The sequence below is a fragment of the Marinomonas sp. genome, from assembly GCF_965225885.1.
Taxonomy (GTDB): Bacteria; Pseudomonadota; Gammaproteobacteria; order Pseudomonadales; family Marinomonadaceae; genus Marinomonas.
In genome coordinates, this window is the sequence record NZ_OZ245329.1 from 288,357 (window position 1) to 346,027 (window position 57,671).

61 protein-coding genes and 3 rRNA genes (2 of these 64 cut by a window edge) are annotated in these 57,671 nt (G+C 45.0%); 9 read left to right on the top strand and 55 right to left on the bottom strand.

Annotated elements, in window-relative coordinates; genetic code table 11:
* Together proC and ACO05V_RS01320 are read right to left on the bottom strand one after the other, a co-directional pair.
* Positions 1-247, bottom strand: the 5' end (the start) of a protein-coding gene (gene proC / locus ACO05V_RS01315; RefSeq protein WP_421846780.1) for a pyrroline-5-carboxylate reductase. Its footprint begins 575 nt before the window's first position; only the first 247 of its 822 coding nucleotides appear in the window; its start codon is at positions 245-247; its stop codon lies off the left edge, out of view.
* Between the two features lie 22 nt (positions 248-269).
* On the bottom strand, positions 270-1,181 hold the full coding sequence (locus ACO05V_RS01320; RefSeq protein WP_421846782.1) for an aminotransferase class IV: 912 nt from the start codon (positions 1,179-1,181) through the stop codon (positions 270-272).
* A 203-nt stretch (positions 1,182-1,384) separates the two neighbouring features.
* Between ACO05V_RS01320 and ACO05V_RS01325 the strand changes: the two genes are divergently transcribed.
* The 3 genes from ACO05V_RS01325 (at position 1,385) to hrpB (ending at position 4,679) form a co-directional block, all read left to right on the top strand.
* Positions 1,385-2,071 (top strand): GntR family transcriptional regulator, encoded by a 687-nt coding sequence (locus ACO05V_RS01325; protein ID WP_421846784.1) that lies wholly within the window; start codon positions 1,385-1,387, stop codon positions 2,069-2,071.
* Between the two features lie 68 nt (positions 2,072-2,139).
* The gene (locus tag ACO05V_RS01330) at positions 2,140-2,469 is read left to right on the top strand and encodes a hypothetical protein (RefSeq protein WP_421846786.1); all 330 of its coding nucleotides are present in this window, start codon (positions 2,140-2,142) and stop codon (positions 2,467-2,469) included.
* Positions 2,370-4,679 (top strand): ATP-dependent helicase HrpB, encoded by a 2,310-nt coding sequence (gene hrpB, locus ACO05V_RS01335; protein WP_421846788.1) that lies wholly within the window; start codon positions 2,370-2,372, stop codon positions 4,677-4,679. The genes ACO05V_RS01330 and hrpB overlap by 100 nt, the downstream gene beginning before the upstream one ends.
* On the opposite strand, the gene ACO05V_RS01340 is transcribed toward hrpB, so the two are convergent.
* Positions 4,665-5,660 carry an oxidoreductase family protein gene (locus tag ACO05V_RS01340; RefSeq protein WP_421846790.1) on the bottom strand — a complete coding sequence of 332 codons (996 nt, stop codon included), beginning with the start codon at positions 5,658-5,660 and terminating at the stop codon, positions 4,665-4,667. The genes hrpB and ACO05V_RS01340 overlap by 15 nt on opposite strands.
* Before the next feature lie 147 nt (positions 5,661-5,807).
* Between ACO05V_RS01340 and ACO05V_RS01345 the strand changes: the two genes are divergently transcribed.
* Positions 5,808-7,334 (top strand): hypothetical protein, encoded by a 1,527-nt coding sequence (locus ACO05V_RS01345; protein ID WP_421846792.1) that lies wholly within the window; start codon positions 5,808-5,810, stop codon positions 7,332-7,334.
* A 610-nt stretch (positions 7,335-7,944) separates the two neighbouring features.
* Here the strand turns inward: ACO05V_RS01345 and rrf are convergent.
* From rrf to murJ, 9 genes are all read right to left on the bottom strand, one after another.
* Positions 7,945-8,059 (bottom strand): 5S ribosomal RNA (rrf, locus tag ACO05V_RS01350).
* A gap of 266 nt (positions 8,060-8,325) precedes the next feature.
* Positions 8,326-11,215: ribosomal RNA gene (locus ACO05V_RS01355) — 23S ribosomal RNA — on the bottom strand.
* Between the two features lie 327 nt (positions 11,216-11,542).
* Positions 11,543-13,082 (bottom strand): 16S ribosomal RNA (locus tag ACO05V_RS01360).
* The 16S, 23S and 5S rRNA genes sit together here, the layout of an rRNA operon.
* Before the next feature lie 402 nt (positions 13,083-13,484).
* Entirely contained in the window at positions 13,485-14,435 is a 951-nt protein-coding gene (ispH, locus tag ACO05V_RS01365) for a 4-hydroxy-3-methylbut-2-enyl diphosphate reductase (RefSeq protein ID WP_421846794.1), read from the bottom strand.
* Entirely contained in the window at positions 14,432-14,863 is a 432-nt protein-coding gene (locus tag ACO05V_RS01370) for an FKBP-type peptidyl-prolyl cis-trans isomerase (protein WP_421846796.1), read from the bottom strand. Before ACO05V_RS01370 ends, ispH begins: the two co-directional genes overlap by 4 nt.
* Positions 14,860-15,366 carry a signal peptidase II gene (gene lspA / locus ACO05V_RS01375; protein ID WP_421846798.1) on the bottom strand — a complete coding sequence of 169 codons (507 nt, stop codon included), beginning with the start codon at positions 15,364-15,366 and terminating at the stop codon, positions 14,860-14,862. Before lspA ends, ACO05V_RS01370 begins: the two co-directional genes overlap by 4 nt.
* Positions 15,366-18,188, bottom strand: a complete 2,823-nt coding sequence (gene ileS / locus ACO05V_RS01380) for an isoleucine--tRNA ligase (RefSeq protein WP_421846800.1) — start codon at positions 18,186-18,188, stop codon at positions 15,366-15,368. Before ileS ends, lspA begins: the two co-directional genes overlap by 1 nt.
* 32 nt (positions 18,189-18,220) lie before the next feature.
* Positions 18,221-19,150: a bifunctional riboflavin kinase/FAD synthetase gene (gene ribF, locus ACO05V_RS01385; protein WP_421846802.1), complete on the bottom strand. Its 930-nt coding sequence runs from the start codon at positions 19,148-19,150 to the stop codon at positions 18,221-18,223.
* A gap of 136 nt (positions 19,151-19,286) precedes the next feature.
* Positions 19,287-20,855, bottom strand: a complete 1,569-nt coding sequence (gene murJ / locus ACO05V_RS01390; protein WP_421846804.1) for a murein biosynthesis integral membrane protein MurJ — start codon at positions 20,853-20,855, stop codon at positions 19,287-19,289.
* A 231-nt stretch (positions 20,856-21,086) separates the two neighbouring features.
* Between murJ and rpsT the strand changes: the two genes are divergently transcribed.
* Positions 21,087-21,350: a 30S ribosomal protein S20 gene (gene rpsT, locus ACO05V_RS01395; protein ID WP_012071893.1), complete on the top strand. Its 264-nt coding sequence runs from the start codon at positions 21,087-21,089 to the stop codon at positions 21,348-21,350.
* Between the two features lie 132 nt (positions 21,351-21,482).
* Here the strand turns inward: rpsT and ACO05V_RS01400 are convergent, their stop codons facing one another.
* From ACO05V_RS01400 to rplU, 5 genes are all read right to left on the bottom strand, one after another.
* Positions 21,483-21,845 carry a diacylglycerol kinase gene (locus ACO05V_RS01400; protein ID WP_421846806.1) on the bottom strand — a complete coding sequence of 121 codons (363 nt, stop codon included), beginning with the start codon at positions 21,843-21,845 and terminating at the stop codon, positions 21,483-21,485.
* Positions 21,846-21,859: 14 nt separating this feature from the next.
* Positions 21,860-22,984, bottom strand: coding sequence for a glutamate 5-kinase (gene proB / locus ACO05V_RS01405; RefSeq protein WP_421846808.1), 1,125 nt, complete (start codon positions 22,982-22,984; stop codon positions 21,860-21,862).
* 26 nt (positions 22,985-23,010) lie between these two features.
* Positions 23,011-24,201, bottom strand: coding sequence for an Obg family GTPase CgtA (gene cgtA, locus ACO05V_RS01410; protein ID WP_421846810.1), 1,191 nt, complete (start codon positions 24,199-24,201; stop codon positions 23,011-23,013).
* A gap of 108 nt (positions 24,202-24,309) precedes the next feature.
* Positions 24,310-24,567, bottom strand: coding sequence for a 50S ribosomal protein L27 (gene rpmA, locus ACO05V_RS01415; RefSeq protein ID WP_012071897.1), 258 nt, complete (start codon positions 24,565-24,567; stop codon positions 24,310-24,312).
* A 31-nt stretch (positions 24,568-24,598) separates the two neighbouring features.
* A complete protein-coding gene (gene rplU / locus ACO05V_RS01420) occupies positions 24,599-24,907 on the bottom strand; it encodes a 50S ribosomal protein L21 (protein ID WP_012071898.1) in 309 nt (102 codons plus the stop codon).
* Positions 24,908-25,189: 282 nt separating this feature from the next.
* Between rplU and ACO05V_RS01425 the strand changes: the two genes are divergently transcribed.
* Positions 25,190-26,170, top strand: coding sequence for a polyprenyl synthetase family protein (locus tag ACO05V_RS01425; protein WP_421846813.1), 981 nt, complete (start codon positions 25,190-25,192; stop codon positions 26,168-26,170).
* A gap of 73 nt (positions 26,171-26,243) precedes the next feature.
* Here ACO05V_RS01425 and ACO05V_RS01430 read toward each other — a convergent pair whose 3' ends face one another.
* Positions 26,244-27,137, bottom strand: coding sequence for an alpha/beta fold hydrolase (locus ACO05V_RS01430; protein WP_421846815.1), 894 nt, complete (start codon positions 27,135-27,137; stop codon positions 26,244-26,246).
* A gap of 301 nt (positions 27,138-27,438) precedes the next feature.
* On the opposite strand from ACO05V_RS01430, the gene fabA reads away from it, so the two are divergent.
* Together fabA and fabB are read left to right on the top strand one after the other, a co-directional pair.
* Positions 27,439-27,954 carry a 3-hydroxyacyl-[acyl-carrier-protein] dehydratase FabA gene (gene fabA, locus ACO05V_RS01435; protein ID WP_113918305.1) on the top strand — a complete coding sequence of 172 codons (516 nt, stop codon included), beginning with the start codon at positions 27,439-27,441 and terminating at the stop codon, positions 27,952-27,954.
* A gap of 26 nt (positions 27,955-27,980) precedes the next feature.
* The gene (fabB, locus tag ACO05V_RS01440; RefSeq protein WP_421846817.1) at positions 27,981-29,195 is read left to right on the top strand and encodes a beta-ketoacyl-ACP synthase I; all 1,215 of its coding nucleotides are present in this window, start codon (positions 27,981-27,983) and stop codon (positions 29,193-29,195) included.
* A gap of 87 nt (positions 29,196-29,282) precedes the next feature.
* Here fabB and ACO05V_RS01445 read toward each other — a convergent pair whose 3' ends face one another.
* From ACO05V_RS01445 to ACO05V_RS01470, 6 genes are all read right to left on the bottom strand, one after another.
* On the bottom strand, positions 29,283-30,035 hold the full coding sequence (locus ACO05V_RS01445) for a lysophospholipid acyltransferase family protein (protein WP_421846819.1): 753 nt from the start codon (positions 30,033-30,035) through the stop codon (positions 29,283-29,285).
* Positions 30,036-30,042: 7 nt separating this feature from the next.
* Positions 30,043-31,158, bottom strand: coding sequence for a 1-acyl-sn-glycerol-3-phosphate acyltransferase (locus ACO05V_RS01450; protein ID WP_421846821.1), 1,116 nt, complete (start codon positions 31,156-31,158; stop codon positions 30,043-30,045).
* Between the two features lie 97 nt (positions 31,159-31,255).
* Positions 31,256-34,177 carry an insulinase family protein gene (locus ACO05V_RS01455; protein WP_421846823.1) on the bottom strand — a complete coding sequence of 974 codons (2,922 nt, stop codon included), beginning with the start codon at positions 34,175-34,177 and terminating at the stop codon, positions 31,256-31,258.
* Positions 34,178-34,344: 167 nt separating this feature from the next.
* Positions 34,345-34,926, bottom strand: coding sequence for a DNA endonuclease SmrA (smrA, locus tag ACO05V_RS01460; protein WP_421846825.1), 582 nt, complete (start codon positions 34,924-34,926; stop codon positions 34,345-34,347).
* Positions 34,927-35,052: 126 nt separating this feature from the next.
* Positions 35,053-35,796, bottom strand: a complete 744-nt coding sequence (gene ssb, locus ACO05V_RS01465; RefSeq protein ID WP_421846827.1) for a single-stranded DNA-binding protein — start codon at positions 35,794-35,796, stop codon at positions 35,053-35,055.
* 39 nt (positions 35,797-35,835) lie between these two features.
* Positions 35,836-37,194, bottom strand: a complete 1,359-nt coding sequence (locus tag ACO05V_RS01470; protein ID WP_421846829.1) for an MFS transporter — start codon at positions 37,192-37,194, stop codon at positions 35,836-35,838.
* Between the two features lie 157 nt (positions 37,195-37,351).
* Here ACO05V_RS01470 and uvrA point away from each other — a divergent pair, with 157 nt between their 5' ends.
* The gene (uvrA, locus tag ACO05V_RS01475) at positions 37,352-40,174 is read left to right on the top strand and encodes an excinuclease ABC subunit UvrA (RefSeq protein ID WP_421846831.1); all 2,823 of its coding nucleotides are present in this window, start codon (positions 37,352-37,354) and stop codon (positions 40,172-40,174) included.
* A 131-nt stretch (positions 40,175-40,305) separates the two neighbouring features.
* Here uvrA and rplQ read toward each other — a convergent pair whose 3' ends face one another.
* The 31 genes from rplQ to rpsG form a co-directional block, all read right to left on the bottom strand.
* Positions 40,306-40,683, bottom strand: coding sequence for a 50S ribosomal protein L17 (rplQ, locus tag ACO05V_RS01480; protein ID WP_421846833.1), 378 nt, complete (start codon positions 40,681-40,683; stop codon positions 40,306-40,308).
* Between the two features lie 42 nt (positions 40,684-40,725).
* Positions 40,726-41,730: a DNA-directed RNA polymerase subunit alpha gene (locus tag ACO05V_RS01485; protein WP_111608644.1), complete on the bottom strand. Its 1,005-nt coding sequence runs from the start codon at positions 41,728-41,730 to the stop codon at positions 40,726-40,728.
* A 33-nt stretch (positions 41,731-41,763) separates the two neighbouring features.
* Positions 41,764-42,384 (bottom strand): 30S ribosomal protein S4, encoded by a 621-nt coding sequence (rpsD, locus tag ACO05V_RS01490; protein WP_212916903.1) that lies wholly within the window; start codon positions 42,382-42,384, stop codon positions 41,764-41,766.
* A 16-nt stretch (positions 42,385-42,400) separates the two neighbouring features.
* Positions 42,401-42,793 (bottom strand): 30S ribosomal protein S11, encoded by a 393-nt coding sequence (gene rpsK / locus ACO05V_RS01495; protein WP_012071913.1) that lies wholly within the window; start codon positions 42,791-42,793, stop codon positions 42,401-42,403.
* Between the two features lie 64 nt (positions 42,794-42,857).
* Positions 42,858-43,214 carry a 30S ribosomal protein S13 gene (gene rpsM, locus ACO05V_RS01500; RefSeq protein ID WP_421846836.1) on the bottom strand — a complete coding sequence of 119 codons (357 nt, stop codon included), beginning with the start codon at positions 43,212-43,214 and terminating at the stop codon, positions 42,858-42,860.
* Positions 43,215-43,342: 128 nt separating this feature from the next.
* Positions 43,343-43,456 (bottom strand): 50S ribosomal protein L36, encoded by a 114-nt coding sequence (gene rpmJ / locus ACO05V_RS01505; RefSeq protein WP_110577380.1) that lies wholly within the window; start codon positions 43,454-43,456, stop codon positions 43,343-43,345.
* A 19-nt stretch (positions 43,457-43,475) separates the two neighbouring features.
* A complete protein-coding gene (gene secY / locus ACO05V_RS01510; RefSeq protein WP_421846838.1) occupies positions 43,476-44,807 on the bottom strand; it encodes a preprotein translocase subunit SecY in 1,332 nt (443 codons plus the stop codon).
* Positions 44,808-45,242 carry a 50S ribosomal protein L15 gene (rplO, locus tag ACO05V_RS01515; protein ID WP_072841824.1) on the bottom strand — a complete coding sequence of 145 codons (435 nt, stop codon included), beginning with the start codon at positions 45,240-45,242 and terminating at the stop codon, positions 44,808-44,810. It abuts the gene before it with no gap.
* A gap of 1 nt (position 45,243) precedes the next feature.
* Positions 45,244-45,429, bottom strand: a complete 186-nt coding sequence (gene rpmD, locus ACO05V_RS01520; RefSeq protein WP_012071918.1) for a 50S ribosomal protein L30 — start codon at positions 45,427-45,429, stop codon at positions 45,244-45,246.
* Positions 45,430-45,435: 6 nt separating this feature from the next.
* Complete coding sequence (gene rpsE, locus ACO05V_RS01525) at positions 45,436-45,936, bottom strand: 30S ribosomal protein S5 (RefSeq protein ID WP_113918292.1); 501 nt, start codon at positions 45,934-45,936, stop codon at positions 45,436-45,438.
* Positions 45,937-45,946: 10 nt separating this feature from the next.
* On the bottom strand, positions 45,947-46,297 hold the full coding sequence (rplR, locus tag ACO05V_RS01530) for a 50S ribosomal protein L18 (protein ID WP_421846841.1): 351 nt from the start codon (positions 46,295-46,297) through the stop codon (positions 45,947-45,949).
* 10 nt (positions 46,298-46,307) lie between these two features.
* Complete coding sequence (rplF, locus tag ACO05V_RS01535) at positions 46,308-46,841, bottom strand: 50S ribosomal protein L6 (protein ID WP_421846843.1); 534 nt, start codon at positions 46,839-46,841, stop codon at positions 46,308-46,310.
* A gap of 8 nt (positions 46,842-46,849) precedes the next feature.
* A complete protein-coding gene (gene rpsH, locus ACO05V_RS01540; protein ID WP_012071922.1) occupies positions 46,850-47,242 on the bottom strand; it encodes a 30S ribosomal protein S8 in 393 nt (130 codons plus the stop codon).
* A gap of 129 nt (positions 47,243-47,371) precedes the next feature.
* A complete protein-coding gene (gene rpsN, locus ACO05V_RS01545) occupies positions 47,372-47,677 on the bottom strand; it encodes a 30S ribosomal protein S14 (RefSeq protein WP_421846845.1) in 306 nt (101 codons plus the stop codon).
* Positions 47,678-47,689: 12 nt separating this feature from the next.
* Positions 47,690-48,229 (bottom strand): 50S ribosomal protein L5, encoded by a 540-nt coding sequence (gene rplE, locus ACO05V_RS01550; RefSeq protein ID WP_012071924.1) that lies wholly within the window; start codon positions 48,227-48,229, stop codon positions 47,690-47,692.
* Between the two features lie 17 nt (positions 48,230-48,246).
* Positions 48,247-48,564: a 50S ribosomal protein L24 gene (rplX, locus tag ACO05V_RS01555; RefSeq protein ID WP_212916907.1), complete on the bottom strand. Its 318-nt coding sequence runs from the start codon at positions 48,562-48,564 to the stop codon at positions 48,247-48,249.
* Between the two features lie 17 nt (positions 48,565-48,581).
* The gene (rplN, locus tag ACO05V_RS01560; protein ID WP_421846848.1) at positions 48,582-48,950 is read right to left on the bottom strand and encodes a 50S ribosomal protein L14; all 369 of its coding nucleotides are present in this window, start codon (positions 48,948-48,950) and stop codon (positions 48,582-48,584) included.
* A gap of 51 nt (positions 48,951-49,001) precedes the next feature.
* Positions 49,002-49,262 (bottom strand): 30S ribosomal protein S17, encoded by a 261-nt coding sequence (gene rpsQ / locus ACO05V_RS01565; protein WP_013797833.1) that lies wholly within the window; start codon positions 49,260-49,262, stop codon positions 49,002-49,004.
* Between the two features lies 1 nt (position 49,263).
* Complete coding sequence (gene rpmC / locus ACO05V_RS01570; protein ID WP_012071928.1) at positions 49,264-49,455, bottom strand: 50S ribosomal protein L29; 192 nt, start codon at positions 49,453-49,455, stop codon at positions 49,264-49,266.
* Positions 49,456-49,869 (bottom strand): 50S ribosomal protein L16, encoded by a 414-nt coding sequence (gene rplP / locus ACO05V_RS01575; protein WP_110577369.1) that lies wholly within the window; start codon positions 49,867-49,869, stop codon positions 49,456-49,458.
* Positions 49,847-50,560 carry a 30S ribosomal protein S3 gene (gene rpsC, locus ACO05V_RS01580; RefSeq protein WP_421846850.1) on the bottom strand — a complete coding sequence of 238 codons (714 nt, stop codon included), beginning with the start codon at positions 50,558-50,560 and terminating at the stop codon, positions 49,847-49,849. Before rpsC ends, rplP begins: the two co-directional genes overlap by 23 nt.
* A gap of 14 nt (positions 50,561-50,574) precedes the next feature.
* The gene (gene rplV, locus ACO05V_RS01585; RefSeq protein WP_012071931.1) at positions 50,575-50,907 is read right to left on the bottom strand and encodes a 50S ribosomal protein L22; all 333 of its coding nucleotides are present in this window, start codon (positions 50,905-50,907) and stop codon (positions 50,575-50,577) included.
* Between the two features lie 14 nt (positions 50,908-50,921).
* Positions 50,922-51,197: a 30S ribosomal protein S19 gene (gene rpsS / locus ACO05V_RS01590; RefSeq protein WP_012071932.1), complete on the bottom strand. Its 276-nt coding sequence runs from the start codon at positions 51,195-51,197 to the stop codon at positions 50,922-50,924.
* 15 nt (positions 51,198-51,212) lie between these two features.
* Complete coding sequence (gene rplB / locus ACO05V_RS01595) at positions 51,213-52,037, bottom strand: 50S ribosomal protein L2 (RefSeq protein ID WP_114412702.1); 825 nt, start codon at positions 52,035-52,037, stop codon at positions 51,213-51,215.
* A gap of 14 nt (positions 52,038-52,051) precedes the next feature.
* Positions 52,052-52,348, bottom strand: a complete 297-nt coding sequence (gene rplW, locus ACO05V_RS01600; RefSeq protein WP_012071934.1) for a 50S ribosomal protein L23 — start codon at positions 52,346-52,348, stop codon at positions 52,052-52,054.
* Entirely contained in the window at positions 52,345-52,950 is a 606-nt protein-coding gene (gene rplD / locus ACO05V_RS01605) for a 50S ribosomal protein L4 (protein ID WP_421846853.1), read from the bottom strand. Before rplD ends, rplW begins: the two co-directional genes overlap by 4 nt.
* Before the next feature lie 12 nt (positions 52,951-52,962).
* Positions 52,963-53,601 carry a 50S ribosomal protein L3 gene (rplC, locus tag ACO05V_RS01610; RefSeq protein WP_421846855.1) on the bottom strand — a complete coding sequence of 213 codons (639 nt, stop codon included), beginning with the start codon at positions 53,599-53,601 and terminating at the stop codon, positions 52,963-52,965.
* A 128-nt stretch (positions 53,602-53,729) separates the two neighbouring features.
* Entirely contained in the window at positions 53,730-54,041 is a 312-nt protein-coding gene (rpsJ, locus tag ACO05V_RS01615; protein ID WP_012071937.1) for a 30S ribosomal protein S10, read from the bottom strand.
* Between the two features lie 207 nt (positions 54,042-54,248).
* On the bottom strand, positions 54,249-55,472 hold the full coding sequence (gene tuf / locus ACO05V_RS01620) for an elongation factor Tu (protein WP_421846857.1): 1,224 nt from the start codon (positions 55,470-55,472) through the stop codon (positions 54,249-54,251).
* A gap of 35 nt (positions 55,473-55,507) precedes the next feature.
* Positions 55,508-57,601, bottom strand: a complete 2,094-nt coding sequence (fusA, locus tag ACO05V_RS01625; RefSeq protein ID WP_421846859.1) for an elongation factor G — start codon at positions 57,599-57,601, stop codon at positions 55,508-55,510.
* Positions 57,602-57,622: 21 nt separating this feature from the next.
* Positions 57,623-57,671, bottom strand: the end of a protein-coding gene (rpsG, locus tag ACO05V_RS01630) for a 30S ribosomal protein S7 (RefSeq protein ID WP_012071940.1). The gene runs 425 nt beyond the window's last position; only the last 49 of its 474 coding nucleotides appear in the window; its start codon lies beyond the right edge, outside the window; its stop codon occupies positions 57,623-57,625.

Genomic DNA, 57,671 nt, shown 5'->3' on the forward strand with positions numbered 1-57,671 from the left:
CAATAATTTGTGGTTTAAGGGCTAATAGAAACACCTTAAACTCCAACCCCAGCGGGACATTTTCAGTACTTTCAAAAGTGTGTAGCCCTTTATTTGCATAAACCTTTAACGTCTCTGGATTATTGTCTATGAGATAAATTGAGTCAGGGGTAACACCTTGCTTTAACCAACCGTCAATTATTGCAGAGCCCATTCGGCCGCCACCAACAACCAGTATTTTATCGGTTACACTAACAATATTGCTCATAGCATCAACCTCCAACTACTCATCATGCCGTAGCAAGAGCTTTGTATAATTCACGAATACGCTTAACCACGGGGCCAGGCTTACCGTCACCAACCTCACGACCATCAATCTTCACAACAGGAGTCTGTCCGCCAAAAGTTCCTGTTACAAAAGCTTCGTCGGCACCGTAGACTTCAAATAATGAAAAATCTTTCTCGTGAACCGGAATGCCATCTTGTACACACAGGTCAATAACTTTTTGTCGAGTGATACCGTTCATGCAGTAACGAGGTGTCGAAGTCCATACTTCGCCATTTCGAACAATGAAAAAGTTGGTTGAATTACAGGTGGCAACAAAGCCATGAGGGTCAAGCATTAGCGCTTCATCTGCGCCCGCTTTCTGAGCATGAGTCAGCGCAGTGATGCAATTCAATTTGCTGTGTGAATTTAACTTAGGATCTTGGCTATTAGGTTGACCACGAACAATGTGCACAGTAAACAAGGTCATACCATTTTCTAGTACTACCGTACTTGGCTTACTATGTTCAGCAATAATGACTGTTGTTGAGCCAAAAACACTCAATCTAGGGTCTTGGAAAGGATGCTTTTTACGGCCACGAGTTACCATCAAACGTAGATGGGCATCATGAGTCATATTATTCGCCGCTAATGTATCGTATAGCGCACTAACCATCTCATCTCGTGTGAGATCAATTTTAAAATCCAACACTTTTGCTGAAGCATATAGGCGATCAAGATGGTCATTCAGAAAAGCAATCTTGCCATTATAAATACGTAGACCTTCCCAAATACCATCCCCCAACATAAAGCCGCTGTCGTAAACGGACACTACCGCTTCTTTTTTCGGTAACAACTCACCATTTACATAGATTTTGATCGACTCATTGCGACTATCTTCATCTGCTGAATGTGCACTAAAAGAATGGGACGACATATTTCACTCCAACGATCTAACAATTTACGTGATCTCATTTTGATCAACTTGATGCTTTTCAGAATATAAGCAGGAAATATTATTGTCAACTGTATGATTGTCAACAATCATACTTTAGTTCATTATCTTATTTCTCCATGTGACAGATTTTGCTATCTTTACAACGCCGCAGTTGTCTGCTTCGTTCTCAAAACTAGGAATTTATGTCTACTCTAAAATTAAAACCCATTCACAAAGATCGAACGCTTCGCGCAAACGTAGTCGAACAACTTCGAGAAGCCATCATCAATGGTGATTTGCGCCCTGGTACAAAATTAGTAGAGTCGCAGTTATCTAGTTTATTGGGAGTAAGTCGTGGCCCTCTTCGAGAAGCGATTCGCCAATTAGTTGATCAAGGGTTGATTGAAAGCATCCCATATACAGGGACTTACGTTGCTAAAATCACGGTGACTGCGATACAAGAGCTGTACTCTTTTCGAACAGAGCTGGAACAGTTCGCTTTCAAACTAGTATGGGAAAAACGAGATGAGAACTTTAAAGCAGAGTTAACTACACAGCTTAAAAAACTGACTGAAGCCATAAAAAATAACGACAGAGAAGCCGCAATATTCGACGAGTTAGAGCTACACAATATCGCTTACAAGTACAGTGGACATGAACTACTACAGGACACTTGGCATCGCTTACGTGGTCGATTACATTTGTACTTTACTCTGCATCAAACTGCTCACAACCGAGCAGGGCCGTTGGTTAATGCCCATGATAAATATGTTGAATTAGCATTAGGCGACGACCTTAATGCTATGCTTGAGCATATTTCTGAACATATGCAGCAAGGCTATAAAAAAGTTGAAATGCTAGTGGCTGACATTCAACAAAATACACTCTAGTATCCTCTATAATACTTGCAGCAAAAGACGAGATTTCGTCTCGGCTTTTGCTATTAAAGAGCCCTCTTATGTCCAGCGAACTGCCAATTTACCAACTGATTCCTCAGCTAAAACACCAGCTATTGCATCACCACGAAGCGATATTAGAAGCGGCTCCGGGTGCTGGTAAAACTACGGTGGTGCCAATTGCCTTAATGGATGAAGCTTGGCTAAACGGTCGTAAAATCATTATGTTAGAGCCAAGACGTTTAGCAGCAAAAGCCGCAGCAAAGCCGCAGCAAAGCGGCTTGCCGATACCTTGCAAGAGCCGCTTGGGAAACGCGTTGGTTATCGTATTCGTCATGAAGGAAAAGAAAGTGCTCAAACCCAGGTCTTGGTCGTCACCGAAGGCGTATTAACCCGTATGTTGCATGATGATCCGAGTCTAGATGACATTGCCTTGGTGATCTTCGATGAGTTCCACGAGCGCAACCTTCACTCAGATTTAGCCTTTGCTTTATGCTTGCAAGCACGCGAACTGTATCGCGACGAAGACCCACTCAAACTCTTAGTCATGTCTGCGACGCTAGACACTGAAGCGCTCGAAGCACGCCTTGGCTGCCCAACACTCACCAGTCAAGGTCGAAGCTTTCCTATCGCCACACGTTATAGCAATAAGTCACTCAAGACCTTTCAAGTCACCGATGAAGTGGTGCGTCTCACTTGCCAAGCCTTTAATGAAGAGACTGGCAGCCTGTTGGTTTTTCTACCTGGTCAAAAAGAAATTCGTCAGGCGACAAGTCAACTACAACAACGCTTAGGTCATGATCCACATTTAAGCATCCTGCCTTTATATGGCGAATTAAGCTTAAAAGAACAAGAAGCGGTAATTGAGCCAACAACAGCGCCTAATCGTAAAATTGTACTGGCCACAGCGATTGCACAAACCAGTTTAACCATTGATGGCATTCGTGTGGTGGTCGACAGCGGACTAAGTCGCGAAGCTCGCTTTGATGCCAGTACCGCGACGACTCGCCTACATACTCGCCGCGCGACTCAAGCAGAAACGACCCAACGTATGGGCCGAGCAGGACGTACAGAAGACGGTATTTGTTATCGTTGGTGGAGCGAAGGCAAGCAACATCAGCTTGCGCCTCAGGCTCAGCCGCAAATAGAAATCAGCGACCTCAGCAGTTTGGTGATGGATTTGGCGAAATGGGGTGTACAAGAACGTCTTGAATTAGATTGGATTACACCGCCACCAAACAGCCACTGGCAACAATCGATCGACTTGCTAACCAACTTACAAGCCCTAGAACAGAATCAAACATCGCAACCTTCTTTAGAGTTGAGTGATCTCGGTGAGCAAATGAGCAACCTCGGCATCGACCCCAGACTGGCTCGATTGCTTCTAGATGGCAAACAACATGGTGACAGTGATACAGCCAGCGCCATCTGCACCATACTGTCGGAAGGCGATCCCTTTGCGAATCATCATAGCGATTTGTCAGATCGATTAAATTGGTTAGCTGGTCATAATCAAGCCCAGAGCAAACGCCCAAGACAAAACTACTTAAAAGCTCAGCAACAATGGCAGAAACGTAGCCAGCAGATCAGAATCCAACATACTTCAGCCAATGATAAAAACGATATCGCCTTTTTACTGATTCGAGCCTTTGCTGATCGTATTGCTCAGCGTTCAGGTCAAGACCACGACAAGACTCGCTACAAATTGGCTAATGGACGAATGGCAAGTCTATCGTCTCTCGACCCTTGTGCGCAAAACGAGTGGCTTATCGCTCTGGATATCGGCGGACATCACGGCCAAGAAGAAGATCGTATTTTTCTAGCTTACCCAATCCAGCTTTCCATGCTGACAGATGATTTTACTGATTTATTTGTCATCAAAAATCACCTTGCTTGGTCAAAAAAAGACGCACGTCTTTTAAGCGAATCACAACGCTGGATTGGCAAGCTCTGTGTTGATAAACAAAAGCTTAGCAAGCCATCAGAAGCAGACATCAGCAAAGCCATTTGTCAGCACATTCGCCAAGACGGTCTTTCGGTTTTGCCTTGGAACGATTCCAGTGAACAACTAAGAGCGCGCCTACAATTTGCCTATATGTACGATAAACAAAACCTCTGGTCAGATTGCTCTGACGACGCCTTATTAAATGACTTAGAACAATGGCTCGGGCCGTATCTTGGCAAGGTAACCAATCAACAAGCCATGAGCAAGCTCCCGTTAAACGATATTTTGTTAAGTCGACTAGATTGGAACCAACAGCAATTTCTCAATCAAAAAGTCCCCTCGCGCATCACGGTGCCATCTGGGTCAAGTCATGCCGTTGATTACTGTGAACTACAGCCAACCCTAAGGGTTAAACTGCAAGAAATGTTTGGCTACACAAATAGCCCAACCGTGCTTAATCAAACCATACGTATCGAACTGCTTTCACCGGGACAAAGACCACTTGCCGTGACACAAGACTTGGCCTTCTTTTGGCGTGAAGCGTACCCAGAAGTGCGCAAAGAAATGCGCGGAAGATATCCAAAACATCCTTGGCCAGAAGATCCACTAAGCGCTCAAGCCACCTCGAAAACGAATCGAGCCCTAAGGTCGTCTTAATTGGTTTAGCGCTTGCTCGGTGATTTTTTGACTAAAAGGCGTATTCTTAGGATGAGTCGGCGACCACCCCATGATAAAACGATGAAAGTCCGCCCAAGCGATTGGAAATAAGTCATACCACTCTTGAGCCACAGCTTCGGCCAAATCAGGCGATTCTCCCATTGCAATCAGACAACGCGACAATTCAGAAAAGTAGCTATCCAAAAGATAGTCTAAATGCTGATTTAGCTTATCCTCACTTAGACAACTACCCAAAAAATACGCGACATCTTGGACACCAATACCACGACCAATGTATTGAAAATCAACCGCTGCGACAGCATTTAGATCTTCCGCAAAACAAAAATTAGCCAGCTTGGCATCACCATGTACTAGGGTCTGATGACGCGCCTGATTTATCACTTCATCTAAATTCTTTGCAGATTGCTTTAATGGTGAATCTAGCATCGCTTGCCACTCATCAGGGCGGGTCTGTAAATGCCAATAAGTACCTCGCTGCCATAATCCTTCCGGCCAACTAGGCTGTCGATACGACTGCAAAAATCGCGTATGGAAGCACGCTAACCAATGAAGCACAACACTAACCTCTTCTAACTCTAGAGAGGAGCAGCGGCGCGGATATCCAGCTTCGTCTAAATCTTCTAACAAGAGATACCTCTGACCTTCTTGTTGCCATGATGCAAGGTGCTTCGCCACTCGCTCGCTGTCTTGGCAACACTCAGCCCAATGCTGATACCAGTTTGCTTCCACTTGATAAGAATGCACTTTACGCTGATGAGCAAAGCTCGACTGCCAGCCTCGCGGATGCGCTTTCATCTCACCAAGCTGAATAGATTTCAGTACAACACTATTGGCGACTTCAGAGCCTTGAACTGAAAAGCGAACCACCTCGCCATAACCACTCCATAACCTTTGAATAGAATCCTGTCGAATAACTTGCGTCGCATGCAGAGCACGTTTAATAAAAATTTCAGGAGACATAAACCTTCTTCAAAATAATTTTTTACAAAAGGTAACAATTAAATAATACACTCGTCGTTTGGTCACCATTTTAGTCATGTATCTCTCACACTCACATGCTTTAATTTCGAAATAATTAACCCAATACAAAGGAACTCATTTCTTCTCATGGAATCCAACAATAAGTTATCTAATCAAAAACTTTTTAATATTGGTGTAAAACTCGTCAAATTCGCTTGGGTTGTCGAGATTCTAGCCGTCACTATTGGCTTCCTCATTTCAATTATTGTGTCTTTTTCGGTTTATGCTGAATTGAATAAAACAGACCGATCTCTTACTTTTGGCGATTATAGCAGCATACTCGTAGCCGCCTTGCCGTTTGTATTGGTAGCGGTTGTTGAAGCAGCAAAAATCCCTGTCGCCACGGCGCTCATGTACGCCAAGCATTTTTCTTGGCGCGTCTTGTTTTTTATCGGCCTCATTCTTCTAGCAACGATTACCTTTGAAACCATGCTAAACGGTTTCGAGCGTAACTTCTCAGGCTTAAATATCGCAATTGATGACAAGAAAAACGAGTCCCTTCTACTCCAAGACAAAGTCGATGTGTTGGAAGATAGAAAAAAAGAAATCAATATTATTGATCCCGAGAAGGTCGACAACAATTATCGAACCAATGTCCAATCGGCCAACAATGCCTATTACACAGCGCTCGATAAAGAACGAGATCACATTAACCAGCAAATCTCGCAACTCAATCGTGAATCAGATAACAGTAAACAATATCAAGCAGAGATAGACGAGCTTCATACTAAAGAACGCGATATTTATGAGGCATGGGATCGAGAACGTGATGAGCTACAGAAACGCCTCAGAGGATTACTCAATAATTATGTAGCTGGCACACAAAACGAAAAGCAAAAACTTCAAGCAGAGCTAGACGCTTTAAAAGAAGAGATGCAACAACAACTATCTGAAGCGGGATTCTTTACCCGCAGTCAAGTAGAAGCAAAATACCGTAAACTGATTGCTGATAAAGAAGAACGCCTTTACTCAGTAGCCGACAGATCTACTGGTAGCGGAGCACTGGATAAACAAACGCAGAGTGAGAAACAGCTACAAGATCAACTACAAGTGCTAGGGCAAGACTACCAAAAACGTATCGACTTAGGCCGCTCTCGAGTTGCTTATTTAGAAAAACAAATACTCGAACATTCTCTTGATACTGAACAAAAGCGTCAGAGTTTCCGCGCAAGCTTTGACAAAATAGCACAACAAGCAGAACAATTACGCAGCGGTTCAATAAATAGAGCAGCAAAAGAAAAAGACACTTTATTATCTGAATACGATCTAATTCAACAAGAGGTAAAAGCCATAGATAAAGAAATTTATGGTATCAACCAAGAACAAAGCTTCATAAAACACGAAATTAACCGTCTAGTAAATTCTAACCAAATTTATCGACTGGCCGCTTATGTTAGTGATAAGGAACAAGCCATCGACGTGCCTAAATCGACCGTAGGACTTGTTGCCTTAATATGGTTTTCATCTCTTGCATTTATTAGTGCCGTAACGGGTGTTTTCTTAGCCATTGCAGGAATTTATATGCAACGCATCTATGCAAAAGATGACGAACAAGATCAACCTGAAAATAGAACTGCTTCACGAAGCTCAGGCTCTATTGAAATTCAAACCTAAGTTGACTACACGCTAATTTTCTATACACATAGCCCAGCACCAAGCTGGGCTTTTTTGTGCACAAAAATAACGTTTATCCCCAAGATTATTTAACACCTCTTGTCACATGTCATTAACAAAGCGTCACACATCAAAACCAAACTGTCATTACAACATTAGATAACGGATTCGTATTGGCCGCTTTGCATGAAGCTAAACGTATACATACTAAAAATACAGAAAAATAAAATACGAAGAAACACAAGACGAATGAGTCTGAGATGAAATAGTTCTTTAGAGACAGCAGGGAGATGAGTAATTAACAACGAACTCTGAATGGTTTTCCGCTGCATCCATGCAGCATCATTCATCCTGATAGGAGACAGATCCTCCATCCTGGAGGTGTTGGCAAATCCCTTTGCCCTCTGCCTAAAAAATAATTTAGCGAAGATGGGTAGAAGATGCAAGAAAAAAATCGACAAAATTTGAGTGGAGAGAACATTTTGGACATCGAATGCATTCCGCCTTCGCGGAAATGACTGGGGCTATCTGATATTTTTTCTACAGAGACTTTCTTCCAGACGAAAAAAAAGCCCTGACAGCATGGCTATCAGGGCCTTCTTAATATAAAGCTTGACGACGACCTACTCTCACATGGGATCTCCCACACTACCATCGGCGATGGCGCTTTTCACTTCTGAGTTCGGGATGGGATCAGGTGGTTCAACGCCTCTATGATCGTCAAGCAATTCGTTTTGCGTTTGTTTTGAGGTGCACTGTGTTGTGCGCTGACTTTTTATCGTTAGCTTGTCTCAAAACACGCGAATACGTGCTTGGATCTTTAACAATTCTGTTTTGAAATAACGTGTATCAAGTATTAAACCGGATCGTATTATGTGTCTTTGTCATTTTGATGATCTTGAGCTTTCACTCTTCTCATCACGACCTCCATGGATGGAGGAAGTGCTGGGATTGTCAGGAACAATCTCCAGTAAAACCACTTTGGTGTTATATGGTCAAGCCTCACGAGCAATTAGTATTGGTTAGCTCAATGCCTCACAGCACTTACACACCCAACCTATCAACGTCCTAGTCTCGAACGGCTCTTTAGGGAACTTAAGTTCCAGTGAGATCTTATCTTAAGGGAGGCTTCCCGCTTAGATGCTTTCAGCGGTTATCCCGTCCGAACATAGCTACCCGGCAATGCCACTGGCGTGACAACCGGAACACCAGAGGTTCGTCCACTCCGGTCCTCTCGTACTAGGAGCAGCTCCTCTCAAATCTCAAACGTCCACGGCAGATAGGGACCGAACTGTCTCACGACGTTCTAAACCCAGCTCGCGTACCACTTTAAATGGCGAACAGCCATACCCTTGGGACCGGCTTCAGCCCCAGGATGTGATGAGCCGACATCGAGGTGCCAAACACCGCCGTCGATGTGAACTCTTGGGCGGTATCAGCCTGTTATCCCCGGAGTACCTTTTATCCGTTGAGCGATGGCCCTTCCATACAGAACCACCGGATCACTAAGACCTACTTTCGTACCTGCTCGACGTGTCTGTCTCGCAGTTAAGCGTGCTTTTGCCTTTACACTCTATGCATGATTTCCGACCATGCTGAGCACACCTTCGTGCTCCTCCGTTACTCTTTGGGAGGAGACCGCCCCAGTCAAACTACCCACCACACAGTGTCCTCGATCCCGATTAGGGACCTGAGTTAGAACCTCAAACATACCAGGGTGGTATTTCAAGAGTGGCTCCACGCAAACTAGCGTCTGCGCTTCAAAGCCTCCCACCTATCCTACACAAGTAGGTTCAAAGTTCACTGTGAAGCTATAGTAAAGGTTCACGGGGTCTTTCCGTCTAGCCGCGGATACACAGCATCTTCACTGCGATTTCAATTTCACTGAGTCTCGGGTGGAGACAGTGTGGCCATCGTTACGCCATTCGTGCAGGTCGGAACTTACCCGACAAGGAATTTCGCTACCTTAGGACCGTTATAGTTACGGCCGCCGTTTACTTGGGCTTCGATCAAGAGCTTCGCTTGCGCTAACCCCATCAATTAACCTTCAAGCACCGGGCAGGCGTCACACCCTATACGTCCACTTTCGTGTTTGCAGAGTGCTGTGTTTTTAATAAACAGTCGCAGCCACCTGGTATCTTCGACCGACTAGTGCTTACGGAGCAAGTCCTTCACACCGGCCGGCGTACCTTCTCCCGAAGTTACGGTACCATTTTGCCTAGTTCCTTCACCCGAGTTCTCTCAAGCGCCTTGGTATTCTCTACCTGACCACCTGTGTCGGTTTGGGGTACGGTTCCTGCATATCTGAAGCTTAGAAGTTTTTCCTGGAAGCATGGCATCAACCACTTCGCCCAAAAGAGGGCTCGTCATCAGTTCTCGGTCTTAAAAGGGCCCGGATTTGCCTAAGCCCTAAACCTACCGCCTTAAACACAGACAACCATCGCCGTGCTGGCCTAGCCTTCTCCGTCTCTCCATCGCAATATGCACGAGTACAGGAATATTAACCTGTTTCCCATCGACTACGCATTTCTGCCTCGCCTTAGGGGCCGACTCACCCTGCCCTGATTAACATGGGACAGGAAACCTTGGTCTTCCGGCGGGGGAGTTTTTCACTCCCCTTATCGTTACTCATGTCAACATTCGCACTTCTGATACCTCCAGCCTGCCTTACAGCTTGACCTTCAACGGCTTACAGAACGCTCCTCTACCATGCCTAGTAAACTAAGCATCCGTAGCTTCGGTGACCAGTTTGAGCCCCGTTATATCTTCCGCGCAGGCCGACTCGACTAGTGAGCTATTACGCTTTCTTTAAAGGATGGCTGCTTCTAAGCCAACCTCCTAGCTGTCTAAGCCTTCCCACATCGTTTCCCACTTAACTGGTACTTTGGGACCTTAGCTGACGGTCTGGGTTGTTTCCCTTTCCACGACGGACGTTAGCACCCGCCGTGTGTCTCCCGTAATTGCACTCATTGGTATTCGGAGTTTGCATGGGGTTGGTAAGTCGGGATGACCCCCTAGCCCAAACAGTGCTCTACCCCCAATGGTGAGATACGAGGCGCTACCTAAATAGCTTTCGAGGAGAACCAGCTATCTCCGAGCTTGATTAGCCTTTCACTCCTATCCACAAGTCATCCCCAGCCTTTTCAACGGATGTGGGTTCGGTCCTCCAGTTGATGTTACTCAACCTTCAACCTGCTCATGGATAGATCGCCCGGTTTCGGGTCTATTCCCAGCAACTAAACGCCCTATTAAGACTCGGTTTCCCTACGGCTCCACTACATGCTTAACCTTGCTACTGAAAATAAGTCGTTGACCCATTATACAAAAGGTACGCAGTCACGGAACAAGTCCGCTCCCACTGCTTGTACGTACACGGTTTCAGGATCTATTTCACTCCCCTCACAGGGGTTCTTTTCGCCTTTCCCTCACGGTACTGGTTCACTATCGGTCAGTCAGGAGTATTTAGCCTTGGAGGATGGTCCCCCCATATTCAGACAGGATAACACGTGTCCCGTCCTACTCGTTTTCATGATTAGGGTGTTTTCGTATACGGGGCTATCACCCTCTATCGCGGCACTTTCCAGAGCCTTCTACTAACACCAAAACCACTTAAGGGCTAATCCCCTTTCGCTCGCCGCTACTTAGGGAATCTCGGTTGATTTCTTTTCCTCCGGGTACTTAGATGTTTCAGTTCCCCGGGTTCGCCTCCACACAGCTATGTATTCACTGTGGGATACTCTACAAGTAGAGTGGGTTTCCCCATTCGGACATGTTCGGATCAAAGCCTGTTTATCGACTCCCCGAACCTTTTCGCAGATTACCACGTCCTTCATCGCCTCTGACTGCCAAGGCATCCACCGTGCACGCTTGGTCACTTGACCATATAACCCAAAATAGTTTCCACTCAAAAGAGTGTAATATTAAGAATCACATACCAAAGGGCTTTTGTACCCCTCTGGATTTACGATAATAGAAGTCACTAAGCTGTTATCCTTAAAGAATAAGAGCAAGTAAACTTCCACCGGTTTAACGCTTGATTCATCGTTATTTCAAAATTCGAATTGTTAAAGAGCAAGTTTAGTGCAAAGCACTAAGTCAGATGCTTGATGGTTAAACCATTCAAACCTCTTGCTTAGAACTCTGTGCTAATGCTTTTAAGATAGGTATCAGATAATTTGTGTGAACGCTCACCAGAGGTTTCTATCGTTTAAGGAGGTGATCCAGCCCCAGGTTCCCCTAGGGCTACCTTGTTACGACTTCACCCCAGTCATTGACCACTCCGTGGTAACCGCCATCCCCGAAGGGTTAAGCTAGCTACTTCTGGAGCAATCAACTCCCATGGTGTGACGGGCGGTGTGTACAAGGCCCGGGAACGTATTCACCGTGGCATTCTGATCCACGATTACTAGCGATTCCGACTTCATGGAGTCGAGTTGCAGACTCCAATCCGGACTACGACGTACTTTCTGGGATTCGCTCACTATCGCTAGCTCGCAGCCCTCTGTATACGCCATTGTAGCACGTGTGTAGCCCTACTCGTAAGGGCCATGATGACTTGACGTCGTCCCCACCTTCCTCCGGTTTGTCACCGGCAGTCTCCTTAAAGTTCCCACCCGAAGTGCTGGCAAATAAGGATAAGGGTTGCGCTCGTTACGGGACTTAACCCAACATTTCACAACACGAGCTGACGACAGCCATGCAGCACCTGTCTCAGTGTTCCCGAAGGCACTCCAAAATCTCTTCTGGATTCACTGGATGTCAAGAGTAGGTAAGGTTCTTCGCGTTGCGTCGAATTAAACCACATGCTCCACCGCTTGTGCGGGCCCCCGTCAATTCATTTGAGTTTTAACCTTGCGGCCGTACTCCCCAGGCGGTCTACTTATTGCGTTAGCTGCGCCACTAAGTCATTACAACCCAACGGCTAGTAGACATCGTTTACGGCGTGGACTACCAGGGTATCTAATCCTGTTTGCTCCCCACGCTTTCGCACCTCAGTGTCAGTATTAGTCCAGGGTGTCGCCTTCGCCACTGATGTTCCTTCCTATATCTACGCATTTCACCGCTACACAGGAAATTCCACACCCCTCTACCATACTCTAGCCTGCCAGTATCGGGTGCAATTCCAAGGTTGAGCCCTGGGATTTCACATCCGACTTAACAAACCACCTACGCGCGCTTTACGCCCAGTAATTCCGATTAACGCTTGCACCCTCTGTATTACCGCGGCTGCTGGCACAGAGTTAGCCGGTGCTTCTTCTGGGGCTAACGTCAAGATAACTAGGTATTAACTAGCTACCCTTCCTCACCCCTGAAAGTGCTTTACAACCCTAAGGCCTTCTTCACACACGCGGCATGGCTGGATCAGGCTTGCGCCCATTGTCCAATATTCCCCACTGCTGCCTCCCGTAGGAGTCTGGGCCGTGTCTCAGTCCCAGTGTGACTGGCCATCCTCTCAGACCAGTTAAAGATCGTCGCCTTGGTAGGCCTTTACCCTACCAACTAGCTAATCTTACGCAGGCTCATCTAATAGCGGAAGGCTCCGAAGAGTCCCCTCCTTTCCCCCTTAGGGCGTATGCGGTATTAGCATGCGTTTCCACATGTTGTCCCCCTCTACTAGGCAGATTCCTACGCGTTACTCACCCGTCCGCCGCTCGTCAGCAGGAGCAAGCTCCCCTGTTACCGCTCGACTTGCATGTGTTAAGCCTGCCGCCAGCGTTCAATCTGAGCCATGATCAAACTCTTCAGTTTAATTTTTAAACTCATACTTAAAAGTAAAAGTTTGCCTGCTCAAAATCTATTACACTAACAATAACTTAATCATTTCATCACCCCGAAAGATAACAAAACAACATAAAGCGAATTGACGTGTTAGACGTTTCGCAAGACTTCAATTTTTTTGATCATCTCGAACCAGTCAAAAACTAATCCGGACAATCTTCTGAAGCCTCCAGCGAGCGCCCACACAAATTATCTGATTATCTATTTTAAAGAGCGTGCTAACTTGAATCACCAATCAGGTAACAACCTAATCAGTTGAACTTGGTCTTCGTTGCTCTGAAGCCTTGTCCGTGTCAGCGAGGGCGTATATTAAGGATCTACAGATTTTGTGCAACCCTTTTTTGAAGAAAATTTAAATTAAGTTAAAATCGATCAAACTTCAACGATGCGCAACTCTTTAGGCATAGAGAAAGACACGTTCTCTTCTCGGCATTTTAGCTCTTGAGGAGATGCTCCACCCTCCTTTACTAAGCGCTCAATCACTTGATTAACCAATACCTCCGGAGCAGAGGCGCCAGCCGTCACGCCAACACTGTCAACACCAACCAACCAGCTCGCATCAATCTCATCGGCATTGTCTATAAGATGGGCGGTTGCCCCCATACGTTCAGCCAGCTCGCGCAAGCGGTTTGAGTTAGAGCTATTAACAGAGCCGACCACTAAGACCAAGCTAGATTCGGTTGCTAACATCTTCACCGCATCTTGTCGATTCTGTGTGGCATAGCAAATATCATCTTTCTTCGGCCCAGTAATGTTAGGGAAATATTGACGAAGTGCATCGATCACTACTGAAGTATCATCCATAGATAAAGTTGTTTGCGTAACAAACGCCAGTTTCTCAGGGTTCTTAACTTGAAGCTTTTCTACATCAGCAGGACTCTCTACTAGATAAATAGCACCACCCTGACGATCATCGTATTGCCCCATGGTCCCTTCTACTTCTGGATGACCATCGTGACCAATCAATATACATTCCATGCCATCACGAGAATAACGCAACACCTCCAAATGGACTTTTGTCACTAGCGGACAAGTCGCATCAAACACTTTTAAGCCTCGATCTGTTGCTTCATCTCGAACTGCTTTTGAAACACCGTGTGCACTAAAGATAACAATGTTGTCATCTGGTACTTGATCAAGTTCATCAACAAAAACTGCACCACGAGACTTCAAAGACTCAACAACAAATTTATTATGCACCACTTCATGGCGAACATAGATTGGCGCTTCAAAAAGATCCAAGCATCGATTAACAATGTCTATAGCTCTATCAACACCAGCACAAAAGCCACGAGGGTTGGCAAGTTGAATTGCAAAACTCATACTGCATCCTCAATCGCTATGATTTGCACCCGAAAAGTAAGCGATCGACTAGCAAGAGGGTGATTAAAATCGACAACCACTTCTTTCTCACCAATCTCAGCAATAACACCCGGCAATTCGTTTTTACTCATATCAGCAAAAGAAACCACCATCCCTTCTTCTAAATCCATAGAGAACTGAGAACGAGGCATGCGCTGAATATTGCTTTCATTGTGCACGCCAAAGGCTTTTTCTGGCGACATAATGAAAGAAGCCTCTTGCCCAACAGACATACCTAATAAAGCAGTCTCGAAATCCGGCAATAAGCTCCCATCCCCAAACACGAAGCTAGCTGGAGACCGAGAAAAGTTAGAATCAACGATTTGACCGTCTTCAAGTGACAGCTCAAAGTGCAGAGTAACTCTGCTTGCCGCTGTAATTACACTCATTCTTTTGTACCTTCCTGCTTTTTGGACACGAAACTTTCAAGCAACATTAAAATAACACCAATAGTAATAGCACTGTCAGCAAGGTTGAACGCAGGAAAATACCACGACTGCTGCCAATGAAATTGTAGAAAATCTACGACATGACCATAAACTAAACGATCATAAAGATTACCGACAGCACCACCCAACACAAACGTCAGTGCCAGAGCTTCCAATCGGTTCGATTCTGCGATCTTAACAAGACGCCAACTAATACCAACAACCACAGCCAATGCAATCAAAGAGAAAAACCAACGCTGCCAACCGCCTGCTTGCGCAAGGAAACTAAATGCAGCACCAGTGTTGTATCTCAATGTCAGGTCAAAGAATGGAAAAACGGCGATCTCTTGTCCATAAAATAAGTTGGACACAACCGCTTGTTTTGTTACCCAATCTAAAACAAAAAGAATAAGAGCCAGCGCCCACCAGCGCTGAACTCGTTTCCATACAATCAAAGCAGTCATTAGGCGTAAAGGCGCTGTTCACCTTCCCCATCAGGCAAATTAGAGATACAACGATCACACAACTCAGGGTGCGCTGCTCGTTTACCTACTTCTTCACGGTGATGCCAGCAACGCACACACTTAGTATATTTACTCAGCTCAACGTGAACTTTCAAACTATCAAGGTCTGTAGCGACAGCATCACTACCCGCTTGAGACAAAGGCAACACCTTAACGTCAGAAGCAATTAAGACAAAGCGCAGTTCCTCACCTAGGCGATTCAATGTTGCTTGCAAGGCATCATCACAATAAAGTGTGATATCTGCACTTAAGCTCGCTTTCATCTTACCTTCACTACGAGCTGCTTCTAATACTTTATTCGTTGCTACTTTCGCCTCAAGAACCTGCTTCCAGAATTCACGACCCATTGGCTCATCACCAGTCAATTCTTCAAGACCGTCGTACCATGTTTCTAAGAAAACAGACTCGCTACGCTCTCCAGGAAGTGTTTGCCAGATTTCGTCAGCAGTGAAGCTCAAGATCGGTGCAATCCAACGAGAGAAAGCTTCCATCACATGGTAAAGCGCAGTCTGCGCAGAACGACGCGCCAGGCTGTCTTCTTGAGTTGTGTATTGACGATCTTTGATGACATCCAAATAGAAACCACCCAAATCTACAGAACAAAAGTTCTGGATTTTCTGGTTAACAGTATGGAATTGATATTCGCTGTAAGCTGTATTCAATTCTTTTTGCAACAAGGCAGCACGATCCACAATCCAACGATCTAATGCAATCATATCGCTAGAAGGAACCATATCAGTCGCTGGATTAAAACCATTTAAGTTTGCCATCATGAAGCGCGCCGTATTACGAATTCGACGATAAGAGTCTGCCACTCGTTTAAGGATTTCATCAGACACTGTCATTTCGGTGGTGTAATCGGTCGCCGCTACCCAAAGACGGATAATATCAGCACCCAAGGTATCCATAACTTTCTGTGGAGACAATACGTTCCCCAAAGATTTAGACATCTTACGACCGTCACCATCCACAGTAAAACCATGAGTCAACACTTGCTTGTATGGCGGCACACCACGAATCGCGATAGACGTTTTCAATGAAGACTGGAACCAACCACGATGCTGATCTGAACCTTCTAGATATAAATCGGCAGGAAAGCTCAATTCGTCACGCTGATCAATAACAGAATAATGTGTCACACCAGAGTCAAACCATACATCTAGCGTGTCAGTGACCTTGCTGTATTTTTCAGCATCAGCACCCAATAACTCTTCTGCTTCCATTTCAAACCAAGCGTCGATACCTTCAACCTCGATGCGCTTAGCCACTTCTTCGATCAAACGTGGCGTTTCAGGATGAAGCTCTTGAGTCTCTTTGTTGATAAACAAAGCAATCGGCACACCCCAAGTACGCTGACGAGACACACACCAATCAGGGCTGTTATTTAACATCCCTTCCATACGGTTTTGTCCCCAGCTTGGTACCCACTTAACCCCTTCAACAGCATGCTTTGCAGAATCCAGCAAACCTTCTTTAGTCATACTGATAAACCACTGAGGCGTCGCACGGAAGATGAGTGGCGTTTTAGTACGCCAGCAATGTGGATAACTGTGGAAGATCTTCGACTCAAACACTAAAGCGTTATTACGATTCAGCGCTTCAAGCACGGCATCATCTACTTTATAAACATGCAAACCAGCAAACTCGCCTGCAGCATCAGAGTAAACACCATTATCTTGAACAAGGTTAATAGTACCAATGCCATTTTCACGGCCGACGTTAAAGTCATCCACGCCGTGGTCAGGTGCAGTATGCACGCAGCCAGTACCCGCTTCCGTTGTTACATGTTCACCTAAGATGACAGGAATATCGCGCTCTAAGAAAGGATGGTTTAACACAGTGCCAGCTAGGTCAGCCCCAACCGCTCGACCAACAATGCGAAATTCTGTCACGCCATAGCGAGACATCACACCTTCAACCATATCTTCAGCCAAGATCAGACGCTCTTCGCCCAAGCCCATGTCCACTTCAACCAAGGCATAATTAAACTCTGGATGAATAGAAACCGCTTGGCTTGCAGGAAGAGTCCAAGGCGTTGTCGTCCAAATCACAACAGAGACTTTACCTTCACCCTCAACGTCTGCGAATTTGGCAAGCAAAGCCGCTTCGTCTTGTGGCGCATAACGCACATCCAAAGACAAAGACGTTTTATCTTGATATTCCACTTCCGCTTCCGCCAAAGCAGAACCACCAACAACACTCCAGTAAACCGGCTTAAAGCCTTTTACCAAATGACCGTTCTCAGCAATTTTGCCTAAAGCACGAACAATATTCGCTTCAGTTTGGAAATTCATGGTCAGATAAGGATTTTCCCAATCTCCCATCACACCCAAACGGATAAAGTCTTTTTTCTGTTCTTCAATTTGCGTATAAGCGTATTCACGACATTTCGCGCGAAACTCTTTATAAGAAACTTTCGTTCCTGCTTTACCTATAAGCTGCTCAACTTTGTGCTCGATTGGCAAGCCGTGACAATCCCAACCAGGAATATAAGGCGCATCAAAGCCACTAACGGTTTTAGACTTAACAATAATATCTTTGAGGATTTTGTTAACCGCGTGTCCAATGTGAATACTGCCATTTGCGTACGGAGGGCCATCATGAAGAATAAAAGATTTACGGCCTTTACTTACATCACGTACTTTCTGATATAGGTCCATATCCTGCCAACGCTTAAGCATTGCAGGTTCACGTTTTGCCAAATCTCCACGCATTGGGAAGTCAGTATCTGGCAAATTCAGTGTCGGTTTATAATCACTCATGGTTTATCGATTCATCCTCAAAGATCATCTTTTCACTGATTAGCAAAAAAGCGTAATGCTTCTTCTTTATCACATTGAATTTGTTTTTCCAGCGCATCTAAGCTGGCCATTTTTCGCTCTGCCCTAATAAAATGACAGAAAGTAACCTGCACATATTTGTCATACAGATCACCATTAAAATCTAACAAGTGCACTTCCAGTATCGGCGTCTTCCCTTGAACAGTAGGACGCACACCAATATTCGCAACACCGTTATGGGAGATCCCATCAACCATAAAGGTCACAGCAAACACACCTGACAACGCAGACTTAATGCCTTTCAGGTGCACATTAGCCGTTGGGAAACCCAATTTTCGACCCAGTTGCTGTCCATGTATCACACGACCACTCAAGGCAACCGAATGCCCCATGTTCATCTGTGCGGCCGTAATATCGCCACGCTCTAGAGCATCCCTAACCAGAGTACTACTCACTCGCTCATTTAAAGCGTTTAACACTGACGGTGTATTTTCAACATCAAAACCATGACGATCACCAAACTCTTGCAGATAATAAAAATCACCTTGCCGATCACAGCCAAAGCGAAAATCATCACCCACTACTAAATGCTTTACAGACAAGCCATCCAGCAAAATCTGCTGACAAAATGCCTGCGCATCTAACTGTTGAAGTTTAGGATTGAACGGCATGCAAAGAACATAATCGATACCCTGCCCTTCCAACAACTTCACTTTATCCCGCAGACGACCAATACGACCTGGGGCCGTATCAGGAGCAAAGAACTCTCTCGGCTGAGGCTCAAAGATCATAATAGCAGCAGGTGAATTGTATTCTTTAGCCAAGGCTTTGACGCGTGCCAATATAGCACCGTGCCCTAAATGAACACCGTCAAAATTCCCTATCGTCAGCACGCATTCTTTATGCTTTGAACGGATATTATGAATACCGCGAATTAACTCCATAGAACCCCGTACAAAACAATTAAATCCAGCGTCGAAAAAATATCATGGATTATATAGCAGTTAACCAGATGAAGGTAGGCCAGAACTTGAACAAGCTGTGCAAACCTATAATCAAAGCAAAAACGCTTCAATACACCTAATGCTTTAAAATAGAAGGACGTAAACCCGCCGCTACCGCGACAAGAACGTACACCAGCACACCGCAAACGACAACCATCAAGGTACAACCCACCCGAGACAAGTCATCCATCTGGGTCCATTGCCAACCCTGCAGAAGAAACAAATACAAACACACACCAAGTGCAACGGTAGCACTCACCAATATGCGCAGTAAACGCCCCCATTGAGCCGAAAATACGTGATATTGTTTTCTATACAAACCGCGCCACAACAAGAATGCATTCAAACCTGCCGACAGACTTGTCGCCAGCGCCAACCCCACATGCCCCAATGGCCACACTAAAATTAAATTCAGTACCATATTCGATACCATTGCAATGATACCAATACGTACAGGCGTTCTGGTGTCTTGTCTCGCATAATACCCCGGCGCCAGCACCTTAATCAGCATCATAAACACCAAACCTAGCGAGTAAGCCTGCAAACTCCGAGCAGCCATATGAACATCATTCACCGTCAACTCACCCCGATAAAAAATCGTCGCTATCAAAGGCTCAGCCAACATAAACAAAGCAAGAGAAGACGGAATTGCAATCAGCAGTAGTATTCGTAACGCCCAATCAAGCGTTTCGGAAAACTTCGACGCCTCCCCACCAGAAAAACTACGCGACAAAGAAGGCAAGATAACCGTACTGATGGCGATAGCAAAAATACCCAGCGGTAACTCATATAAGCGATCAGACAAATACAACCAAGTGATACTGCCCGTTTGCAGAAAGGAAGCCAGCACAGTATCAAGTAGCAAATTAATCTGACTGACAGACACACCAAACAATGCAGGCCCCATCAAAAGAAGAATTCTTTTTACCCCAGGATGACGAAAACCCAGTGTCGGCATCGGCAGCAATCGCAACCTCGCCAAAAACGGCATTTGAAACATCAACTGAATCAAACCAGCAAAAAACACACCCCAAGCAATAGCCGTTTCAGCCTGAGCCGCCGTACGAGCAAAGAACACAGTCGCAACAATCAGAGAGATATTTAAAAAAATTGGTGTGATCGCAGGAACCGCGTATTCGCCATGAGCGTTTAAAATACCGCCCGCCAACGCCGTTAACGAAATAAACAACAGATAGGGAAAAGTAATAACCAACAACTCAGATGCCAATTGACTCTGACCATCATCACCAGCAAAGCCCGGAGCAAAAACATAAACGACCCAAGGAGCACACACCATAAAAAGCACAGTGATACATAACAAGACCAAAGCCAACGATCCTGACACAGCAGAGATAAGTGCCCGAACCTCACCTTTACCTTCTTTTACTCGGTAATCACTTAAAACTGGGACAAAAGCCTGAGCAAACGCCCCTTCTGCAAATAACCGACGAAAAAAGTTAGGAATCTTAAACGCAACATAAAAAGCATCAGCACTTCCGCTTGCACCTAATACATACGCCAAAGCGGCGTCTCTCACCAAACCAAGAATACGAGAAAGGAAAGTACAAATAGAAACCAAGACACCAGAACGTAACAAAGACAAAGACTTAGGCTCTTTATCAAGGGCGGATTTTTTTTCGGACATAAAAATTTACGACATAAGCAATAGACAGATCGACAAAGAATAACACCAGCCACTACCAGAGCGCAGCCAAATATATAAGCTCATTTGACTAATTTTTGTATAATAGGGTTGTGGCAACGCTAAAAACTGGTAAAATCCGCCGCGAGATTTCAAAGTTAAAACTTGACATTAATTTCATGACACAGCACAGTGCTGGGTCATTACTTATTCCAAAATTAAAGGAGCCAGACCGTGGCAAATTCCGCCGGTTCAAAAAAACGCGCGCGCCAAGCAGTAAAAAGCCGCGCTCACAATGGTAGCCTTCGTTCAATGGTTCGCACATACTTGAAAAAAGTAGATGCAGCTATCGAAGCAGGCAATCAAGCTGACGCACAAGCAGCTTACGTTCTAGCAACTTCTAAGCTAGACAAAGCCGCTGACAAAGGCCTATATCACAAAAACAAAGCAGCTCGCCATAAGAGCCGCTTGAGTGCTAAAATCAAAGCACTGGCCTAATACCTATAAAAAAACCGGCAAATGCCGGTTTTTTTATGTCTTTTGTTTATACCTTTTAAAGCACACACCTTTCAAAGCCCCAAGACTTTTCCATCTGAATAATACCGCCCAAAAAGCACTATCTAAACCGCATCAGCCAAATAACACCACCAGCCAAACCACTGCCGCCAAGACCAAAGCCAACATCACTGCTGCCGAGCCTAAATCTTTCGCCCGACCAGACAACTCATGATGCTCACTACTAATTCGATCAACCACCGCCTCAACACTTGAATTCAGCGTCTCAACAATCAACACCAAACCTACAGAAAAAATCAGCACCGCACGCTCAAGACCCGTATCACCAAGCCAGATAGCAAAAGGCAAAGAAATCAAAAACAAAATAGCCTCTTGACGAAAAGCCGCCTCATATTTCCATTGAGCTCGCAAACCTTGGTAGGAATATTTCGAAGTACTCAATACGCGATCTAAACCCACTTTTCCTGGCTTTGCCATGACACCACTACCTCTTAAATAATAACTAAATCATCACGATGAATTAATTCTGGCTCACCCTTGTAACCCAAAATCGCTCCAATATTAGAAGAAGGCTGACCAAGCAGCTTCAGCGTTTCAGCCACACTGTAGTTCACTAAGCCGCGAGCAACCAGACCACCTTGCAAATCGACACAAATAACCATGTCGCCGCGCGAAAAAGCACCCTGCGCATCTTTCACTCCAACAGCCAAAAGACTCGTGCCTGCTTTTCGCAACGCCTTTACAGCACCATCATCTAAAATCAAGGCACCACGACTCTTCAAGTGCCCTGCTAACCATTGCTTACGCGCCGCCACTCTTCCGTGCTCTGGCTGCAACCAAGTTCCTAACATTTCGCCTGACGCAACACGAACAATCACATTTTCTTCGCGACCTGACGCGATCAAGGTATCCGCACCGGAACGCGCAGCCAAAAGCGCCGCTCGCACTTTCGTTAACATTCCACCACTACCAAGCACACCAGCACCTCCACTCGCCATCGACTCAAGACGATCGTCCGATGCTGAAATATGAGAGATTAGCGTTGCATCTTTATGGTCACGTGGATTTTTATCGAACAATCCCTGCTGATCCGTAAGGATAATCAACAAGTCAGCCTCGATAAGATTAGCAACCAAGGCGCCCAGCGTATCATTGTCGCCAAAACGAATTTCGTCGGTTACAACCGTATCATTTTCGTTAATTATAGGTACAACACCGAAGCCAAGCAGAGTTCGCAATGAAGATCGAGCATTTAAATAGCGTCGACGATTAGACAAATCATCATGAGTAAGCAAAATTTGCGCTGTACACAAACCATGCTTCTCAAAGTGAGACTCATAGACCCCAACTAGCTCCATCTGCCCAACTGCCGCGGCAGCCTGCAATTCATTCACCTGAGTGGGGCGAGAAGAAAAACCAAGACGCTTCATACCAGCTGCAATAGAACCAGAAGACACTAAAACGACTTCCTTCCCTTGCGCTCTTAACTCAGCAATTTGAGCAACCCAAAGACCAATTCGGGCAACATCTAACCCCTGACCATCGTTTGTCAATAACGCGCTGCCGATCTTAACAACGACACGCTGCGCCTTAGCTATTTTCTCTCGCATTTCCATGATACTACTTATTCTCACCAATCAAATTAGCTAACGTATTCCACTTCAACATCGTAATCATCTTCATCAAAATCGTCGTCATCCACCAACAAACCAGCTTTACGACGTTTTTCACGCAACGACATGATACGATTTCGACCTTCTTCATCAATCAAGGTACGCATTGCTTTTTCTTTCTCGCGTGCTTCTGGGCTTTCTAACAACAACTCACGTTTTTCATCAAGCGCCGTCATAAGATCTAGACACAACACTTCTGTGCCTTCACCTGATATCGCAGAAATACGGTAAGCCTTACCTTCCCAACCAAGTGCGTCAATAACGCTCTGGCAGCGCTCTTCCAGCTCATCTTCTGGCACCATATCGGTTTTATTCAAAACCAACCAACGGTCACGCTCTGCCAAAGCAGGGCTAAACTGATGCAACTCATTTACCGCAATAACCGCCGCTTCAGCTGGGGTAATTTCATCCCAAGGCGCCAAATCAACGATGTGCAACAAAATACGGTTACGAACCAAGTGCTTCAAGAAACGAATACCCAGGCCAGCACCTTCAGATGCACCCTCGATAATGCCAGGAATATCGGCAACCACAAAGCTCTGGTGCTTCTTAACTTTTACCACACCAAGGTTTGGCACCAAGGTTGTAAAAGGATAATCCGCGACTTTTGGCTTAGCAGAAGAAACCGCACGAATAAACGTCGATTTGCCCGCATTAGGAAGACCAAGCAAACCCACATCCGCCAAGACTTTCATCTCTAGCTTCAATGTACACTCTTCACCTACCGTACCTTTAGTCGTCTGTCTTGGCGCACGGTTAGTACTTGATTTAAATCGAGTATTCCCCAAACCATGATGACCACCTTGCGCTACTTTTAATGCCTGACCATCACGAACAAGATCACCCAGCGTTTCGCCCGTATCATCATCAATAACCGTCGTACCAACTGGCACTTTAATTTCAAGATCTGGCCCTTTCGAGCCAGTCATGTCTCGACCTTGACCGCCTTCACCACTCTCAGCGATATACTTTTTCGTAAAACGAAAATCGATCAGAGTGTTCAAGGCTTCATCAGCAACCAGTATGACACTACCGCCATTACCGCCATCACCGCCATCTGGGCCACCTTTAGCGACAAATTTCTCACGCCAAAAGCTCAACGCCCCATTTCCACCTTTACCCGCTCTTACGTAGATACTGGCTTCATCAACAAATTTCACAATAACACCTCTTCGGTGGATTATCAGAATCAACAGAATCTGATTATAGAATTCTTCCAAAAAAAAAGCCCCGCGTCGCGGAGCTTTTTTTAAGTTTTTAGTAAGCGATTAAGCAGCTACGACAGAAACTGTACGACGCTTCAACTTACCTTTCACTTCAAACTTCACTTGGCCTTCAACAACAGCGAACAAAGTGTGATCTTTACCAATTTGAACACCAACGCCTGGGTGAAACTGTGTTCCACGCTGACGAACAAGGATGTTACCTGGGATCACAACTTGACCACCAAAACGTTTGACACCTAATCGTTTCGACTCGGAATCGCGACCGTTACGAGTACTACCACCCGCCTTTTTATGAGCCATGACTTACTCCTTAAATTTGAATAGTTAGCGCTTAGTTAATACCAGTTATTTTCACTTCCGTGAACCACTGACGATGACCCATACGCTTCATAGAATGCTTACGACGACGGAATTTCAAAATTTTCACTTTGTCTCCGCGACCATGAGCAACAACTTCCGCTGTTACTTTAGCGCCTTCTACAACTGGTGCACCAACTTTAACGTCGTCGCCGTTGCATACAAGAAGAACGTCATCGAATTGAATCGCGCCACCTTCTTCAACAGCTAATTTCTCAACCTTAAGGGTTTGGCCTTCTTCTACACGGTATTGCTTACCGCCAGTTTTGATCACTGCAAACATGTTCTTCTCCAATGAGATTTACCCGGCTACTGAAATTGAATTTGACCTACTTCTAGTGGCAATAAGTTTTTGACCGAATCGGACAAAAATCACTAACCATATGATAGGGAGCAAAATGTGGGTAAATCGGACGCGAGATTGTACAAAATCACACCACCTAATACAAGCCAAAAGCAATGTCTTTATACATTTTTTATGTTTTAGGTTGACCCTGACACAAGCCTTACCTAGCATGAGGCACACTTGCTGATCAGCTTGGGACTATTTAGCTTCGGAAATTGCATGCAACCTATACAAATACACGATGTTGTGGCCAATGAATTTGGCCAAGTGAACGACTATATTGTGTCACAACTTAGTAGTGACATCCCTTTAATCGAGCAAATCGGCTACTACATCATAAGTAATGGTGGAAAGCGACTGCGGCCTCTTTTGGTTTTATTAGCAGCTAAAGCGAGCGCTGAACTAGATAAGCCAAAACTCGATCAAGCCATTCAAATGGCAACCATCATCGAATTTATCCACACCTCAACACTTCTGCATGACGATGTAGTGGATGAATCGGATATGCGCCGCGGCAAAAAAACAGCCAATGAAGAATGGGGCAATGCACCAAGCGTTTTAGTTGGTGACTTCCTTTACTCTCGCGCCTTCCAAATCATGGTGGATGTTGGCAGCATGCAATGCATGAGCATTCTAGCTAAAACAACCAATATCATTGCCGAAGGCGAAGTTCAGCAGCTTATTAACTGCGGCGACCCAGATACAACTGAAGAAAGCTATTTGAAAGTTATTCAATACAAAACAGCAAAACTGTTCGAAGGTGCAGCTCTTTGCGGAGCGGTTATTGCGGGCGCAAGTACAGAATACCAAGAAGCACTAAGACATTTTGGAATGTATGTCGGAACGGCTTTCCAATTAATCGATGACGTAATGGATTACACCAGCACCGCTGAGGAAATGGGCAAAAGTGTTGGCGATGACCTTGCAGAAGGCAAACCTACTTTACCACTCATTTTCACTATGAAGCATGGCCCTAAAGACGCAGTAGAGCGAGTCAGGCAAGCTATACTAACCGGTGGACTCGATCAGCTCGACGCCATTATAAATGACGTGCAAAACTGTGGCGCCATCGAATACACTCAGCAAAAAGCGCAAGAGCAAGCAGACCTAGCCATAGACTCCATTGCACCGCTACCTGAGTCCAACTATAAAGCAGCCCTTACTGCACTCGCAAATGCTTCTGTGAAGCGTCGGAACTAGTTACTAAACCAGCAAAATAAAACGCCAAACATAGCAGATCATGTTTGGCGTTTTTTTGTATTAACGCCCCACTCTAGTCTTTTCTTAACAGATCCATGACCATCTGAGCAGCCATCGTTGAATGCTGCTGCATAAAACAATGCCCGCCTTCGACCTCAATCACCTGAATGTTCGGATTCAGTTTTGCCGCTAATCTATAAGCTTCTTTGAAATAATCGAAAGTATCTTTGCCTTGTATGATATAAGTAGGCACAGATATCTTCGCAATTACGCTCCAGAGCCGCTTAGGATAACTCGAAAAAATCGCCGCCTCCATCCAAGACGGACAACCTAACTGATAGTGCCCTTTGTCATCACGCTTAATAGATGACGCAATATAATCCTCTAAGCAGGCGTCTTCCCAGCCTTTAAAGATTCCTCTCTCAAAAAAACTATTTTTCACTTGAGCAAAACTTTCCCATTGAGTACGACGACGGCTGGCCTGTTTCGCTAAGGGAATTTGGCTTTTTAAGCCTGCCAGCTTTACACCACGCATCATCCAGATTAAACGAGGCGGAAAAAGCGCAGGATCCAACAATATCAAACGGTCGAAAAGCGCAGGTTCTTGCTCACTCATCAACGCCGTCATGCAGCCACCAAAGCTATGCCCAATACCAATCAGTTCATTCTTAGGTAACACCGACCGTTGCGAACCCAATGATTCAACAAAACGCGAGGCGGTAGCATTCCAACCAACAAAACGTTTTCCTGCGGTTGACTCTCCATGACCAGCGGCATCTTGCATAATAAAATTATAGCCTTCGAGCTTTTCTAAAAAACACAAGTAAGTCCTTACCGAAAAACCATTACCGTGAAGAAAATGAATCGTTGACCGATTACCCATCATCGGAGTCAAGTAGCCTTCAATATGACCACCGTCAAATTGATACTGCCAAGCAGCAAGACTTACATTTCTTTTTGAAATCATAAAAGACACTCAAAACACCCAAGACATTACTAAAACAGACACTTTAACAGAAAAACATAATAATGATCGGCAATAACAAATCCCCCTAAAACCACCGCTCACTTCTCACAATAGACTTGAAAAACATGCAACAATGCAGAAATGATCATTTTTCATGCAGGTAATTTGGTTTTTTTCCGTTCAAACATTCATATTAGGACTCCAAACCGATATAATCAGTTGGATTTTCTACTGCAAACTGGACCACGACAATCCGCCAGACTATTTTGAGTCATCGGCTGGATGTGGATATAGGACTACAATGACTACAGCTTCATCTTTTGAAAAAGACGAACTATTAAAATGCGGCCACGGTGAAATGTTTGGTGCAGGCAATGCCCAGCTTCCTGTCGGCAATATGCTAATGATGGATCGCATTACTCACATCTCAACTGAAGGCGGGGAACACGGCAAAGGCGAAATAATTGCTGAGCTAGACATCAATCCAGACTTATGGTTTTTTGCATGTCACTTTCCCGGAGACCCAGTTATGCCAGGTTGCCTTGGCTTAGACGCGATGTGGCAGCTAGTAGGATTTTTTCTTGGCTGGAAGGGAAATAAAGGCCGCGGTCGTGCACTCGGTTCTGGCGAAGTAAAATTCACTGGGCAAATCCTCCCCACAGCGAAAAAAGTTACCTTCCACATTAACCTTAAGCGCGTAATTGAGCGCAAGTTAGTGATGGGGATTGCAGACGGAAGTGTTAAAGTTGATGGTCGTGAAATTTACACAGCAAAAGATCTGCGTGTAGGCTTATTCACTTCAACTGATAACTTCTAAAGATTAAGAATGAAAGAGGCACATTTATGCGTCGTGTAGTAGTAACAGGTCTTGGCATTGTCAGCTGCCTAGGCAATGACAAAGAGAGCGTTCTAAACTCCTTGCGCGAGGGCCAGTCTGGTATTCGTTTCGCTGAAGATTACAAAGAACATGGCTTTCGTAGCCACGTTTGTGGTCGTATTGATTTAGATGCAGAAAGTATTGATCGCAAAGTTCGCCGCTTCATGGGCGATGCTGCAACTTACGCTTACGTTTCTATGCAACAAGCCATTACAGATGCTGGTTTAACGGAAGACCAAGTATCTAATATTCGCACAGGCTTAGTTGCAGGGTCTGGTGGTGCTTCTGCTAAAAACCTTGTTGATTCTGCAGATACTCTTCGCGAGAAAGGTGTTAAGCGCGTTGGTCCATACCGCGTTACCCAAACTATGGGTAGTACGGTTTCTGCTTGTTTAGCAACGCCGTTCAAAATTAAAGGCGTGAACTATTCAATTACGTCTGCTTGCTCGACCAGTGCTCACTGTATCGGTAATGCCATGGAACTTATCCAACTAGGCAAACAAGATATCGTATTTGCAGGTGGTGGCGAAGAAGAAAGCTGGACTCAAACTTGTATGTTTGATGCCATGGGCGCTCTGTCTTCAAAGTACAACGAAACACCTGAGAAGGCTTCTCGTGCTTACGATGCAAATCGTGACGGTTTCGTTATTGCTGGCGGCGGCGGCATGCTAGTTATCGAAGAACTAGAACACGCTAAAGCTCGTGGTGCAAAAATCTACGCGGAACTAGTAGGTTACGGCGCGACATCTGATGGTTATGACATGGTTGCTCCTTCTGGCGAAGGCGCAGTACGCTGCATGCAAATGGCGATGAGTACAATTGATGGCGATATTGATTACATCAACACTCATGGCACAAGCACACCTGCTGGCGACATGAAAGAACTACAAGCAGTCAACGAAACTTTCGGCGACAATATCCCATTAATTAGCTCTACGAAATCCCTTTCAGGTCACTCTTTAGGAGCGGCGGGCGTTCATGAAGCGATCTACTGCTTGCTAATGATGGAAAACAACTTCATCGCAGCATCTGCAAACATCGACGAGCTTGATCCAGCCGCAGGAAACATTCCAGTGGTTACCACTCGTAAAGACAATGCGAATCTAAACATGATCATGTCTAACAGCTTTGGATTTGGCGGCACCAATGCCAGCTTAGTATTCAAAAGATACACAGCGTAAATAATCTTTAGTGACAAAAAAAGCCGCATCATTGATGCGGCTTTTTTATATCTTCAATTTAGCATGGCAGTTAGTTTAGCGCCAAAGCTAAAACAGAAAGTCATTTCCTTTTGGGAGCTTCGCCATTTCGGCACGCATCCACACATCCATTTCTTCATGTAATGCTGAGGTTTTTTTACCCTCTGATTCAATAATGGGCCCAATAACAACGCGGATAGATCCTGGAAACTTGCGCCAGCGTTTACCTGGCCAAGTGTAACCAGCGTTATGCACTACAGGCAGAATAGGCACACCTGCCGACGTTGCTAACATAGCGGCACCTTTGTTAAAGGCTTGCTCCTCATTGGGCGCGATTCGCGTCCCTTCAGGAAAAATAAGCACCGAACGGCCATCATCTAAACGCTCTTTGCCTTGACTGATAATTTGTTTCAGAGCATTAGTACGTTGAGAGCGGTCAATAGCAATTGGCTGTACCATACGCAATCCCCAACCAAAGAAAGGCACTGACAACAGTTCTTTTTTAAGCACCGTTGAAACCGGCGCCATCAACACTTGCAGCACATAGGTTTCCCATTCACTTTGATGATTGGCCACCAGCACGACTGGACGATTTTTATTGATATGCTCTAAGCCAACTATCTCAACTTTCACACCACAAAAAATACGAAAGACAAACAGCAAACCTTTGTTATGCAGATTCAAAACTGGTTGACGATAATTCTTCGGCAACAAGAACGTCGCGAAAGGCGCAAGAACACCAAATATAATGGTGGAAACCATATAGTAAATGGCAAATATTGTTGAGCCGATCCAAGATCTTGATGACTCCCACATACTCATTGACAGCTTACTCCCCATGTTTATTTAGATATTTTTGCTGCTGTTTCAATGGATTTGCATACATTGCTAACACAGTTTCTTTTAAGTTTGCAGGACAACGCTCAAGATAACTTGAGAATGAACTATCCGTTGTAGGCAATCCTTGCTGCAACGCAAGCGCCGCTTCATTGGTTGTCTGGATCGCATAGTTAGTAATGATTTGGCGATCCACTTCCGCAACAAATTCTTCAGGCGTTTCAAAACCATCTTTTATGACATCGCCAAAAGTAACGACTACCTTACCTTTCTGACCGACAATACCATTCTTAATACTGTCTATGTCTTCAAACTCAGCTTTTTCATAATTACCTGTTGTTGACTTTTGATGCAGCTCACGCGCCTTATCAAAAGCACAAGGATCGTATTCATAGGCAATTGAGACAGGCACAATTTTCAAGTTGGCCATCGCATCAGAGAAAGCTATTTTTTCTTTCTTCTGACTCATAAAGAACATTTTTATGATCGCAGGATCTGTCTGATCCAAGCCATCTTTCGCCCGGCCTTCTTTTTGAGCAATCCAAATATTGGCTTGGTCTTTCGTTAATGACTCTGTGATGTAGGAAGAAAGTTGTCCAAAAGCCGCCATCATCTCTCGAATGCCATTCGCTGAGCGTTTAACGATAAAGCTTTTATTAAGTCGCATCAGATCAGACACAAAGGGGCGACGCAATAAATTATCCCCTATAGCAATACGAACCGTATCCAAACCAGCCAAATACAAACCATAGTTAACAAAAGCCGGATCCATGGCGATATCTCGATGATTAGACAAGAATAAATAACCAACGCCTTTCTCTAATTTCTCAATCCCTCGGTATTCCACACTGGATGTCGTGGTTTTAATCATGCGCTCCATGTAACTTGCAACGCGCATTTGGAACTCATGAACATTCGAAATATTGGCAATTTGACGTTTTAGCGCCAGCTTGACAAAAAACGCCAATGGCGCATTCAAGAACTTAGGCCATTGAGCAAAACGAAAACCAATAATTGTATTAATAAAATCTGGCATTTCGACCAGATTATTCAACACCTCGGCGACTTCAGCGTCGTTATAGGGGCGTATATCGTGAAACTGATCCATTTAATTTTCCGTCAGTAAGACTGTTTTGTTATTTATTATTAAATGAGGCCTTTGCACGATAACGCGCTCGTCATTCCGTACAAAGGTCTCAATATTTTTACAGGGTCTGAATATCAAACCCAAGTATTTCTAGCTCAGCGCGCTTGGACGTGGACGTAACCACAGCGACGTTTTCATTTTCCTTGGTTAAATAGGTTTTCGTTACCTGCTTCAACTGCTCAAGCGTCACGGCCAAAATTTTCGCACGGAAAGCTTCTCTATAGGCCAAGCTACGACCATGTAGATGCACATAAAAATCACTTTGCGCTTCACCTGCTGGCGAGCCTGGTTTATCCATCGAGCCAATCACTCCTAAAATGGCTTCTTCAAGCGCATCTTCAGAGTGTGTTTCATTGAGCATCCACTCAATCGAAGCATCAAAGTCCGACAAGGTTTCTGTCAAACGAGGGTCACGATAAGAGTAGAAACGGAACGAGCCAGTGCTACCATCAAACGTCGCACCGCCGCCATAAGCACCGCCTTGCTCGCGGATCACACGATGCAAGAAACCATTACGTAAGAAACCACCCAACACCGTCAATGCAGCAACATCAGGATGTTCACCAAATGCCGTACGGAAAGCTTTACTGCAGAAACTCACCTGAGTTGATGTCAGCCAAGCAACATTCACTTTGGAGTCAACTGCCTCCATGGCAAACTTAGTTTGCGCATTGCCAGCAGGCAAATCTGCAAAAACAGCCTGAACTTCGTTCAATATATTGACTTCATGCTGAGGCTCTGCCACCAATAAAAGCTGTTTGTTCGCTTGCAGCAATTTCTCATGCAAACGTTTGAAAATAGCCAAGATATTTTCGGCCGTTTTGCTATCTGCTTTCATCGCATCGTCCAGCGCAATCACAGAACGAATACCTGACATACCACTCCATTTTTCTTGCTGAGCCGCCAAACCAGAAATCGCACTAGACGCCGCTGTCATAGCAAGCGAGTGACCTTGGCCAGTAATGGATTGTTCTCGACGCGCACGACGTTGAGCCACCAGCTCTTTCACTCTGCTTGCTTCATCAAAACGTACATTAAGCATAGTGTCTTTCAACAATTCGCTCATGGCTTTAACATTTGGCACCAAGGCTTTAGAAGACAAAATGAAGTAACCATTTAGAGCTTGGCGATCTTCAATCGTTGCACGAATCGAATTCGAGGCACCTAAACCACCACAAACTTGAGCTTGACGCTCCTGAACAGCAAGGTAATCTTCTTCGCCAATACCTAATTCAGTCATCATTGAAGAGAACAGAGGCAAATATTCCGCTTCCTCTTCATCCAGCTCAGGCAAATCAATCACCAACTGCTGGTAAACCAATCCATTTGTACCTTGTGGGTAGAAGGTAATCGGCAAATCACCCGCCACTTTTTCATTTTCATATTCTGGCAAACGCGCTGGCACATCTTCTAAGCCAACTTTCGGCAGAATACTCATGTCGTCCACTTGTGATTGTCGCGCTTTCAATGCAGCACTACGAGCAATAATTTGCTGTTTATCAGCATCTGACAGTGCGGCTTTGATCTTGCTCAAACGGTCTTTTTCTGCCTGATTTCGACGCGCTTCAAGAGCATCATCTGGGCTTAATGTTAGCGTTACTCGGTGCGCATTTGTTAGCAGCAAGTTTTTAATCAAGTTCGGAATATATTGCTGATCCTGAACTTTCTCACGCATTGCATTGATAACAGGATCAAGATCAAGCTGGGCAATCACATCCCCCGCATGAACGGCAGTCGACAAGCCAGCTAAAATAAGCTGCAAACCATAAGGATAGCTGCCACCACCGACTTCACGCTGGCTCAATTCCAATTGATGTAACATGGCATCAACCATGTCTTGTGGCACGCCTTTTTCAGCAATGCTTTCTAGAGTCGACAACACAAGAGCTTCCACTTTCGGGGCATCTTCTCGTTTTACACCTTCCAATCCGCACATGAAGCTCATTTCTTTATTACTGTCTTCAAGGCCACACATTGGCGATGGTGCGCGACCAAGATCGCTGTTTTCTAATACTCGTAACAAAGGTGATGCGCTGTTATCTAGCAAAACGCTAGACAGTAATTGTGCTTCGAACTGTTGGTTTAGATCGGTACTTTCTCCCAACAACCAACTGACGACCACGTGGCTGCCATCTTCTTTCACTTCATCCGCCGCGTAGCCTTCTTCCACTCGTACTGGCGAGAAATAACGCTTCGCGTTTGGCACACTGACTTGCTCTTCTAAGCGTTCAAAACGGCTTAATACTTTTTCTTCGAATTCAGCTTGAAGCGTTTCAGCAGGAATATCACCAAACGTCATGAATACCGCATTGGAAGGATGGTAATGCGTACGATAAAACGCCAATAGATCTTGATAAGATAAATCTGGGATATCCGTTGGCTCGCCACCAGAATTGAAATGATAGGTATTATTTGGGAACAAATATTTGGTTAGTGTTTGCCACAACACCGACGTGGTGGAGCTCATCGCGCCTTTCATCTCATTGAATACAACGCCTTTGAACGTCAATTCTGACTCGGCATTGTCTGGCTCGGCGAACTCTAAGCGATGACCTTCCTGAGAAAAGTCCAATTCATCAAGACGCGAGAAAAACACCGCATCCAAATACACACCCAATAGGTTATGGAAGTCTTTCTTATTCTTACTGGCAAACGGGTAAGCTGTCCAATCGGAAGACGTAAACGCATTCATAAAGGTGTTCAACGAACGGCGAATCATCATAAAGAAAGGATCACGCACAGGAAAACGCTCAGACCCACACAATACAGTGTGTTCAAGAATATGCGCGACACCACATGAATCCGTCGGAACGGTTTTTAAGCCAACTAAGAATACATTTTCGTCATTCTCAGACGCGATATGAAAATGTTTAGCACCTGTGATTGTGTGCTCAAACTCTTGAACGGTAACATTCAGAGCATCAATAAACTCACTGCGAAGAAACGTAAACGCAGGATGGTGCGCGGTGCTATTTGCCATTCTCTACCTCGATAAAATTAGAATACGATAATTACAATGTTTTGGGGCAGTTTGGATACATTCAAGACAACATAAGTCCAAGACAGCAAAGTGGCGGGATTATAGCAAAAACATGGCTTTTACTGCACGAACTAACGTGAATACCCCATCTAAGGCGAAACAGAACATTAACGCTTCTGATGTTTTTCCCAATCATCCAAGCGTGCTTTTTCCGTCTTTTTAAACAATACATACACAGCGCCCAAACCACCATGATGTCGTTGCGCACTATGAAACGCCATGACAGCATCAAGCTCTCTCAACCATTTATTAATATGGCTTTTAATCATAGCTCGAATATCAGGATCTGGGGTACGATCACCTTTGCCATGCACAATAATAGCGACTCTAATATCGTTACGCATGCAGTCATCAGCAAATTGATACACCTGCTCCCGCGCTTGAGCCACGGTATGACGATGCAAATCTAAACGCGCCTCTATGCCATACTTACCCTGCCTAAGACGCTTAAATACGCCATCTTGCACGCCAGGACGCTTATATTCAAGCACATCATTGGGCTCGACTTTTTCAACATAGTCTTGCGACAAATGATTCCTGTCCGCCTCTTTAGCGATCAACGCCGCCTTTTGGCGAGCTGAAAAGTCGACCTGAGGACCCTTCTTACCCAGATACACTTCGCTTTTTTTAAGTGGCTTAATACCCGCCACCTCTTGAGCGAACAAAGACGTTTCATCTTCGTCGTTCACAGCCTAAATCCTCTTTGATTTACTCATCTTATTTAGCACACCACTATAGAACAATAAAGGCCCCTAAACAGGAGCCTTTATTACTTCAACACCAATGTATCAAAGGATTTCCAACTTATACGTAACCTAGAACGGAATATCGTCGTCAAAATCGTCAAAGTTTGGCGCTTGCTGAGGCTTTGGCTCAGGCGCTGGTGCGCGTTGAGGAGCTGGCTGTGGCGCTCGTTGTTGCGGTGCGGCTTGAGCAGGAGCTTGCTGTGGCGCATTCCCCCAGCTACCAAAAGACTGTGGAGCGGCTTGTTGTGGAGCCGCCTGCTGCGGTGCTGCTTGCTGTGGCGCTTGGCCATAACCGCCACCTTGAGGCTGATTAAAACCGCCTTGAGGCGCATGTTGCTGTGGAGCCTGTTGCGCTGGCGCTTGGCCATACCCACCTTGTTGAGGAGCAGACTGTTGAGGTGCATTGCCGTAACCGCCACCACCTTGCATAGAGTCATAGCCACCACTTTGCTGTCCAGCGTTATCACCGCGACCATCTAGCAATTGCATTTCGTTCGCGACGATTTCGGTTGTATAACGTTTGATGCCGTCTTTTTCCCACTCACGAGTGCGCAATGAACCTTCCACGTACACTTTAGAGCCTTTCTTAATAAAATCGCCTGCAATTTGACCAAGACGGAAATTACCACGATCCATGAAGGCAACACGGTGCCATTCCGTACGCTCTTGCATTTGCCCTGTTTGCTTGTCACGCCAGCTTTCTGTTGTCGCTAAATTAACGTTTGCAACCGCTGCACCAGATGGCATGAAACGCACTTCGGCATCGTTGCCTGCGTTACCAATCAAAATTACTTTGTTTATTCCACGTGCCATGACGTTCTTCTCCAACTAAAAGATAGAATAGTGTTTTACTTAAAGACGCACTTGCGGTGCCAGACGCACCAGAGCATCTTTGTCTAATATTTTTTTATCGACTTTCAGATAAGCGGTTTGCTCATCTTTAAAAATTTGCATACCTTCCACTCCTTGGATTTGCGCAAGTTGATCCGCCAACTTCGTTACTTCTTCATCTGTCATATTGGGCAGGCTAAACGCCAGACTACTTAACTGACGAGGTGCAGGCTGGATGGCACAAACAAGTGACCAAGCCAAAAACACCACACCAACAACCCAAAAGACGCCACTGTTTGAATGATGCTGGAGCAGCCAACCGCCACCAACACCGCCCAAAAATGATCCCATAAATTGATGGGTAGAAAACACGCCCATCGCTGTGCCGCGATAACCTACAGGTGCCAACTTACTAATAAGAGACGGCAACACGGCTTCTAGTGAATTAAAGCCTACAAAATAAACCCACAACAACGCACCAAACACCCAAATGTAAGGTGCCCATTGCAGCAATATTGAGCTTAAACCTAACAAAATCATCACGGCGATTAACACGCCTTTTGTCTTACCTTTTGATTCGGCAATAATCACCAATGGTAACATACCTGCGAAGGCAAAACCCATGATGGCTAAGTATAGCCAGCTATGTTGTGACAAGGGCAAATCAAACTGCTGAATCAACAAATTTGGCACGGTGACAAACAAAGCGGTTAGGCTTGCATGCAACAATAAAACACTCACATTCAAGAACCGCAGCCTTGAATCTTTTAACACCAACCCTAACGCCAAAAGGCTCGGTGTCGTATCGCGTCGAAAAGTGTGCTGGACAATATTCGGCACAGCAAAAATGATCAAGACTATACCCAGTAAAGATAGTGCAAAGGACAAATAAAACAGACCTGAAAGCCCGACTAAGGCAAAAATCCAAGGGCCTAATACCAAAGAGAGCATAAACGAGGCGCCGATACTAATACCAACAATCGCCATAGCTTTGGTACGGTTTTGCTCTCGCGTGACATCACTCAATAGCGCCATCAAGGTACTGGCAATGGCACCCGCGCCCTGAACCGCTCGTCCTATAATCAAAGTGTTGATATCATTCGCATTGGCACAAATCAAACTGCCCACAGCAAACAATAACAAGCCGATGACAATAACGCGTTTACGGCCAATTTTATCTGACCACATTCCCATCGGAATCTGTAAGCTCGCTTGGGTCAGACCATAAATACCGATCGCTGTACCAATCAAAGCCGCATCTGCGCCAGTTAACCCATCAGCAGCAACACTGATGACAGGCATTATAAGGAACAAGCCTAACATTCTGAATAAATAGATCAGCGCTAAAGCAAGAACTGAACGACGTTCAAGTAGATCCATAAGGAGGTTTCAACCGTTTAACTAGGTGGTTAAGAAAAAAGATTGCCAATTTTACAAAAAATACCGTTGAAGCTCCATTTCAACTACTGTAAAAATAGACAGTTATTTAATTTACTGACAGATTTCTTTCTGTTGATCGACTTCACATTGGAGAATCATGGATACCATTACCATACGCGGGGCCCGCACACACAATTTAAAAAATGTGGACCTAGACATCCCAAGAGACAAACTTGTGGTGATTACTGGCCTATCCGGCTCAGGTAAATCCTCTCTCGCTTTCGACACGTTATACGCTGAAGGGCAACGTCGCTATGTTGAATCCCTTTCCACATACGCTCGACAGTTTTTGTCTATGATGGAAAAGCCAGACATAGACCACATTGAAGGCCTTTCTCCTGCCATTTCTATCGAGCAAAAATCAACCTCTCACAACCCACGATCAACAGTCGGTACAATAACAGAAATATACGATTATCTACGATTGTTATTTGCCCGTGCAGGACAACCTCGCTGCCCAGATCATGGTGAACCTTTAGAGGCGCAAACCATATCACAAATGGTCGATAAAGTTATATCGCTACCAGAAGAAACTAAGATGATGCTGCTTGCGCCCATTGTCAAAGATCGAAAAGGTGAGCACTTACATACTATTAGCGACTTGCTTTCAAAAGGTTTTATTCGTGCAAGAATCGACGGCATCGTCGTCGATCTAGATGACGCTCCAGTACTAGAGAAAAACAAGAAACACACAATCGAAGTGGTCATTGACCGTTTCAAAGTTCGCTCCGATCTACAACTTCGCTTGGCAGAATCCTTTGAAACTTGCCTTGATTTATCCGATGGCATCGCCAAAGTCATCAACATGGATGATGAGCAAGAAGAATACATTTTTTCTAGCAAATTCGCCTGTCCAATTTGTGGTTACAGCTTAACGGAATTAGAGCCACGCCTTTTCTCCTTTAACAACCCAAATGGTGCCTGTCAGACATGTGATGGCTTAGGTACTCATCAAATGTTTGATCCAGATCGAATCATTCAAGATGAAACCCTGACGCTTGCTGAAGGCGCAATCCGAGGCTGGGGCCGTCGTAGTATTTTTTACTACCAGCAACTTAGCGCTTTAGCAAAACACTATGGATTCGACATAGAGTCTAAATACAAAAATATCCCCAATGAATTCAAAAAGCGTATTTTGCATGGCTCTGGTAAAGACAAAATAGATTTCGTCTACATTAATGAACGCGGCGACAAGATGACGCGCTCACATTCATTTGAAGGCGTCATTCCAAACTTACAACGTCGTTATCACGAAACAGAATCTGATAGCGTACGTGATGATCTTTCGCAGTATATCAGCGTTCAACCTTGTCCAGACTGTCATGGCTCTCGACTCAATCGATCCGCTCGCAACGTCTTTATTGCTGAGCAAACATTGCCAGAAGTGGTGACGTATCCAATTGCAGAGTGCTTGAAGTATTTTGAGACTCTTGAACTCCCAGGATCACGCGGTGAAATCGCCTCCAAGATTCTTAAAGAAATCCGTGACCGATTAACCTTCTTGGTAAACGTAGGTTTGGAATATTTAACGCTAGACCGAAAAGCAGACTCATTATCCGGCGGCGAAGCACAACGAATCCGACTTGCCAGTCAAATCGGTGCTGGTTTAGTGGGGGTTATGTATATCCTTGATGAGCCATCCATTGGTTTGCATCAACGAGATAACGAAAGACTAATAGCAACACTGACCAGACTAAGAGACTTAGGCAATACCGTCATTGTAGTTGAACACGATGAAGATGCCATTCGTGTAGCTGACTTTGTTGTCGACATTGGCCCTGGTGCAGGTATTCACGGCGGACAAATTATCGCCAGCGGTACGCCACAAGACATAATGGACTGCCCTGAGTCTATTACGGGACAGTTTCTAACAGGTAAGCGCAAAATTGAAATTCCAGCCATTCGCCATCAAGCTAAGGACAAACAACACCTTAAGCTGATAGGCGCAACAGGCAACAATCTAAATACGGTTGATCTTAAGATCCCTGTCGGCGTAATGACCTGCATTACCGGTGTTTCCGGGTCCGGTAAATCGACATTAATAAACGGCACTTTATACCCTCTTGCTGCCACAGCACTTAATGGTGCTACCACTCTGAAACCTGCACCACATGAACGTATTGAAGGTTTAGATTTATTTGACAAGTGCGTGGATATCGATCAAAGCCCTATCGGCCGCACACCAAGATCAAACCCAGCAACTTACACTGGCATCTTCACGCCAATGAGAGAGCTGTTCTCGGCGACACAAGAATCTCGCTCACGAGGCTATAAACCAGGACGATTCAGCTTTAACGTCAAAGGTGGGCGCTGCGAAGCCTGCCAAGGTGATGGCGTAATAAAGGTTGAAATGCACTTTCTTCCGGATATCTACGTACCTTGTGATACCTGTAAAGGTAAGCGCTACAATCGCGAAACGTTAGAGATTCATTACAAGGGAAAAAATATTCACGAATGCTTAGAAATGACCATTGAAGATGCTCGCGAGTTCTTTGATCCAGTACCCTCTATTGCTAGAAAGCTACAGACCCTAATAGATGTTGGTTTGGGTTATATTCGCCTTGGACAAGCGGCGACAACGCTTTCTGGGGGTGAAGCACAGCGGGTTAAGCTGGCAAAAGAACTGTCAAAACGTGACACAGGCACAACGCTTTACATTTTGGATGAGCCGACAACAGGTCTGCACTTTGCCGATATAGAACAGCTACTAAAAGTTCTCCATCGTCTAAGAGATCACGGCAATACTGTCGTCGTTATTGAACACAACCTTGATGTGATAAAAACAGCGGATTGGATCGTAGATTTAGGACCAGAAGGTGGGAGCGGTGGCGGATATATAGTAGCTGAAGGAACGCCTGAGCATATCGCTAAAGCAGAAAATTCTCATACTGGTCGCTTCTTAAAACAAATGCTTAATTAGCCATATTCATAGAAAATATAATACTCGGAGAAGCCCAACTTCTTCGGGTATTTTTTTATGCCTGTATATCAGTCAAATTTTGAACAAAAAAAAGCCGAGCTAATAGCTCGGCTTTTTATTACAAACTGATATTACTCAGCGGCTTCTGTAACTGGACGATCGACCAATTCAACATAAGCCATAGGTGCGTTGTCACCTGTGCGGAAGCCACATTTAAGAATGCGAACATAACCACCAGGACGAGCTTGGTAACGAGGACCAAGTTCAGAGAACAATTTACCTACTGCATCTTTGCTACGAGTACGAGCAAAGGCAAGGCGACGATTCGCAACAGAATCAACTTTCGCCAATGTGATCAATGGCTCAGCAACACGACGTAGCTCTTTAGCTTTCGGCAACGTAGTTTTAATAACTTCGTGTTCGAACAAAGAAGAAGCCATGTTTTTAAACATCGCTTTACGATGTGAGCTAGTACGGTTTAAGTGACGTCCACTCTTACGATGACGCATTTTACATTCCTTACCAAACTACGGTGGTCAGGGAACAATGACCTAGCGAGCTAGAACTTTGCTATCGTCTTTCAAACTAGCCGGCGGCCAATTCTCTAAACGCATTCCCAAAGACAAACCACGCTGTGCTAAAACATCTTTGATTTCAGTTAACGACTTCTTACCTAGGTTAGGCGTCTTAAGAAGCTCAACCTCAGTACGTTGAATCAAATCACCGATGTAATAAATGTTCTCTGCTTTTAAACAGTTAGCACTGCGAACGGTCAATTCAAGATCATCAACCGGGCGTAGCAAAATTGGATCAATCTCATCCTCTTCTTCTACAACAGGCGCTTCGCTTTCGCTTTCAAGGGCGACAAAAACCGCGATTTGCTGTTGTAAAATAGTCGCTGCACGACGAATTGCTTCTTCAGGATCGATAGTACCATTAGATTCGATGTCTAAGACTAACTTATCTAAATCTGTACGCTGCTCTACACGAGCATTATCGACACTGTACGCAACACGGCGAACAGGGCTGAATGAGGCATCCAGTTGCAAGCGACCGATTGGACGAGTCTCATCGTCGCCAGCAACACGAGCATCAGCAGGCTCATAACCACGGCCACGAGCGACTTTGATCTGCATAGTTAACTCTGCAGTGTCATCCAAGTGCGCAATAACATGATCCGGGTTAGCGATCTCTGCATCAGCAACCAACTGGATATCACCAGCTGTTACGATACCAGGACCTTTTTTACTTAGAGTAAGAGTTGCTTCATCTTGCCCGTGTAGAGCGATCGCAACTCCTTTCAGGTTAAGAAGAATTTCAATTACATCTTCTTTAACCCCTTCGATTGCGCTGTATTCGTGTAATACACCGTCGATTTCAACTTCAACAATCGCACAACCTGGCATTGAAGAAAGCAAGATACGGCGCAGTGCGTTACCCAAAGTATGCCCAAAACCACGTTCTAGTGGTTGCAGTGTGACTTTAGCGCGACAGTTGCCTAGTTCCTGAACTTCAATGTTGCGTGGGGTTAACAATTCGCTCACTGAACGCTGCATAGATCCACCTATTTCTTAATCCCAATTACCGACTTACTTAGAGTAAAGTTCGACAATTAGGTTCTCATTAATTTCAGCTGATAAATCGGCACGTTCTGGAAGTGCTTTGTAAGTAGCTTCCAGTTTAGTTGAATCAACTTCGATCCAATGGATCGGTGCACGACCTTTAGATAGCTCTAGTGCGCTTTGTACACGCAATTGCTTCTTAGCTTTTTCACGAATTGACACAACGTCACCAGCTTTAACTTGGTAAGACGGGATGTTAACCGTAGCGCCATTAACTAGAATGCCTTTATGGCCAACTAGTTGACGAGCTTCTGCACGTGTAGAACCAAAACCTGCGCGATATACAACGTTATCTAAACGTGATTCCAAAAGTTGCAGAAGATTTTCACCAGTTGCACCTTTAAGACGAGCAGCAGATTTGTAGTAATTACGGAATTGTTTTTCAAGAACACCGTACATACGACGTACTTTTTGTTTCTCACGTAATTGTAAGCCGTAATCAGAAAGACGACCGCGACGTGCACCGTGCACACCAGGAACCGTTTCTACTTTACATTTCGACTCAAGAGCGCGTGAACCGCTCTTCAATTGCAAGTCGGTACCTTCACGACGAGACAACTTACAAGTTGGACCTATATAACGAGCCATGTATCTGTCTCCTCAATTAAACGCGACGTTTCTTAGGTGGACGACAACCGTTGTGCGGAATTGGCGTCACATCTGTGATGTTATTGATACGCAAGCCCAATGCATTTAATGCACGAACTGCGGACTCACGACCAGGACCTGGGCCCTTAATCATTACGTCAACGTTTTTAAGGCCGAACTCTTGTGCGACAGTACCGGCACGCTCCGCTGCTACTTGAGCTGCGAAAGGAGTACTTTTACGAGAACCGCGAAAACCAGAACCACCGGCAGTAGCCCAAGATAAAGCATTACCTTGGCGGTCAGTGATAGTCACGATCGTGTTATTAAATGACGCGTGTACATGAGCAACACCGTCGACGACCGTCTTTTTGACTTTTTTCTTGGTGTTGCGCGTAGCTGGCTTAGCCATATTGCACTTTCCTATTTAATGCTCAGCTCTAGCGAACTTGTGGCTAGAGCGAAACGCGTTTAAATTACTTACGAATAGGCTTACGAGGGCCTTTTCGTGTACGAGCGTTCGTTTTGGTACGTTGACCACGAACTGGTAGGCTGCGGCGATGACGAATCCCGCGATTACAACCTAGGTCCATCAAACGTTTGATAGACATACTGACTTCACGACGTAAGTCACCCTCTACAGTATACTTCCCAACTTCGCCACGAAGTTCATCAAGGACATCATCACTTAATGAACCAATTTTCGCAGTTTCAGCAACACCCGTAGCAGCGCAGATTGCGAGAGAACGAGTGCGACCAATTCCGAAGATGTAAGTCAGAGAAATGACCGCATGTTTATTGTCAGGAATATTGACACCGGCTATACGAGCCATTCACTTTACTCCGTTGTTATTGATGATTATATGTTAATTCATCACTTTACTTTCATGAGGGCGGCTGATTATGCCTATCTTTAGGCCATAAATCAACCACCCTTTCCCATCATCGAGCGAACTCGCTATTAACCTTGACGCTGTTTGTGACGAGGCTCAATGCAAATCACTCGAACTGAACCGTTACGACGAACGATTTTACAGTTACGACAGATTTTCTTTACAGATGCACGTACTTTCATGTTCAACTCCAACCAACGCTTAACGCATTAGGCCATTTGGACCATAACCAGTCAGATTAGATTTCTTCATTAATGATTCGTATTGCTGACTCATCAAATGACTTTGAACTTGCGACATAAAGTCCATGACAACAACCACTACGATTAACATAGAGGTACCGCCAAAGTAGAATGGAACATTCCACGCAACAACAAAGAACTGAGGCATCAGCGACACTAGAGTGATGTACAAAGCACCAAACAGTGTCAAACGAGTCATTACACCATCAATATATCGAGCTGTATGATCGCCTGGACGAATACCCGGCAAAAAAGCACCGGACTTTTTCAAGTTATCTGCCACATCTTTAGGGTTGAACACCAGTGCTGTATAGAAAAAGCAAAAGAATACAATTGCTATCGCAAACAACAGCACATAGAGCGGTTGCCCAGGAGCTAGAGCCAAAGAGATATTTTGCAGCCATTCCATTCCTTCACCTTGACCAAACCATTGGCCGATCGAAGCAGGGAACAAAAGGATACTTGAAGCAAAAATAGGTGGAATCACACCAGCCATATTCACTTTAAGAGGCAAATGACTCTTTTGTGCAGCAAATACTTTTTTGCCTTGCTGACGCTTAGCATAATTAACTGTTATGCGACGTTGACCGCGTTCGATGAAAACAACGAAAGCAATAGTCGCAATAGCCATTATACCAATTAGCAACAAAGCTAAAATATTGATATCGCCTTGACGAGCCGACTCAAATGAACGACCTAAAGCAGAAGGTAAACCAGCAACGATACCTGCAAAGATAAGAATGGATATACCATTACCAATGCCTTTTTCAGTAACTTGCTCACCTAGCCACATCAAGAAAACAGTACCAGCAACAAGAGTAACAACCGCAACAGCATAGAATTCCATACCGCTGCTAAATGATATCCCTTGACTTGCCAAGCCAACCGCCATACTAGCGGATTGAACAAGAGCAAGTAACACTGTTCCGTATCGAGTGTATTGAGTAATCTTACGACGACCCGCCTCACCCTCTTTCTTAAGCTGCTCTAGCTGCGGACTCACAACCGTCAATAACTGCATAATAATAGAGGCCGAAATGTAGGGCAAAATCCCAAGCGCAAAAATACTCATGCGCTCAAGCGCGCCCCCTGAGAATACGTTAAATAAACTCAGAATAGTGCCTTCATTTTGATCAAACAACGCAGACAATCTGTCAGGGTTAATGCCCGGGACAGGAATGTGCGCACCGATTCGGTATACAATAATTGCCAGAAAGACAAAACGAATACGAGCCCAAAGCTCGCTTAATCCGTTTTGCATACCAGCTGGTAGTGAGCCACGCTTTGCCATTTATTCCTCGACTTTTCCGCCAGCTGCTTCAATAGCGGCACGAGCACCTTTAGTCACTTTAAGACCACGAACAGTGATAGCTTTGTCGATAGAACCAGACAAAATCACACGTGCAGTCTTAATTTGATGACCTAGAATGTCGGCGCCTTTAAGAGCAGCCAAATCTACAACTTCAGCATTTACAGCAGCAAGCTCGTTTAAACGAACCTCAGCAACATACTTTGCCTGACGTGAAGTAAAACCGAATTTTGGCAGACGACGCTGCAAAGGCATTTGACCACCTTCAAAACCAGGTTTTACTGAGCCACCAGAGCGAGACTTAAGACCTTTATGGCCTCGTCCGCCGGTTTTGCCCAAGCCGCTACCAATGCCGCGACCAACACGTTTAGGAGCATGCTTGCTACCTTCGCCAGGACGAAGTGTATTTAAGAACATGTTATTCCCCTACCACTTTAACCATGTAATAAACTTTATTAACCATGCCACGTACAGAAGGAGTATCTTCCAACTCACGTGTTTGGCCAACTTTACGCAAACCCAAGCCTTTAACAGTTTCACGGTGCTTTGGAAGACGACCGATCGGGCTGCGGGTTAGTTGAACTGTGATGGTATTATTCGCCATGACACATTACCCCAAAATTTGATCGACTGACTTACCGCGTTTTGCCGCGATTTGTTCAGGTGCTTTCATATCCTGCAAACCTTTTATCGTAGCGCGAACTACGTTTACTGGGTTTGTAGAACCGTAACATTTCGCCAAAACGTTGTGAACGCCAGCGATTTCTAGAACCGCACGCATTGCACCACCGGCGATAATGCCAGTACCTTGAGACGCAGGCTGCATGTAAACTTTAGACGCTCCGTGATTCGCTTTAACAGGATACTGAAGAGTATCGCCATCTAGCTTAACAGAAACCATGTTGCGGCGAGCTTGTTCCATTGCTTTTTGAATAGCTTGAGGAACTTCACGCGCTTTACCACGACCAAAGCCAACTTTACCTTTACCATCACCAACGACTGTCAAAGCTGTGAAAGAGAAGATACGACCACCCTTTACAACTTTAGCAACGCGGTTTACTTGAACTAGCTTCTCTTGGAGGTCGCTAGTTTGTTGATCATTAACTGCCATTTGCTACCCCTTAGAACTCTAGACCGGCTTCACGTGCAGCGTCAGCAAGAACTTGAACGCGGCCATGATATTTGAAGCCAGAACGGTCGAAAGCGACCGAAGTGACACCTGCTTCTTTAGCGCGTGTAGCAATCAAAGTACCGACTTCTTTAGCCGCTGCTTTATTGCCTGTCGCTGAGCCACGAAGAGCTTCTTCAAGTGTAGAAGCGCTAGCTAGCACTTTACTACCACAAGGAGAAATCACTTGAGCATACATATGGCGTGGTGTGCGATGTACAGTAAGACGATTCGCACCTAAGTCACGAATATGCAAACGAGCACGACGTGCACGACGAATCCGAGATTGTTTTTTAGTGTTCATGAATGCCTACCTACTTCTTCTTAGCTTCTTTACGACGAATTACTTCATCAGAATAGCGAACACCCTTGCCTTTATATGGCTCTGGTGGACGGAAACCACGAACTTCTGCAGCAACCTGACCAACGGCTTGTTTATCAATGCCACGGATCACGACTTCTGTTTGAGAAGCACATTCAGCTGTTACGCCTTCAGGAAGTTCGTAATCTACTGGGTGAGAGAAACCCAGAGATAGGTTAAGTACATTGCCTTTAAGCGCAGCACGGTAACCAACACCTTGAAGAAACAATCTTTTCTCGAAACCTTGGCTAACTCCAACAACCATGTTGTTAACCAAAGCACGAGTTGTACCAGCTAAGGCACGGCTTTGTTTTGCACCATCGCGCGCAGCGAAGGTGATAACATTTTCTTCTTTAGACACTTGTACGCTTGTGTGAACATTAAACTCTAAAGAACCTTTGCCGCCTTTAACAACAACATTTTGTCCATTTAGGGTTAAATCTACACCACTAGGAAGCGTCACGGGACTATTAGCAACTCGAGACATACTAACTCCTAGAATACTGTGCAGATTACTTCGCCACCGATACCAGCAGCACGAGCTGCACGGTCTGTCATCACACCCTTAGAGGTAGAGATGATTGCAACACCAAGGCCAGCTTCTACTTTTGGTAGAGCACTAGTGCCTTTGTATTGACGCAAACTTGGGCGAGATGCGCGTTTGATTTGTTCAATAACTGGCTTACCTTCGTAGTATTTCAACTCGATAGTAAGCGTAGGCTTTACTGCTTCATCTACAGAAAAGTCACCAACGTAACCTTCTTCACGTAGAACAGCAGCAATCGATGACTTCATTTTTGATGAAGGCATGCTCACAGAGGTCTTTGCAGCCATCTGTGCATTACGAATACGTGTAAACATATCCGCAAGGGTATCTTGCATACTCATTTAAGAGCTCCTAATTTAAAAACCATTGTGCAGCAAATAGAGCTCGCGCATAGTACACAGCAGCGAGCAGAATGTCCAGTATTTAGACACTCCACTCACTGCCATGTATTATGATCGCGCTCTACTTGCTTACCAACTAGCTTTCTTCATGCCTGGTACGTCACCACGCATCGCTGCTTCACGCAGTTTGATACGAGACAGACCGAAGCGACGGTATACACCGTGCGGACGACCTGTAATTTGGCAACGATTACGTTGGCGTGAAGAAGATGAATCGCGTGGAAGCGCTTGCAGTTTAAGCGTCGCTTCCCACTTTTCATCGTCCGATGCATTAACGTCGCTAATGATCGCCTTTAGAGCCGCACGCTTTTCAGCGAATTTAGCTACTAATTTGGTACGTTTTGCTTCGCGCTGAATCATTGATATTTTAGCCATGATTCCTACCTCTTATTTCTTGAAAGGGAAACTAAAGGCTGCTAGCAAAGCACGACCTTCTTCATCGGTACGAGCAGTCGTTGTAATGGTAATATCCATACCACGTACACGATCTACTTTATCGTAATCGATCTCAGGGAAGATGATTTGCTCTTTAACACCCATACTGTAGTTACCACGACCGTCGAAAGACTTAGGATTAAGTCCACGGAAGTCACGGATACGTGGAATAGCCACATCAACCAAGCGATCGAAGAAATCCCACATACGCTCGCCACGTAGAGTAACTTTACAACCGATCGGATAACCGTCACGAATTTTAAAGCCTGCTACAGATTTACGAGCCTTAGTCACTACAACTTTTTGGCCGCTAAGTGCTTCAAGATCATTTACCGCATGCTCAAGAAGTTTCTTGTCTGCGATAGCTTCACCAACACCCATATTTAAAGTGATTTTAGTGATTTTAGGCACTTCCATCACATTCTTGTAGCTAAACTCTTCTGTAAGTTTTGCTACAACTTGATCTTTATAAACTTGCTTAAGTCTCGCCATGGCTATAATTCTCGCTCTTAGGCGTCGATCGCTTCACTATTTGATTTAAAAACACGCACTTTCGTACCGTCTTCGTTCAATTTAAAGCCGACGCGATCCGCTTTACCCGTAGCATTGTTAAAAATAGCTACATTGGAAACCTGGATAGGTGCTTCTTGTTCAACGATACCACCAGTTGAACCCTTCATAGGGTTTGGTTTCTCGTGCTTCTTAACGGTATTAATGCCAGAAACTAGAACTCGATTTTCGTCTACTACCTTAACAACTTTACCGCGCTTGCCTTTGTCTTTCCCAGCAATCACAATAACTTCGTCGTTACGTTTGATCTTACGCATAATGTCCCCTCTCCCTCTTACAGCACTTCAGGTGCAAGAGAAACAATTTTCATGAACTGCTCAGTACGCAATTCACGTGTTACAGGGCCAAAGATACGAGTACCAATAGGCTGTCCTGAAGCATTCAATATAACCGCTGAGTTTACATCAAAACGGATCACAGAACCATCAGAACGACGAACACCTTTCCTAGTTCTAACGACAACTGCGTTAAGAACCTGCCCTTTTTTAACACGACCACGAGGGATCGCTTCTTTCACTGTGACCTTAATGATGTCACCGATAGCAGCATAACGACGATGTGAGCCACCCAGTACTTTAATACACTGAACACGCTTTGCGCCGCTGTTATCTGCTACATCAAGCATCGATTCTGTTTGAATCATTACTGCTCTCCAATCAAATTAGATAACAAGTCTCACGAAGGAAGGAGCAGCTTATACAGCTGCTGCTTTCTCTACAACTTGAACCAGATTCCAAGTCTTAGACTTAGAGTAAGGACGTGTTTCTACGACCTTAACCGTATCACCAATCTGGCACTCATTGTTTTCATCGTGAGCGTGTAGCTTAGTTGAACGACGTACAAACTTACCGTATAGAGGATGTTTTTCTGTACGCTCAACTAGTACCGTGATGGTTTTATCCATCTTATCGCTAACTACTTTACCAGTAGCTGTACGCGCTTTTGTTTCTGCCATCTTAGTTACCTGCCTTATCATTTAGCACGGTTTTAACACGCGCGATATTGCGGCGAACTTGCGAGAGCAAATGAGTTTGCGCTAACTGACCAGTGGCTTTCTGCATACGCAGAGTAAATTGCTCACGTAGCAGTTCAATCAAGGTCGCTTGTAGCTCAGCTACAGACTTTTCTTGCATTTCTTTTGCTTTCATCTACATCACCGTACGCGTTACGAAAGTTGTGGACAGAGGAAGCTTAGCTGCAGCTAACGCAAACGCTTCGCGTGCTAACTGCTCTGAAACGCCCTCAACTTCATAAAGCATTTTTCCAGGTTGAATCTGTGCAACCCAGTATTCTACGCTACCCTTACCTTTACCCTGACGAACCTCAAGAGGTTTCTGAGTAATCGGCTTATCAGGGAACACACGAATCCAGATTTTACCACCACGTTTGATATGACGAGTCATTGCACGACGCGCCGCTTCAATTTGACGAGCAGTAAGACGACCACGTTCTGTGGACTTCAATCCGAATTCACCAAAGCTAACTTGGTTTCCGCGAAGAGCAAGACCGCGGTTACGGCCTTTCTGCATTTTGCGGAACTTAGTACGTTTCGGTTGTAACATGACTTACCCCCCACTTAGACTTCTTCTTTTGTGCGCCTTTATCAGCTCGCACTTGTTCAATACCGCCCAAGATTTCGCCTTTGAAGATCCACACTTTTACGCCAATGATGCCGTAAGTTGTAGCAGCTTCATAAGTAGCGTAGTCAATGTCAGCGCGTAGAGTGTGTAGAGGCACACGGCCTTCACGGTACCACTCAGCACGTGCAATTTCTGCACCGCCTAAACGACCACTTACCTGAACCTTGATACCTTTCGCGCCTGCACGCATTGCATTTTGTACTGCGCGCTTCATAGCACGACGGAACATTACGCGACGCTCAAGTTGGCTAGCAATATTCTGCGCAACCAATTTAGCATCCATTTCAGGCTTGCGAATTTCTTCGATGTTGATGTGGACAGGTACGCCCATCATTTCAGAAACTGCATTACGTAGTTTCTCAACATCTTCGCCTTTCTTACCAATCACGATACCCGGACGGGCAGTGTGAATTGTAATACGAGCTGTCTGAGCAGGGCGCTGAATCTCAATACGAGAAACAGAAGCCTGGACCAATTTTTTCTCCAGGAACGCACGAACCTGAAGATCGTTTAATAACAGCTTAGAGTAGTTTTGATTATTAGCATACCAAGTAGAAGTATGATCTTTAACTATCCCTAGGCGTATACCAGTTGGATGAACCTTCTGACCCATTGGGTTTCTCCTAATTAGTCAGCGACTTTAACTGTAATATGGCAACCGCGTTTTAGAATACGGTCAGCACGGCCTTTGGCACGTGGCATAATACGTTTCAGAGTCATAGCCTCGTCAACGTAAGCCGTAGACACACGCAAGTCATCTACATCAGCACCTTCGTTATGCTCAGCGTTAGCTATAGCAGACTCCAGCACTTTCTTGACAATTACTGCCGCCTTCTTAGGACTGAACGTTAAAATGTTCAGTGCTTCGCTAACAGATTTGCCGCGGATTTGATCTACAACCAAACGGGCCTTCTGCGCTGAGAGGCGAGCACCCTTCAATGAAGCTTTTACTTCACTCATGTTAATACCCCTTATTACCGTTTGGCTTTCTTGTCCGCAGCATGACCACGATATGTACGGGTCGGAGCGAACTCACCCAATTTATGACCGACCATATCTTCAGTTACTAGAACTGGAACATGCTGGCGACCATTATGGACAGCGATAGTCAACCCTACAAAATCAGGGAAGATAGTAGAACGGCGTGACCAAGTTTTAATTGGACGACGATCATTTTTCTCTACCGCAGCCTCTACCTTTTTCAACAAATGAAGGTCGATAAAAGGACCTTTTTTTAGTGAACGTGGCACAGTCGTTTCCTCTTATTACTTAGTACGGCGACGTACAATAAGTTTGTCAGTACGCTTGTTGCTGCGCGTTTTGTAACCTTTAGTAGGCACACCCCATGGCGTAACTGGGTGACGACCACCTTTGCTACGACCTTCACCACCACCATGTGGGTGATCCACTGGGTTCATCGCCGAACCGCGAACGGTAGGACGAACACCACGCCAACGCGTAGCACCAGCTTTACCAAGAACTCGTAAGCTATGCTCAGAGTTTGATACTTCACCTAAAGTAGCGCGACATTCTGTCAATACTTTACGCATTTCACCTGAACGTAGGCGAAGGGTAACGTAACGACCTTCACGAGCAACTAGCTGAGCAGAAGCACCAGCGGAACGTGCAACTTGCGCACCTTTACCTGGCTTAAGCTCGACACAGTGTACGGTACTACCAACTGGAATATTTTGCAGAGGCAAAGTATTACCTGCTTTGATAGGCGCATCTGCACCACTAAAAACGATATTGCCAGCGACCATACCTTTGGAAGCGATAATGTAACGACGCTCACCATCAGCATATCTAATTAATGCAATATTTGCAGAACGGTTTGGATCATATTCCAAACGCTCAACTACCGCAGAAATTCCATCTTTATTACGACGAAAATCAACCATACGGTAATGCTGCTTATGACCACCACCTACGTGACGCGTAGTGATGCGTCCGTTATTGTTACGTCCACCAGATTTGCTTTTTGTGTCTAGCAAAGGTGCATATGGTGCGCCTTTGTGCAAATCGTTGTTGGTAACTTTAACAACGTGACGACGGCCTGCAGACGTTGGCTTACTTTTAACAACAGCCATTGACCTATCTCCCCTTATTCAGCGACCATGAAATCAATGTCTTGACCTTCAGCCAAACGCACATACGCTTTTTTCACGTCTTTACGTTTACCTAGACCACGAACTGTACGCTTAGTTTTACCTTTATGGTTCAACGTGCGAACAGACTCAACTTTGACTTCAAAAAGCGCTTCGATAGCTTGTTTGATTTCAGGTTTCGTTGCATCACCAGTTACACGAAAAACATACTGACCATTACCTTCGGCAACGATTGTAGCTTTTTCGGAAATATGTGGACCCAACAGAACTTTATAAATACGTTCGCCGATCATGCTAGTGCCTCCTCAACTTGTTTCAGAGCACCAACTGTCACCAACACTTTGTCGTAAGCAATCAAGCTAACAGGGTCGATAGACGCTGCATCACGTACATCTACGTTTGGAATGTTGCGAGCCGCTAAGAATAAATTGTCGTCCAAGTTATCGGAAACAATCAAAGCGTTCTCAATATTCAATTCTGCCATTTTTGCTATGAAGAGCTTAGTTTTTGGAGCTTCCAATTTAAGTTCTTCAACAACAACAAGACGGTCTTGACGTACAAGCTCAGACCAGATGGTGCGCATTGCTGCACGGTACATCTTCTTGTTCACTTTCTGAGAGTGATCTTGTGGCTTAGCAGCGAAAGTAACACCACCAGAGCGCCATAGAGGGCTACGGATAGTACCTGCGCGTGCACGACCAGAACCTTTTTGTTTCCAAGGTTTGCGTCCGCCACCTGCTACTTCAGAGCGTGTTTTCTGTGCACGTGATCCTTGACGAGCGCCAGCCAAGTAAGATGTAACTACTTGGTGAACCAACGCTTCGTTATATTCACGAGCAAAGGCTACATCAGAAACTTCTACAGTTCCTTCCGCGCCTGTTAGATTCAAGTTCATTGTCTACCCCTCTTAGCGAGCTTTAACAGCTGATTGAAGAATAACATCACCATTTACTGCACCAGGTACGGCACCTTTCACAAGGATAAGGTTACGTTCTGTGTCTACGCGAACCACTTCTAGTGATTGTGTAGTTACCTGTGCAGCACCCATATGGCCAGCCATCTTCTTGCCTTTCCAAACACGACCAGGTGTTTGACATTGGCCGATAGAACCAGGTGCACGGTGAGACAACGAGTTACCATGAGTAGCGTCTTGCATACTAAAATTATGACGCTTAATGGCACCTTGAAACCCTTTACCCTTTGATTGACCAGTTACATCAACCATTTGGATAGATTCGAAATCAGCAACAGTTAGCTCATCACCAACATTGATTTCTTTTTCGTCACCTGCCAGGCGGAACTCCCACAAACCACGACCTGCTTCAACATTCGCTTTTGCATAATGACCCGCAGCAGCTTTGTTAACGCGGCTCGAACGGCGAGAACCTACAGTAATTTGAATAGCTTGGTAGCCATCAGTTTCTGTTGTTTTCACCTGAGTAACGCGGTTCGGTTCAACCTCGATGACGGTTACTGGCACGGATACACCATCTTCAGTGAAGATACGTGTCATACCGGCTTTGCGTCCGACTAATTGAATAGCCATTTTTTACCTCACTTGCCAGTTGTGTATGGGGCTATCACCCGCTACGGCTGATCATTCCAGATCATTCCACTATTGTGCATATAGCCGACTGATAACCAGCCGGTTGTCGCACCCCAAACTTTGAGCTATTAACCCAAAGAGATTTGTACTTCCACGCCTGCCGCAAGATCTAGCTTCATTAGAGCATCAACAGTTTTTTCAGTTGGCTCAACGATGTCTAGAACACGTTTGTGTGTACGGATTTCATACTGATCACGCGCATCTTTGTTTACGTGTGGAGAAATCAATACTGTATAACGCTCTTTGCGAGTAGGAAGTGGAATCGGTCCACGCACTTGCGCACCTGTACGTTTCGCTGTGTCCACAATTTCTTGTGTTGAAGCATCGATCAGACGATGATCAAACGCTTTCAGACGAATACGGATTTTTTGGCTTTGCATTTCCAACTCCAAATACAATGTTTTAATGACTTAACTGTACATTTATTAAGCCACAATCCTTTTTTAAGGACGGCGAATATTAGCCATTCAAAAACTGGTTGTCAAGTAACCAATTTCTGAACAAACAAAATAAACCATAAAATAAAAAGGCCACCCGATATGCGAGTGGCCTTTTCTAAATCAAAGTAAGCAGATATTACTATCTAATTACTTAAGGATTTTAGCTACAACACCAGCACCTACTGTACGACCACCTTCACGGATCGCGAAACGTAGACCTTCGTCCATCGCGATTGGGTGAATTAGCTCAACAGTCATTTGAATGTTATCACCAGGCATAACCATTTCTACGCCTTCAGGAAGAGAACATGCACCAGTTACATCAGTTGTACGGAAGTAGAACTGTGGGCGGTAACCTTTGAAGAATGGAGTGTGACGACCACCTTCATCTTTACCCAATACGTAAACTTCTGCTTCAAACTCAGTGTGAGGAGTGATTGAACCAGGCTTAGCCAATACTTGGCCACGCTGTACGTCTTCACGCTTAGTACCACGTAGAAGAATACCACAGTTCTCACCAGCACGACCTTCGTCAAGAAGTTTACGGAACATCTCAACACCAGTACAAGTTGTTTTAGTAGTATCAACGATACCAACAATTTCAACCTCTTCTTGGATCTTGATAATACCGCGCTCAACACGACCAGTAACAACAGTACCACGACCTTGAATAGAGAATACGTCCTCGATAGGCATCAAGAATGCACCATCGATAGCACGCTCTGGCTCAGGAATGTATTGGTCAAGAGTTTCAACCAATTTCTTAACTGCAGTTGTTCCCATTTCATTGTCGTCTTCGCCTTTCAACGCCATTAGCGCAGAACCTGGGATGATTGGAGTATCATCACCTGGGAAGTCGTATTCAGAAAGAAGGTCACGCAATTCCATCTCAACCAACTCTAGCATTTCAGCGTATTCTTCAGAGTCCGCACCACCACAGTCTTCAGCCAACAAGTCAGACTTGTTCAAGAAAACAACGATGTAAGGAACACCTACTTGACGAGAAAGAAGGATGTGCTCACGAGTCTGAGGCATAGGACCATCAGTCGCACCACAAACTAGGATCGCGCCGTCCATTTGAGCAGCACCAGTGATCATGTTTTTAACATAATCGGCGTGTCCAGGACAATCTACGTGCGCGTAGTGACGAGTTGGAGAATCATACTCTACGTGAGAAGTAGAGATAGTGATGCCACGCTCACGCTCTTCAGGAGCATTATCGATACCGTCAAAAGCAACAGCGGTACCGCCAAATACTTCTGCACATACGCGAGTCAATGCTGCAGTTAGAGTTGTTTTACCATGGTCAACGTGACCAATTGTGCCAACGTTAACGTGCGGTTTATTACGTTCGAATTTACTCTTTGCCATGATACATACACCTTAAGAATTAGTAAGTATGATGATTAATCTTCATTTTTGATGATCGCGTCTGCCACACTAGCCGGTGCTTCAGCGTATTTCTCAAACTCCATTGCATAACTTGCACGCCCTTGCGACAAGCTACGCACGTCAGTTGCATATCCGAACATCTCCCCGAGAGGAACTTCAGCACGAATAATCTTCCCTGACGGGGAATCGTCCATCCCCTGAACAACACCACGACGACGATTCAGGTCACCCATCACATCCCCCATGTATTCTTCAGGAGTTACAACTTCCACTTTCATTACAGGTTCAAGAACACAAGGATCAGCATCAGCCGCTCCTTTTCTTAGCCCCTGAGAAGCTGCAATTTTAAAGGCCATTTCATTAGAGTCAACATCATGGAATGAACCATCGATCAGCACAACCTTGATACCCAACAATGGATAACCAGCGACCACACCGTTCTTCATTTGCTCTGAAACACCCTTTTCTACTGCAGGGATGTATTCTTTAGGAATAGCACCACCAACAATCTCGTTAACAAATTCAAGCCCATCTTTATCAGTTGGGGTCAATTTCATTACGACGTGACCGTATTGACCACGACCACCGGATTGACGCACAAATTTGTGATTAACCACCACTTCTTTGCGAATTTTCTCCCGATAGGAAACTTGAGGCTTACCAATGTTCGCCTCCACCTTAAACTCGCGACGCATACGTTCGACAAGGATATCAAGATGCAGCTCACCCATACCGGAAATAATTGTTTGACCCGTCTCTTCATGCGTCTCCACTCGAAAAGAAGGATCTTCTTGCGCTAATTTACCCAGCGCAACACCCATTTTATCCTGATCGGCTTGAGATTTTGGCTCAACAGCTACAGATATAACAGGCTCTGGAAACTCCATACGCTCAAGCACAACAACATTATTCATATCACAAAGCGTATCACCCGTAGTTACATATTTCATACCTACGATAGCAGCAATATCACCTGCCAATACTTCTTTGATTTCTTCGCGATTATTAGCATGCATCTGAACCATTCGACCAATACGTTCACGCTTCTGCTTAACAGAATTGTAGACCGCATCACCTGAACGCAACACTCCAGAATACACCCGAATAAATGTTAATGTACCAACAAATGGGTCTGTTGCTATCTTGAAAGCCAACGATGAGAACGGATCATCATCATTAGCAATTCGTGTTACAACAGTCTCACCGTCTTCAAGCGTACCTTCAATCGCCTTTACTTCAAGCGGTGAAGGCAAATATTCAACTACAGCATCCAAAACAGCCTGAACACCTTTATTTTTAAAGGCTGAACCACACATTACCAAGACAATTTCATTGGATAACGTACGAATTCGCAGGCCGTTCTTAATTTCCTCAACAGATAACTCACCCTCTTCAAGATACTTATCCATTAATTCATCATTCGCTTCAGCTGCCGCCTCAACCATGTGCTCACGCCACTCTCGCGCCTCATCAAGCAAATCAGCAGGAATCTCCTCCAAAGAGAAAGTCATCCCGTGATCTTCTTCATTCCACACAATCGTTTTCATCAAAACCAAATCGATAACACCCCTGAAATCTTCTTCAGCGCCAACGTTGATTTGAATAGGAACAGCATTGGCCCCAAGACGAGTTTTTAACTGACGCACAACCGAGAAGTAATCAGCTCCTGTACGGTCCATCTTATTGACGAAAACCATTCTTGGAACTTCATACTTATTCGCCTGACGCCAAACTGTCTCAGTTTGAGGCTGCACACCCGAGGAACCACAAAGCACAACAACAGCACCATCTAACACACGCAAAGAACGTTCTACTTCAATAGTAAAATCTACGTGCCCAGGCGTGTCTATAATATTGACACGATGCTCTTCAAACTGCTTGTTCATTCCACTCCAGAAGCATGTTGTTGCCGCCGAAGTTATCGTGATACCACGCTCTTGTTCTTGCTCCATCCAATCCATGGTTGCTGCACCATCGTGCACTTCACCAATTTTATGAGACAGACCCGTATAAAAAAGAACGCGTTCAGTTGTCGTCGTTTTACCTGCATCAACATGCGCACAAATACCAATATTACGGTAGCGGTTGATAGGTGTTTTACGTGCCACTGTGTATCCTTCTCCGGATGATTAGAAACGGTAGTGAGAGAATGCTTTGTTAGCTTCTGCCATGCGATGA

Bases quoted from the DNA above. Each gene is read 5' to 3' on its own strand.
- rplX (WP_212916907.1), bottom strand. From the start codon at position 48,564: ATGCGTAAGATCAAACGTAACGACGAAGTTATTGTGATTGCTGGGAAA.
- murJ (WP_421846804.1), bottom strand. From the start codon at position 20,855: ATGTCCGAAAAAAAATCCGCCCTTGATAAAGAGCCTAAGTCTTTGTCT.
- ACO05V_RS01370 (WP_421846796.1), bottom strand. From the start codon at position 14,863: ATGAGTGTAATTACAGCGGCAAGCAGAGTTACTCTGCACTTTGAGCTG.
- ACO05V_RS01425 (WP_421846813.1), top strand. From the start codon at position 25,190: ATGCAACCTATACAAATACACGATGTTGTGGCCAATGAATTTGGCCAA.
- ACO05V_RS01450 (WP_421846821.1), bottom strand. From the start codon at position 31,158: ATGGATCAGTTTCACGATATACGCCCCTATAACGACGCTGAAGTCGCC.
- ileS (WP_421846800.1), bottom strand. From the start codon at position 18,188: ATGAGTGATTATAAACCGACACTGAATTTGCCAGATACTGACTTCCCA.
- ACO05V_RS01400 (WP_421846806.1), bottom strand. From the start codon at position 21,845: ATGGCAAAGCCAGGAAAAGTGGGTTTAGATCGCGTATTGAGTACTTCG.
- ribF (WP_421846802.1), bottom strand. From the start codon at position 19,150: ATGGAGTTAATTCGCGGTATTCATAATATCCGTTCAAAGCATAAAGAA.
- rplD (WP_421846853.1), bottom strand. From the start codon at position 52,950: ATGAACTTGAATCTAACAGGCGCGGAAGGAACTGTAGAAGTTTCTGAT.
- proB (WP_421846808.1), bottom strand. From the start codon at position 22,984: ATGGAAATGCGAGAGAAAATAGCTAAGGCGCAGCGTGTCGTTGTTAAG.
- rpmD (WP_012071918.1), bottom strand. From the start codon at position 45,429: ATGGCGAATAATACCATCACAGTTCAACTAACCCGCAGCCCGATCGGT.
- rplB (WP_114412702.1), bottom strand. From the start codon at position 52,037: ATGGCTGTTGTTAAAAGTAAGCCAACGTCTGCAGGCCGTCGTCACGTT.
- rplW (WP_012071934.1), bottom strand. From the start codon at position 52,348: ATGATCGGCGAACGTATTTATAAAGTTCTGTTGGGTCCACATATTTCC.
- secY (WP_421846838.1), bottom strand. From the start codon at position 44,807: ATGGCAAAGCGTGGCTCACTACCAGCTGGTATGCAAAACGGATTAAGC.
- ACO05V_RS01340 (WP_421846790.1), bottom strand. From the start codon at position 5,660: ATGTCTCCTGAAATTTTTATTAAACGTGCTCTGCATGCGACGCAAGTT.
- uvrA (WP_421846831.1), top strand. From the start codon at position 37,352: ATGGATACCATTACCATACGCGGGGCCCGCACACACAATTTAAAAAAT.
- rpsN (WP_421846845.1), bottom strand. From the start codon at position 47,677: ATGGCTAAAATATCAATGATTCAGCGCGAAGCAAAACGTACCAAATTA.
- ACO05V_RS01455 (WP_421846823.1), bottom strand. From the start codon at position 34,177: ATGGCAAATAGCACCGCGCACCATCCTGCGTTTACGTTTCTTCGCAGT.
- ssb (WP_421846827.1), bottom strand. From the start codon at position 35,796: ATGGCACGTGGAATAAACAAAGTAATTTTGATTGGTAACGCAGGCAAC.
- rplE (WP_012071924.1), bottom strand. From the start codon at position 48,229: ATGGCGAGACTTAAGCAAGTTTATAAAGATCAAGTTGTAGCAAAACTT.
- rpsJ (WP_012071937.1), bottom strand. From the start codon at position 54,041: ATGCAAAGCCAAAAAATCCGTATTCGTCTGAAAGCGTTTGATCATCGT.
- ACO05V_RS01470 (WP_421846829.1), bottom strand. From the start codon at position 37,194: ATGGATCTACTTGAACGTCGTTCAGTTCTTGCTTTAGCGCTGATCTAT.
- lspA (WP_421846798.1), bottom strand. From the start codon at position 15,366: ATGACTGCTTTGATTGTATGGAAACGAGTTCAGCGCTGGTGGGCGCTG.
- ACO05V_RS01445 (WP_421846819.1), bottom strand. From the start codon at position 30,035: ATGAGTATGTGGGAGTCATCAAGATCTTGGATCGGCTCAACAATATTT.
- rplC (WP_421846855.1), bottom strand. From the start codon at position 53,601: ATGGCTATTCAATTAGTCGGACGCAAAGCCGGTATGACACGTATCTTC.
- ispH (WP_421846794.1), bottom strand. From the start codon at position 14,435: ATGAGTTTTGCAATTCAACTTGCCAACCCTCGTGGCTTTTGTGCTGGT.
- rplP (WP_110577369.1), bottom strand. From the start codon at position 49,869: ATGTTACAACCGAAACGTACTAAGTTCCGCAAAATGCAGAAAGGCCGT.
- ACO05V_RS01430 (WP_421846815.1), bottom strand. From the start codon at position 27,137: ATGATTTCAAAAAGAAATGTAAGTCTTGCTGCTTGGCAGTATCAATTT.
- rplV (WP_012071931.1), bottom strand. From the start codon at position 50,907: ATGAGTGAAGTAAAAGCTTCATTGAAGGGTGCTCGCCTCTCAGCGCAG.
- rpsE (WP_113918292.1), bottom strand. From the start codon at position 45,936: ATGGCAGTTAATGATCAACAAACTAGCGACCTCCAAGAGAAGCTAGTT.
- fabA (WP_113918305.1), top strand. From the start codon at position 27,439: ATGACTACAGCTTCATCTTTTGAAAAAGACGAACTATTAAAATGCGGC.
- tuf (WP_421846857.1), bottom strand. From the start codon at position 55,472: ATGGCAAAGAGTAAATTCGAACGTAATAAACCGCACGTTAACGTTGGC.
- ACO05V_RS01345 (WP_421846792.1), top strand. From the start codon at position 5,808: ATGGAATCCAACAATAAGTTATCTAATCAAAAACTTTTTAATATTGGT.
- fabB (WP_421846817.1), top strand. From the start codon at position 27,981: ATGCGTCGTGTAGTAGTAACAGGTCTTGGCATTGTCAGCTGCCTAGGC.
- ACO05V_RS01320 (WP_421846782.1), bottom strand. From the start codon at position 1,181: ATGTCGTCCCATTCTTTTAGTGCACATTCAGCAGATGAAGATAGTCGC.
- rplO (WP_072841824.1), bottom strand. From the start codon at position 45,242: ATGTTCTTAAATACACTTCGTCCTGGCGAAGGTAGCAAGCATGCTCCT.
- rpsH (WP_012071922.1), bottom strand. From the start codon at position 47,242: ATGAGTATGCAAGATACCCTTGCGGATATGTTTACACGTATTCGTAAT.
- rplF (WP_421846843.1), bottom strand. From the start codon at position 46,841: ATGTCTCGAGTTGCTAATAGTCCCGTGACGCTTCCTAGTGGTGTAGAT.
- rpmA (WP_012071897.1), bottom strand. From the start codon at position 24,567: ATGGCTCATAAAAAGGCGGGTGGTAGTACTCGTAACGGTCGCGATTCC.
- rpsK (WP_012071913.1), bottom strand. From the start codon at position 42,793: ATGGCTAAGCCAGCTACGCGCAACACCAAGAAAAAAGTCAAAAAGACG.
- ACO05V_RS01330 (WP_421846786.1), top strand. From the start codon at position 2,140: ATGTCCAGCGAACTGCCAATTTACCAACTGATTCCTCAGCTAAAACAC.
- rplR (WP_421846841.1), bottom strand. From the start codon at position 46,297: ATGAACACTAAAAAACAATCTCGGATTCGTCGTGCACGTCGTGCTCGT.
- rplU (WP_012071898.1), bottom strand. From the start codon at position 24,907: ATGTTTGCAGTGATCAAAACTGGCGGTAAGCAATACCGTGTAGAAGAA.
- rpsD (WP_212916903.1), bottom strand. From the start codon at position 42,384: ATGGCTCGTTATATAGGTCCAACTTGTAAGTTGTCTCGTCGTGAAGGT.
- ACO05V_RS01325 (WP_421846784.1), top strand. From the start codon at position 1,385: ATGTCTACTCTAAAATTAAAACCCATTCACAAAGATCGAACGCTTCGC.
- ACO05V_RS01485 (WP_111608644.1), bottom strand. From the start codon at position 41,730: ATGCAGCGTTCAGTGAGCGAATTGTTAACCCCACGCAACATTGAAGTT.
- rplN (WP_421846848.1), bottom strand. From the start codon at position 48,950: ATGATTCAAACAGAATCGATGCTTGATGTAGCAGATAACAGCGGCGCA.
- rpsQ (WP_013797833.1), bottom strand. From the start codon at position 49,262: ATGGCAGAAACAAAAGCGCGTACAGCTACTGGTAAAGTAGTTAGCGAT.
- rpsM (WP_421846836.1), bottom strand. From the start codon at position 43,214: ATGGCTCGTATAGCCGGTGTCAATATTCCTGACAATAAACATGCGGTC.
- rplQ (WP_421846833.1), bottom strand. From the start codon at position 40,683: ATGCGTCATCGTAAGAGTGGACGTCACTTAAACCGTACTAGCTCACAT.
- rpmC (WP_012071928.1), bottom strand. From the start codon at position 49,455: ATGAAAGCAAAAGAAATGCAAGAAAAGTCTGTAGCTGAGCTACAAGCG.
- rpsC (WP_421846850.1), bottom strand. From the start codon at position 50,560: ATGGGTCAGAAGGTTCATCCAACTGGTATACGCCTAGGGATAGTTAAA.
- rpmJ (WP_110577380.1), bottom strand. From the start codon at position 43,456: ATGAAAGTACGTGCATCTGTAAAGAAAATCTGTCGTAACTGTAAAATC.